Annotated in this window: 54 protein-coding genes (2 of these 54 cut by a window edge); 30 read left to right on the top strand and 24 right to left on the bottom strand. The window is 70.0% G+C overall.

Translation table 11 applies throughout. The features are described from left to right. The 7 genes from GZ64_RS0103685 to GZ64_RS0103655 all read right to left on the bottom strand — a co-directional run. Positions 1 to 180, bottom strand: the 5' portion of a protein-coding gene (locus GZ64_RS0103685) for a DoxX family protein (RefSeq protein ID WP_029265168.1). 210 nt of this gene lie to the left of the window's left edge; the window shows 180 of its 390 coding nt (coding positions 1–180); it begins with the start codon at positions 178 to 180; its stop codon lies off the left edge, out of view. A 29-nt stretch (positions 181 to 209) separates the two neighbouring features. After that, complete coding sequence (locus GZ64_RS0103680) at positions 210 to 971, bottom strand: ribonuclease H family protein (RefSeq protein WP_029265167.1); 762 nt, start codon at positions 969 to 971, stop codon at positions 210 to 212. A gap of 58 nt (positions 972 to 1,029) precedes the next feature. Then, a complete protein-coding gene (locus GZ64_RS0103675) occupies positions 1,030 to 1,290 on the bottom strand; it encodes a hypothetical protein (protein WP_029260129.1) in 261 nt (86 codons plus the stop codon). Positions 1,291 to 1,385: 95 nt separating this feature from the next. After that, entirely contained in the window at positions 1,386 to 1,721 is a 336-nt protein-coding gene (locus GZ64_RS0103670; RefSeq protein WP_029265166.1) for a hypothetical protein, read from the bottom strand. A gap of 64 nt (positions 1,722 to 1,785) precedes the next feature. Beyond that, positions 1,786 to 2,091 (bottom strand): protealysin inhibitor emfourin, encoded by a 306-nt coding sequence (locus tag GZ64_RS0103665; protein ID WP_029260128.1) that lies wholly within the window; start codon positions 2,089 to 2,091, stop codon positions 1,786 to 1,788. Continuing rightward, positions 2,066 to 3,136 carry a M4 family metallopeptidase gene (locus GZ64_RS0103660; RefSeq protein WP_029265165.1) on the bottom strand — a complete coding sequence of 357 codons (1,071 nt, stop codon included), beginning with the start codon at positions 3,134 to 3,136 and terminating at the stop codon, positions 2,066 to 2,068. The genes GZ64_RS0103665 and GZ64_RS0103660 overlap by 26 nt, the downstream gene beginning before the upstream one ends. Positions 3,137 to 3,316: 180 nt before the next feature. After that, positions 3,317 to 3,760 (bottom strand): hypothetical protein, encoded by a 444-nt coding sequence (locus GZ64_RS0103655; protein WP_029260126.1) that lies wholly within the window; start codon positions 3,758 to 3,760, stop codon positions 3,317 to 3,319. A 163-nt stretch (positions 3,761 to 3,923) separates the two neighbouring features. Between GZ64_RS0103655 and GZ64_RS0103650 the strand changes: the two genes are divergently transcribed. The 5 genes from GZ64_RS0103650 to GZ64_RS0103630 are packed head-to-tail and all read left to right on the top strand — an operon-like array spanning position 3,924 to position 9,338. Further along, entirely contained in the window at positions 3,924 to 5,240 is a 1,317-nt protein-coding gene (locus tag GZ64_RS0103650; RefSeq protein WP_051667833.1) for an ABC transporter substrate-binding protein, read from the top strand. Positions 5,241 to 5,242: 2 nt separating this feature from the next. Continuing rightward, a complete protein-coding gene (locus GZ64_RS0103645; RefSeq protein WP_051667832.1) occupies positions 5,243 to 6,205 on the top strand; it encodes a carbohydrate ABC transporter permease in 963 nt (320 codons plus the stop codon). Continuing rightward, entirely contained in the window at positions 6,202 to 7,146 is a 945-nt protein-coding gene (locus GZ64_RS0103640; RefSeq protein WP_081859656.1) for a carbohydrate ABC transporter permease, read from the top strand. Before GZ64_RS0103645 ends, GZ64_RS0103640 begins: the two co-directional genes overlap by 4 nt. Continuing rightward, positions 7,146 to 8,780 (top strand): amylo-alpha-1,6-glucosidase, encoded by a 1,635-nt coding sequence (locus tag GZ64_RS0103635; RefSeq protein ID WP_029265161.1) that lies wholly within the window; start codon positions 7,146 to 7,148, stop codon positions 8,778 to 8,780. Before GZ64_RS0103640 ends, GZ64_RS0103635 begins: the two co-directional genes overlap by 1 nt. A 48-nt stretch (positions 8,781 to 8,828) precedes the next feature. Then, positions 8,829 to 9,338, top strand: a complete 510-nt coding sequence (locus GZ64_RS0103630) for a GNAT family N-acetyltransferase (RefSeq protein ID WP_051667831.1) — start codon at positions 8,829 to 8,831, stop codon at positions 9,336 to 9,338. A gap of 36 nt (positions 9,339 to 9,374) precedes the next feature. Here the strand turns inward: GZ64_RS0103630 and GZ64_RS0103625 are convergent, their stop codons facing one another. The 5 genes from GZ64_RS0103625 to GZ64_RS0103600 all read right to left on the bottom strand — a co-directional run bounded on the left by GZ64_RS0103625 (position 9,375) and on the right by GZ64_RS0103600 (position 12,201). Beyond that, on the bottom strand, positions 9,375 to 9,647 hold the full coding sequence (locus tag GZ64_RS0103625) for a DUF6510 family protein (RefSeq protein ID WP_029265159.1): 273 nt from the start codon (positions 9,645 to 9,647) through the stop codon (positions 9,375 to 9,377). Then, positions 9,647 to 10,372 carry a ferredoxin reductase gene (locus GZ64_RS0103620; RefSeq protein ID WP_136025480.1) on the bottom strand — a complete coding sequence of 242 codons (726 nt, stop codon included), beginning with the start codon at positions 10,370 to 10,372 and terminating at the stop codon, positions 9,647 to 9,649. The genes GZ64_RS0103625 and GZ64_RS0103620 overlap by 1 nt, the downstream gene beginning before the upstream one ends. Then, positions 10,369 to 10,962 (bottom strand): sulfite oxidase-like oxidoreductase, encoded by a 594-nt coding sequence (locus GZ64_RS0103615; protein WP_029265157.1) that lies wholly within the window; start codon positions 10,960 to 10,962, stop codon positions 10,369 to 10,371. Before GZ64_RS0103615 ends, GZ64_RS0103620 begins: the two co-directional genes overlap by 4 nt. Positions 10,963 to 11,136: 174 nt before the next feature. Next, positions 11,137 to 11,331: a hypothetical protein gene (locus tag GZ64_RS0103610; RefSeq protein WP_136025479.1), complete on the bottom strand. Its 195-nt coding sequence runs from the start codon at positions 11,329 to 11,331 to the stop codon at positions 11,137 to 11,139. Between the two features lie 213 nt (positions 11,332 to 11,544). After that, positions 11,545 to 12,201: a GntR family transcriptional regulator gene (locus GZ64_RS0103600; protein ID WP_029265155.1), complete on the bottom strand. Its 657-nt coding sequence runs from the start codon at positions 12,199 to 12,201 to the stop codon at positions 11,545 to 11,547. Positions 12,202 to 12,350: 149 nt separating this feature from the next. Between GZ64_RS0103600 and GZ64_RS19375 the strand changes: the two genes are divergently transcribed. The 6 genes from GZ64_RS19375 (at position 12,351) to GZ64_RS0103570 (ending at position 21,207) form a co-directional block, all read left to right on the top strand. After that, complete coding sequence (locus GZ64_RS19375; protein ID WP_029265154.1) at positions 12,351 to 14,450, top strand: beta-galactosidase; 2,100 nt, start codon at positions 12,351 to 12,353, stop codon at positions 14,448 to 14,450. After that, positions 14,447 to 15,826: an aminomethyl-transferring glycine dehydrogenase subunit GcvPA gene (gene gcvPA / locus GZ64_RS0103590; protein WP_029265153.1), complete on the top strand. Its 1,380-nt coding sequence runs from the start codon at positions 14,447 to 14,449 to the stop codon at positions 15,824 to 15,826. Before GZ64_RS19375 ends, gcvPA begins: the two co-directional genes overlap by 4 nt. Further along, positions 15,823 to 17,406, top strand: a complete 1,584-nt coding sequence (gcvPB, locus tag GZ64_RS0103585; RefSeq protein WP_029265152.1) for an aminomethyl-transferring glycine dehydrogenase subunit GcvPB — start codon at positions 15,823 to 15,825, stop codon at positions 17,404 to 17,406. The genes gcvPA and gcvPB overlap by 4 nt, the downstream gene beginning before the upstream one ends. Next, positions 17,403 to 18,689: an ATP-NAD kinase family protein gene (locus GZ64_RS18935; RefSeq protein ID WP_051667830.1), complete on the top strand. Its 1,287-nt coding sequence runs from the start codon at positions 17,403 to 17,405 to the stop codon at positions 18,687 to 18,689. The genes gcvPB and GZ64_RS18935 overlap by 4 nt, the downstream gene beginning before the upstream one ends. Positions 18,690 to 18,737: 48 nt before the next feature. After that, positions 18,738 to 19,496 (top strand): SDR family NAD(P)-dependent oxidoreductase, encoded by a 759-nt coding sequence (locus GZ64_RS0103575; protein ID WP_029260110.1) that lies wholly within the window; start codon positions 18,738 to 18,740, stop codon positions 19,494 to 19,496. Positions 19,497 to 19,686: 190 nt separating this feature from the next. After that, a complete protein-coding gene (locus GZ64_RS0103570) occupies positions 19,687 to 21,207 on the top strand; it encodes an SDR family NAD(P)-dependent oxidoreductase (RefSeq protein ID WP_029265149.1) in 1,521 nt (506 codons plus the stop codon). 111 nt (positions 21,208 to 21,318) lie between these two features. On the opposite strand, the gene GZ64_RS0103565 is transcribed toward GZ64_RS0103570, so the two are convergent. Then, positions 21,319 to 21,657 carry a winged helix-turn-helix transcriptional regulator gene (locus GZ64_RS0103565; protein ID WP_021198374.1) on the bottom strand — a complete coding sequence of 113 codons (339 nt, stop codon included), beginning with the start codon at positions 21,655 to 21,657 and terminating at the stop codon, positions 21,319 to 21,321. A 76-nt stretch (positions 21,658 to 21,733) separates the two neighbouring features. Between GZ64_RS0103565 and GZ64_RS0103560 the strand changes: the two genes are divergently transcribed. Then, on the top strand, positions 21,734 to 22,390 hold the full coding sequence (locus GZ64_RS0103560; protein WP_029265148.1) for an FMN-dependent NADH-azoreductase: 657 nt from the start codon (positions 21,734 to 21,736) through the stop codon (positions 22,388 to 22,390). A 265-nt stretch (positions 22,391 to 22,655) separates the two neighbouring features. Here the strand turns inward: GZ64_RS0103560 and GZ64_RS0103555 are convergent, their stop codons facing one another. After that, a complete protein-coding gene (locus GZ64_RS0103555) occupies positions 22,656 to 23,738 on the bottom strand; it encodes a sensor histidine kinase (protein WP_029260107.1) in 1,083 nt (360 codons plus the stop codon). A gap of 10 nt (positions 23,739 to 23,748) precedes the next feature. After that, positions 23,749 to 24,420 (bottom strand): response regulator transcription factor, encoded by a 672-nt coding sequence (locus GZ64_RS0103550; RefSeq protein ID WP_021198371.1) that lies wholly within the window; start codon positions 24,418 to 24,420, stop codon positions 23,749 to 23,751. A gap of 87 nt (positions 24,421 to 24,507) precedes the next feature. Here GZ64_RS0103550 and GZ64_RS0103545 point away from each other — a divergent pair, with 87 nt between their 5' ends. The 5 genes from GZ64_RS0103545 (at position 24,508) to GZ64_RS0103525 (ending at position 28,764) form a co-directional block, all read left to right on the top strand. After that, complete coding sequence (locus GZ64_RS0103545) at positions 24,508 to 25,176, top strand: M15 family metallopeptidase (RefSeq protein WP_029265146.1); 669 nt, start codon at positions 24,508 to 24,510, stop codon at positions 25,174 to 25,176. Continuing rightward, positions 25,173 to 26,297 carry an alanine racemase gene (gene alr / locus GZ64_RS0103540; protein WP_029265144.1) on the top strand — a complete coding sequence of 375 codons (1,125 nt, stop codon included), beginning with the start codon at positions 25,173 to 25,175 and terminating at the stop codon, positions 26,295 to 26,297. Before GZ64_RS0103545 ends, alr begins: the two co-directional genes overlap by 4 nt. After that, a complete protein-coding gene (locus GZ64_RS0103535; RefSeq protein ID WP_029265143.1) occupies positions 26,294 to 27,244 on the top strand; it encodes a D-alanine--D-alanine ligase family protein in 951 nt (316 codons plus the stop codon). Before alr ends, GZ64_RS0103535 begins: the two co-directional genes overlap by 4 nt. Beyond that, the gene (locus tag GZ64_RS0103530; RefSeq protein WP_051667829.1) at positions 27,241 to 28,299 is read left to right on the top strand and encodes an acyltransferase family protein; all 1,059 of its coding nucleotides are present in this window, start codon (positions 27,241 to 27,243) and stop codon (positions 28,297 to 28,299) included. The genes GZ64_RS0103535 and GZ64_RS0103530 overlap by 4 nt, the downstream gene beginning before the upstream one ends. Positions 28,300 to 28,374: 75 nt before the next feature. Continuing rightward, positions 28,375 to 28,764 (top strand): VOC family protein, encoded by a 390-nt coding sequence (locus GZ64_RS0103525; protein WP_029260102.1) that lies wholly within the window; start codon positions 28,375 to 28,377, stop codon positions 28,762 to 28,764. A 67-nt stretch (positions 28,765 to 28,831) separates the two neighbouring features. Here GZ64_RS0103525 and GZ64_RS0103520 read toward each other — a convergent pair whose 3' ends face one another. Genes GZ64_RS0103520 through GZ64_RS0103500 form a run of 5 tightly spaced genes read right to left on the bottom strand, consistent with a single transcriptional unit; the run spans position 28,832 to position 34,822 of the window. Beyond that, positions 28,832 to 29,848 carry an ABC transporter substrate-binding protein gene (locus GZ64_RS0103520; protein WP_029265140.1) on the bottom strand — a complete coding sequence of 339 codons (1,017 nt, stop codon included), beginning with the start codon at positions 29,846 to 29,848 and terminating at the stop codon, positions 28,832 to 28,834. Positions 29,849 to 29,902: 54 nt separating this feature from the next. After that, positions 29,903 to 30,682: an ABC transporter ATP-binding protein gene (locus tag GZ64_RS0103515; protein ID WP_029265139.1), complete on the bottom strand. Its 780-nt coding sequence runs from the start codon at positions 30,680 to 30,682 to the stop codon at positions 29,903 to 29,905. Continuing rightward, positions 30,679 to 31,827 carry a FecCD family ABC transporter permease gene (locus GZ64_RS0103510; protein WP_029265138.1) on the bottom strand — a complete coding sequence of 383 codons (1,149 nt, stop codon included), beginning with the start codon at positions 31,825 to 31,827 and terminating at the stop codon, positions 30,679 to 30,681. Before GZ64_RS0103510 ends, GZ64_RS0103515 begins: the two co-directional genes overlap by 4 nt. After that, positions 31,824 to 33,620, bottom strand: a complete 1,797-nt coding sequence (locus GZ64_RS0103505) for a prolyl oligopeptidase family serine peptidase (protein WP_029265136.1) — start codon at positions 33,618 to 33,620, stop codon at positions 31,824 to 31,826. The genes GZ64_RS0103510 and GZ64_RS0103505 overlap by 4 nt, the downstream gene beginning before the upstream one ends. After that, a complete protein-coding gene (locus tag GZ64_RS0103500; protein ID WP_029265135.1) occupies positions 33,617 to 34,822 on the bottom strand; it encodes a hypothetical protein in 1,206 nt (401 codons plus the stop codon). Before GZ64_RS0103500 ends, GZ64_RS0103505 begins: the two co-directional genes overlap by 4 nt. Positions 34,823 to 34,937: 115 nt before the next feature. On the opposite strand from GZ64_RS0103500, the gene amiA reads away from it, so the two are divergent. The 7 genes from amiA to GZ64_RS0103465 all read left to right on the top strand — a co-directional run bounded on the left by amiA (position 34,938) and on the right by GZ64_RS0103465 (position 42,682). After that, positions 34,938 to 35,036 carry a streptamidine family RiPP gene (gene amiA, locus GZ64_RS20255; RefSeq protein ID WP_017831216.1) on the top strand — a complete coding sequence of 33 codons (99 nt, stop codon included), beginning with the start codon at positions 34,938 to 34,940 and terminating at the stop codon, positions 35,034 to 35,036. 85 nt (positions 35,037 to 35,121) lie between these two features. Continuing rightward, positions 35,122 to 35,922, top strand: coding sequence for a hypothetical protein (locus GZ64_RS0103490; protein ID WP_029265133.1), 801 nt, complete (start codon positions 35,122 to 35,124; stop codon positions 35,920 to 35,922). Beyond that, positions 35,919 to 36,896 (top strand): CocE/NonD family hydrolase, encoded by a 978-nt coding sequence (locus GZ64_RS0103485; protein ID WP_029265131.1) that lies wholly within the window; start codon positions 35,919 to 35,921, stop codon positions 36,894 to 36,896. Before GZ64_RS0103490 ends, GZ64_RS0103485 begins: the two co-directional genes overlap by 4 nt. After that, positions 36,893 to 38,296 carry a YcaO-like family protein gene (locus tag GZ64_RS0103480; protein ID WP_029265130.1) on the top strand — a complete coding sequence of 468 codons (1,404 nt, stop codon included), beginning with the start codon at positions 36,893 to 36,895 and terminating at the stop codon, positions 38,294 to 38,296. The genes GZ64_RS0103485 and GZ64_RS0103480 overlap by 4 nt, the downstream gene beginning before the upstream one ends. 8 nt (positions 38,297 to 38,304) lie before the next feature. Beyond that, positions 38,305 to 39,324 (top strand): hypothetical protein, encoded by a 1,020-nt coding sequence (locus GZ64_RS0103475; protein ID WP_029265128.1) that lies wholly within the window; start codon positions 38,305 to 38,307, stop codon positions 39,322 to 39,324. Continuing rightward, positions 39,321 to 40,976 (top strand): ATP-binding cassette domain-containing protein, encoded by a 1,656-nt coding sequence (locus GZ64_RS0103470; RefSeq protein WP_036331028.1) that lies wholly within the window; start codon positions 39,321 to 39,323, stop codon positions 40,974 to 40,976. Before GZ64_RS0103475 ends, GZ64_RS0103470 begins: the two co-directional genes overlap by 4 nt. Continuing rightward, positions 40,973 to 42,682, top strand: a complete 1,710-nt coding sequence (locus tag GZ64_RS0103465; protein WP_029265124.1) for an ATP-binding cassette domain-containing protein — start codon at positions 40,973 to 40,975, stop codon at positions 42,680 to 42,682. The genes GZ64_RS0103470 and GZ64_RS0103465 overlap by 4 nt, the downstream gene beginning before the upstream one ends. Here GZ64_RS0103465 and GZ64_RS0103460 read toward each other — a convergent pair. Then, positions 42,643 to 45,177, bottom strand: a complete 2,535-nt coding sequence (locus GZ64_RS0103460; RefSeq protein ID WP_029265123.1) for a DEAD/DEAH box helicase — start codon at positions 45,175 to 45,177, stop codon at positions 42,643 to 42,645. The two genes, GZ64_RS0103465 and GZ64_RS0103460, sit on opposite strands and share 40 nt — an antisense overlap. 149 nt (positions 45,178 to 45,326) lie before the next feature. On the opposite strand from GZ64_RS0103460, the gene putP reads away from it, so the two are divergent. Next, positions 45,327 to 46,838 carry a sodium/proline symporter PutP gene (gene putP / locus GZ64_RS0103455; RefSeq protein WP_021198353.1) on the top strand — a complete coding sequence of 504 codons (1,512 nt, stop codon included), beginning with the start codon at positions 45,327 to 45,329 and terminating at the stop codon, positions 46,836 to 46,838. A gap of 22 nt (positions 46,839 to 46,860) precedes the next feature. On the opposite strand, the gene deoD is transcribed toward putP, so the two are convergent. The 3 genes from deoD to GZ64_RS0103440 form a co-directional block, all read right to left on the bottom strand. Further along, the gene (gene deoD / locus GZ64_RS0103450) at positions 46,861 to 47,574 is read right to left on the bottom strand and encodes a purine-nucleoside phosphorylase (protein WP_029265122.1); all 714 of its coding nucleotides are present in this window, start codon (positions 47,572 to 47,574) and stop codon (positions 46,861 to 46,863) included. A gap of 70 nt (positions 47,575 to 47,644) precedes the next feature. After that, entirely contained in the window at positions 47,645 to 48,313 is a 669-nt protein-coding gene (locus GZ64_RS0103445) for a DNA alkylation repair protein (protein WP_029265121.1), read from the bottom strand. 19 nt (positions 48,314 to 48,332) lie between these two features. Then, complete coding sequence (locus tag GZ64_RS0103440; RefSeq protein WP_021198350.1) at positions 48,333 to 49,370, bottom strand: FUSC family protein; 1,038 nt, start codon at positions 49,368 to 49,370, stop codon at positions 48,333 to 48,335. 113 nt (positions 49,371 to 49,483) lie between these two features. Between GZ64_RS0103440 and GZ64_RS19370 the strand changes: the two genes are divergently transcribed. From GZ64_RS19370 to GZ64_RS0103415, 5 genes are all read left to right on the top strand, one after another. Next, complete coding sequence (locus tag GZ64_RS19370) at positions 49,484 to 50,062, top strand: TetR/AcrR family transcriptional regulator (RefSeq protein ID WP_051667828.1); 579 nt, start codon at positions 49,484 to 49,486, stop codon at positions 50,060 to 50,062. A gap of 222 nt (positions 50,063 to 50,284) precedes the next feature. After that, positions 50,285 to 51,601 (top strand): cytosine permease, encoded by a 1,317-nt coding sequence (locus GZ64_RS0103430; protein ID WP_231479821.1) that lies wholly within the window; start codon positions 50,285 to 50,287, stop codon positions 51,599 to 51,601. After that, the gene (locus GZ64_RS0103425; RefSeq protein WP_029265120.1) at positions 51,598 to 52,737 is read left to right on the top strand and encodes a DUF917 domain-containing protein; all 1,140 of its coding nucleotides are present in this window, start codon (positions 51,598 to 51,600) and stop codon (positions 52,735 to 52,737) included. The genes GZ64_RS0103430 and GZ64_RS0103425 overlap by 4 nt, the downstream gene beginning before the upstream one ends. After that, a complete protein-coding gene (locus GZ64_RS0103420; protein WP_029265119.1) occupies positions 52,737 to 54,287 on the top strand; it encodes a hydantoinase/oxoprolinase N-terminal domain-containing protein in 1,551 nt (516 codons plus the stop codon). The genes GZ64_RS0103425 and GZ64_RS0103420 overlap by 1 nt, the downstream gene beginning before the upstream one ends. A gap of 70 nt (positions 54,288 to 54,357) precedes the next feature. Continuing rightward, positions 54,358 to 55,116: the 5' portion of a hypothetical protein gene (locus GZ64_RS0103415; protein WP_029265118.1), read on the top strand. 300 nt of this gene lie beyond the right edge of the window; 759 of the gene's 1,059 nt are visible here — the first part of the coding sequence; it begins with the start codon at positions 54,358 to 54,360; its stop codon lies beyond the right edge, outside the window.

Here is a 55,116-nt window from a genome sequence, read left to right as displayed (position 1 = left end):
GGAGCCGAGCGCGATCTCGGCCACGCCCGAGGCGAGCACCGTGGTGTCGGGGTCCAGCGGCAGCGACTCCGGCACCTGGGCATGGAACTCCTCGCGGGCGATCGTGAGGTGCGAGACCCCCGCGAAGACGAGGGAGGCGCCGAGGAAGATGCGGCCGATGGTGCGGGCGGGAGTCGACATGGTGCGAGTGTACGCCTCGGTCGCTGGGCTCAGATCAGGCGGCGGAGCGCCTCTTCGAGCGAGACACCTTGAGCCTCGGCGCGGTCGCGCAGCCGCGCGTGCTCGTCGGACGAGAGCGGGATGCGCAGCTCGATCGGGTCGTCGTCGGGCGCATCCAGGCCGTCGAGGAGATCGGATGCCTCGGCCCACAACGGCTCGGCGACGGCGGACGCAGCGGTCGGGGAGGCGGCGGAGGCCATCGTCGGCGAGGCCGCCCGAGCGGGGGCCGACGAGGGGGCGGAGGCGGCGACCGGCGCCGACGCGGCGACCGCGGCTCCGGCATCCGTGCCGCGGGTGAAGCCCGGTCCTCGACGTGGTTCCTGCTTCGCCTGGTATGCCTTGGCCGCAGCGTTCGCACGTTCGTCGGCGGCCTCGTTCAGCGGGTGCCCCGCGTGCCCCTTGACCCAGGAGAACTCGACGTCACGGCCGCGGATGGCCTCGTCGATGCCCTCGAGCAGGTCGCGGTTGAGCACGGGGCCGCCGTCGGACTTGCGCCAGCCCTTGCGCTTCCAGCCCGGCATCCACTTCGTCACGGAGTCGATCACGTAGCGGCTGTCGCATTCGATCAGCAGTTTCTCGTCGGTGCCCGCCGTCGCGAGCAGCAGTTCGAGCACCGCTCGCAGTTCCCCCTGGTTGTTGGTGCCGTGCGGCGATCCGCCGGCCGCCCAGTTGTCGTCGTCGATGTACCAGGCCCAGCCGTTGGGGCCGGGGTTGCCCAGGGCGGAGCCGTCTGCGGCGGCGGTGATCGTCATCCCTCAACCGTAACGGTGAGCGCGACGTCGCCCTGTCGTGTGAAGGGCGAGCAGTCGGTCAGTCGCCTTCGGGGTCGTCGTCCAGCGGCTCGTCGTCCAGCGGCTCGGCGTCACCGGTCGAGGCGGCCTCGGGGACCGGGGGCGCGACCGGGAACAAGACCGAGCTCAGGTCGCCGCTGGTCTCCGCGCCGAGACCGATCGACAGCGGATCGACGACAGGCGCGGTGTCGAGCACCTCGGACTCGGAGCGCTCGAGCGGCTCCGAGGGCAGCACCCACTGGTTCTCTTGTTCTTCAGGCTTCTGCTGGAACAGTCCCATGAGTTCCATTGTGACCCCGAGCCGCCGTGAGGAGGCCGGATTCACACGGGATTGATCGGATGCGGCGCCGGTGGTCGTCGCCGACGTCGTGGCTGTCAGGCCGAGGCCGCGCGCCGGAAGGTGAAGTATCCCGAGACGGCGCCGTGATTCACGACGCCCGTTCCGGTGCTCATCACCCGATCGGATGTGGTGGCGCCCGATCCGACGAAGGCGTATCCCGTGTGCTCGAGGCGCCAACCGACCCTCTCGACCTCGCTGAGGAAATAGCCGACGCTCTCGTTCTGGAGGTAGTCGTTCGCCGCCGAACCCCAGGACGACGGGGCACCGATGAGGCGGCTGACCTCGACGTGCAGGTGCAGGAGAGGGTCGCCGCGGGTGTGTGCTTCGCGTGCCGCACCGAGCAGTCGTTCAGCTTCTTCTATCGTCAGCACGAGCCCCCTCTTCGTGTCGCCGTCGGCAGACGGCTCACCTGAGAGCGTACGTCGACTGACGGCGTCAGGCCGAGGCCGCGCGCACGGCCTCGACGAGTGCCCGCCAAGGGCCTTCGAGCGCGGAGTCGGGCAGTTCGCGCTCGCGCCGCTCGGACGGTGTGCGCGCCTGGATGCTCCACATGAACCGATCGGCGCCGGGTCCGCCGTCCCGCTCCTGATCCCACGGGCAGCGGTCGATCAGATCGATCCACTCCGCCGCGTCGTCAGTGCCGGCTTCCACATGCCACTGACGGCGGATGCCGGCGATGCCGCCGGTGCGCACCACCGCGATCACGACCTGCGCGTCAGTCGGTGGAGGGGACTCGCTCATCCTCATAGACTCCCACGGTCGTCCACGCCCGTCGAGCTGCTGCGGCTGTGGCGGCATCGATGGCCGTGGCCGCGGCGACGGTCGCGTCGGCGAACTGCGTGAAGGTCGCGGTGCTCGACAGTCCGCCGGTGAGAGCGCGGTACCAGACTGTTCCCGCCCGCTCCCAGGCATTGCCGCCGAGGTCGATCGCGAAGAGGGCGAATGCACGGTTGGGGATGCCCGAGTTGATGTGCACCCCGCCGTTGTCTTCGGTGGTGCGGACGAAGCCGCTCATGTGGTCGGGCTGCGGATCGCGGCCGAGCTCATCGTCGTCGTAGGCGGTGCCGGGTGCGATCATCGAGCGCAGCGCCGCGCCCTCGACGGCGTCGGTGAAGATCTCGGCACCGATGAGCCACGTCGCCTGGTCGGCCGTCTGGCTCAGTGCGTACTGCTCAGTCAGGGCGCCGAACACGTCGGCGATCGACTCGTTCAGGGCGCCCGGCTGCCCCTGGTATTCGAGGTTGGCGGTGTGCTGCACCACGCCGTGGGCGAGCTCGTGGCCGATGACGGTGAGCGAGCCGGTGAAGTGCTGGAACACCTCGCCGTCTCCATCGCCGAAGACCATGCGCTCGCCGTCCCAGAAGGCGTTGTCGTATTCGACGCCGTAGTGCACGGTCGCATCCAGCGGGGCGCCCGCGTCGTCGAGAGAGTTGCGCTCGAACGCGGCCAACAGCATCTCGAACGTGGCGCCGAGGCCGTCGAAGGCCTCATTCACCGCGGTGTCATCGACCGGGGCATCGTCTTCGCCTCGCACGACCGCGCCGGGCAGCTGCTGCGTGTTGCCGGCGTCGCTGATCGTGCGGTTGGGGGCATCGGACAGCTGCGCCACGAGGTCGCCGTTCTCGTCGATCGACAGGTCGATGCGCGCGCGGAAGGGCGGTCGACCGGCGGTCAGCGTCTGTCTCGCAGCTGCGGCGGCCTTGGGGAATCGGCCTGACTCGGCCAGACGCGCGAGCAGGTAAGAGGGGACCACTCCATGACGTTCTCCGGATGCTGTGCTGCTCATGGTGCGACCCTACGCTGGGACGCCGACGTTCGTGTGGCGCGGGCGCGTTGCGGTGAGAACCGCGTCGGGTGGACCCGGCGTGGGGCGGAGTTCTCTGTGTCGGGAGGAGCCGTGCCGCGTGGCTGTCCGCCCGACGCGGAGTTCTCCGCCGCACACGGTGCCTCCTCCCGGCGCGCGCCCTCAGTCGTTCTCGATGCTCAGCACGGTCGTGCGCAGGCCGTCGGACTCGTACTGCACGGGCATGCCCGGGTGGTCGATCGAGAACCAGAAGATGCCGTCGTCGGTGTCGTACCGGCGGCAGGTGAGCGCACCGAGCGGGGTCGTCAGACTCACGGTCGACACGCTCGTCGTGCCGGCGTCGAAGGCGGCATGGCCCTGCAGTTCTGCCCAGGTCACCCGATTCGAGACGACGGCCTTGGGGTCCTCCGCTGCCCAGCGGTCGAGCGTCGCTCCCTCGTCATCGGTGTCGTGGAAGCGGTTGACGTGCTCGCCCATCGGTCCGTCGGGGCCTTCGAGCAGCAGGTGGATCACCATCCCCGTGCCGGTGGCGTCGCGGATCTCGGCGGCGGTGAACGGCGTCGGGAGGAGTCCGGGGCCGAGCAGGTGCGGATCGGGATCGGTCATGAAGACAGTCTGCGCCATGGTCCGGGCCGCACGTCACGGGATGGTCTCGATGGGCAGGTCCGTCGCCCCATTCCTTGACAGGATTGCGTTCTGTATACAGAATACCAATACGCCCGAAGGGGCGATCCCGACCTGATCTTCCAATGATGAAAGAGGTAGCGAGATGGCACGTGCGAACGTGACGCGGTATCTGGCACTGGGTGCCGCCGGCGCTCTGGCACTCGGACTCGCCGCGTGCAGCGGTGGGGGTGGAGGAGGCGGTGGAGGCGTCGACGCCGACGGCAACGCCACCGTCGTCTGGTCGACCTGGGGCACGGCCGACGAGCTCACCCGCTACGAGGAGTTCAACAAGGACTTCATGGAGCGCCACCCCGACATCAAGGTCAAGCTGCAGCCCGTGGCGGACTATGGCGACTACCACTCCAAGCTGCTCGCTCAGCTCACCAGCAACACCGCGCCCGACGTGTTCTACGTGGGCGACGACAAGATCGGCCAGTTCGTCGACTCGAACCGGCTCATGCCGCTGAGCGACCTGATGGACTCGAAGGACAGCAAGACGAAGAAGGATGACTTCTTCCCCGGGCTCTTCGGCGCTGCCGAGAACGACGGCGAGGTGTACGCCGCCCCGAACGACTCGAACCCCGACGTGTTCTGGTACGACAAGCAGGCGCTGGCGGCCGCAGGGATCACGGAGGACCCGGCGACCCTCGCCGAGAACGGCGAGTGGACCACCGACAAGTTCCTGGAGATGAACGAGAAGCTCCACGACGCGGGCCTCACCGGCACCATGTACTGGAACTACTGGGCGACGCACTGGAGCTGGCTCTCGTCGCAGGGCCTCGATGCTCCCTATGACGATTCCGGTGCCTTCGTCGCGAACAACGACGCCGCCACCGTCGAGTCGGTGCAGCAGCTCGGCGACCTGTTCGAGGACGGCACCTTCGTCGTCGCCGACACCCTTCCTGACGGTGCCGGCGCCGACAGCGTGTTCGTCACGCACAAGGCCGGCTTCTTCGTGCAGGGCCGCTACACGATCGGCACGGTCGATGCGACGGGCGAGCAGGACAGCTACGACATCGTGCAGTGGCCGACTCCCGACGGCGAAGCCGCTCCGACCGGAGTCGCGACCAGCTTCCTCGCCATCAACGGCAAGACCAAGGTGAAGGACGCGGCGTTCACGTTCTGGACCGAGTTCCTCTCGGCGGAGGGGCAGACCTTCCGTCTGCAGGGCGGCGGCAATGCCGTCCCGTCGATCAAGGGCGCTGACGAGGTCGTGCTCGAGGACGACTATCCCGCACACGCCCAGACCTTCCTCGACATGCGTGACATCGGATTCGAGGACTACCCCGCCGAGGCGCGCGTGCCTGGCCTGCCGACCGCGATCGCGGACGAGTTCCTGAAGCTCTACCAGGGCAAGACCGACGCGCAGGCCACCCTCGACACGATCGCCGACGTGGTCAAGGACCGGTCGGAGAAGTAGGCGTGAGCACTGTCACCGAGAACGGGCGGATGCCGCAGGTCACCCCTGCGGCATCCGCCCCGCCCCTGCGCAAGGAGGCGCTCTGGCGCCGCCGTGATCGGCGGTGGGGGTACGTCTTCGTCGGCCCGCAGCTGATCGGCATGGGCCTGTTCGTCGTCCTGCCGTTCGCCGCCAGCCTGGTGCTGGCGTTCGCCGACTGGGACGGTCTGTCCGACCTCACGTGGGTGGGGTTCGCGAACTTCGCCGACCAGTTGACGGACCCGCTGCTGTGGCGAGCGATCATCAACACGCTCATCATCGCGATCGTCACGGTCCCCATCGGTCTCGGCCTCTCGGTGATCGTCGCCGTCGCGCTCGAGAAGCTCAAGACGCGCACGCTCTACCTGATCCTGTTCTTCGCCCCCGTGGTGACCTCGACGGTCGCGGTGGCGATGATCTGGCAGCAGATGTTCCGCTCCGACGGGCTGCTGTCCACGACGATCTCGAAGGTCTTCGGGGTCACCCCGCCCGACTGGCTGCAGGACCCGAAGCTGGCCCTCCTCGCCGTCTGCATCGTCACGATCTGGTCGTCGATGGGCCTCAACGTCGTGATCTTCCTCGCCGGATTGCAGAACATCTCACCCTCGGTGATCGAGGCGGCGCGCATCGACGGTGCCGGCCCGTGGCGGCTGTTCACCAGCATCCGCCTGCCGCTGCTCTCCCCGATCGTCTTCTTCTCGTCGGTGGTCGCGTTCATCTCGTCGCTGCAGACGTTCGACACGGTCTATGTGCTGGTGCAGGACGCCGGCCCCGACAACGCGACCCGCACGATCGTCTACCACATCTTCGATCTGGGCTTCGGGCGGTTCGAGTTCGGTCCGTCCAGCGCCGCGAGCATCATCCTGCTCCTGCTCACGCTCGTCATCACCGCGGTGCAGTTCGGCGCGCAGAAGAAGTTCGTCCACTACGAGGATGACCCCGCATGAGCATTCAGACGCCCCCGCTGACCGGCCCTGCTCCGGCCACGGACTCCACCATCGCGATCACTGCGCCCGGCTACCGGTCCCGTGGCCGTGGTGGCCCCGCCGTCGACCGCGCACGCCGCCGGTTCGGTTCGACCCTGCTGCACGTGGTGCTCGTGGTGGCAGGGATCGGCATGGTGTTCCCGTTCATCTGGATGCTGCTGACCTCGTTCAAGACCCTGCCGCAGCTGCTGAAGAACCCGCTGCAGTTCCTCCCGGATCCCTGGACGTTCGACAACTACACCCAGGCCTGGAACGCGGTGCCGTTCGGGCAGGCCTACCTGAACAGCGCCTACATCGCGATCCTCGTGGTGGTGGGCACCCTGCTCACGGCCTCGATGGCCGGCTACGCGTTCGCGCGGATCCGGTTCCGTGGCAGCAAGGTCCTCTTCATCGTCTTCCTCGCGACGCAGATGATCCCGAAGCAGGTGACGCTGATCCCGTTCTACCTGCTGATGTCGAACCTCGGCTGGGTCGACTCGCATCTCGCGCTGATCGTGCCGGGGATCATGGCGAACCCGTTCGCGGTGTTCCTGATGCGTCAGTTCGTGCTGGCGCTGCCGCGCGAGCTCGAAGAGGCGGCCATCGTCGACGGCGCCGGCCGCTGGCGCATCTTCTGGAGCGTCGTGCTCCCGAACCTCAAGCCCGGTCTCGCAGCCCTCAGCATCATCGTGGCGCTCGACGTGTGGAATGCCTTCCTGTTCCCGCTGGTGTTGCTGAACTCGCCCGACCTGTTCACGGTGCCGCTGCTGCTGAACGCGTTCGAGAGCCAGCAGGGGTCGGTCAACTACGGACTCGTGATGGCGGCCTCCGCGATCGCTACCGTGCCGATGCTGATCGTGTTCGTGATCGGCCAGCGGAAGATCCTCAACAGCATGGCTGCGTCGGGACTGGGAGGACGATGATGACGGATGCTGCAGCACTCGCCGGGCGTCGCCTCGACCTCGTCACCGCCCCGTTCACCCTGCCCCGCTCACGGGTGCTCGTGTTCCGTGCGGAGCACGGGGAGGGCGTGCGCGTGCACACCTCGGAGTACGAGAGGCGGCTGTCGGAATGCCGGGTGCTGGACGCGCTGGCCGTGGTGGATGCGGCGGGAGCGATGCTTCCGGTGACCGACGTGCACCCGGCGCGGGTGACGTTCGGCGATGCGGCGGCGACGCTGACGTTCGCCGACCCGTCGACGCTGAGCGTCGGGGGAGAACCCGGGCTGCGGGTGCGGTTGCGGCGACCGGACGGGCGTGTGGATGAGCATCCGCTCGGTGACGGACTTCGACTCCGCATCGATGCCGATCGTGCCGTCGTCGTCGAGCCCGGCGACCATGCTGCGGCGCTCGCAACGACGGAGGAGGTCTGGGGTGACTGGTTCGCGAAGTGTCCGACAGTGCGCGACGACCTGCAGGAGATGACTGCGTTCTGCTGGTGGGTGCTCGGAGCGAACATCGTCGAGCTGCCCTCGCTCGGGGACGCCAGAGCGATCGTCCCGTCGAAGATCGGCTATGTCGGCCTGTGGCAGTGGGATGCGTACTTCATCGCCGTCGGGCTGCGACACGGCGACCCGGAGCTCGCGCGCGAACAGCTCGACATCGCCTTCCGGTTCGCCCAGTCCGACGGGCAGCTGCCCGACGTGGTGCACGAGCTCGGGGTGCTGGCCACCAGCGATGATCTGCCCGAGAGCGACCGCGCGAACCTGCGTCGCGCCGGGTCGCAGATCGCCGACCCGAGCGCGCCCGTGCCCCTGACGAAACCACCGCTCGCCGCGTGGGCGCTGCGCAAGGTGCTCGAGGTCGAGGACGCGCCCGATTACGCGAGAACGCAGCTGGCGCGCATCGTCCGCTCGCAGGACTGGTGGTTCGCCGCGAGCGACCTCGACCGCGACGGGATGCCGGAGTATGGCCACCCGTACTCCTCAGGCCTCGACGACAGCCCGATCTTCGACGGTCCGCTGCCGACCGCGGCTCCCGACCTCGGGGCGTACCTCGTGCGCCAGGATCGGGAACTCGCGTCGCTGCTGGAGAAGTACGAGCCGGATACCGACCTGACGCGGTTCCGCGAGCGGGCGGCGGCCACGCAAGAGCTGCTGCTGCGCATGTGGGATCCCGAGCGTGCTCGCTTCCTCGCGTTCGGCGGAGGCGAGCTGCAGCTCAGCGACACCGTCGTCGGCCTGATGCCGCTGCTCACGGGCACGCTGCCGACGTCGATCGCCGAGGTGTTGCGCGCAGCCGTCGACGACCCCGAACGCTTCCGCCTGCCCTGGGGTCTGCCCACGGTCGCGGCCTCGGACCCGGACTTCTCGGACGAGCGCATGTGGCGTGGCCCGGTGTGGGTCAACACGAGCACGCTCATCGCGGAAGGGCTCGAGGCTTCGGGCTACGCCGAGCGGGCGCGGGAGCTGCGGGAGCAGACCGTTGCGCTGGTGATCCATGGCGGTGGTCCGCACGAGTACTTCAACCCGCTCACAGGTCAGAAGGCCCGCATGGCGACGACCGCGTTCGGCTGGTCGGCTGCGCTCTTCATCGACCTCGCCGTGCAGCTCAGCTGAGCGCCTTCGGCGTCGTTCCGCCACGCCGGGGCCTGGTTAGCTGATGTGATGCATGAGCCGCTCACGATCACGCTCGAAGACCCGCGCTCACCGGAAGGGCGAGGCGTCCTGGAGGCCTTCTTCGCGGAAGTCATCGGGCGCTACTGGGATCGGCCGGCCACCGCGGCGGAGGTCGAGCAGGAGATGGAGAGCGACCCGAGTGACGACCTCCGGGGCGATACCGGGTTCCTGCTCGTCGTTCGAGACGGCGCCCAGGCGGTCGGCTGCGGAGGCGTTCGATTCGTCGGACCGGGAGCGGGCGAGATCACGCGGGTGTACATCGCCCCCGCCGCGCGCGGGCGTGGGGTCGGACGCTCCCTGATCCACGAACTCGAATCGATGAGTGCCGAGCGCGGTCTGCACACTCTCCGGCTGACCGTGCGTCGCGACCTCGCCGAGGCGCACCGGCTCTACCAGCGACTCGGGTATGAACCGGTCGCGCCCTTCTCCGACTCGCCCTACGCCCACCACCAGTTGGCGAAGAAGCTGGATGCGCCGTCCCCATCGGGAGATCGTTGACGGACTCCACCAACGGGAGCGGGGTGCCCCAGGGTGCTAACCGGAGGAGTGGAGAGCGTGCAGCAGCCCGACGCGCATCGACGCGCCGTCGGGGGACTGCAGCATGGTGAAGAGCGTGCGGGTGCAGGTGCGGCACCGCACGATGGCGGCGTGGCGATCGAGCTCGACCACGGTCTCGGCGAGGGCCGCGAGCGCGCCGCAACCGCCGCAGGTGCCGGCCAGCGCGGTGACGTCCGCGCCGAAGAGGTCCCAGAGCATGCCGGCGATCGCGTTTCCGTCGACGGTCTGTGCGGGGGCGGCAGCATCCATCACTTTCCTCCGAATCGTTCGGTGCGCACACGTTCCGGCGCATGCCCGAGGCCGACCAGCAGGTCGGCCACATGCTCGACGAACCCGGTGGGCCCGCACACGAAGACCAGGGGAGCGCGCTCGGGTGGCCAGATGGCATCCCGGAGCACCTCTTCGGTGACACGTCCGACGGTCCCCGCCCATCCGTCAGGAGCGGAACGGGTGAACGCCCATCGCACATCCGCGGCCGCCCCTGCGGGTGCTGCCTCGAGCTCACTGCGGTAGAGGGCTTCGTGCGGAGCCCGCACCGAGTAGAGCAACCTCACCGCGTCGGTCGCCCCTGCGGACTGAGCCGCCCGCACCATCGACATCAGCGGCACGATGCCGGATCCCCCGGCGATGAGCTGCACGGGACCGGGTGTTTCGGGCCGCCAGACGAAGTATCTCCCCAGTGGGCCCTTCACCTCGAGCTCGTCGCCGACGCGGACGTCCCGCACCAGGTACGGGGAGACCTCCCCGTCGGGGATCTCGTCGACCGCGAGTTCGATCGTCTCGCTGTCGCCGAAGGAGGCGAGCGAGTAGGAGCGGACCGCCTGGTAGCCGTCTTCGGCGGTGAGCCGGATATCGACGTGCTGTCCCGGATCGCTCCCCGGCCAGCCCGGCGCGCTGAGGCGGATCGTGCGGGCCGAATCCGTCTCCGCGTGCGCGCCCGTCACCCGGGCCTCACGCCAGCCGCCGACCGTCACCAATAGCGTTCCTCGGTCCATGGATCGCCGTGCATGTTGTAGCCGTTCTGCTCCCAGAAGCCCGGAGCATCCTCCTGCATCAGGGTGAGCGCCCTGAGCCACTTCGCGCTCTTCCAGAAATAGAGGTGCGGCACGATCAGCCGCGCGGGGCCACCATGCTCCGGGGCGAGCGGCTCACCCTCGAACTCGAATGCGATCCACGATTGCCCGCCCAGCAGATCGTCGAGGGGGATGTTCGTGGTGTACCCGCCGTAGGAATGGGCCATCGCGAAGGAGGCGGCGGTGTCGATCTCCTCGAAGAGCGTGTCGAGAGAGACTCCGCGCCAGGAGGTGCCGAGCTTCGACCATCGCGTCACGCAGTGGATATCGGTGTGCACGTCTTCGATGGGCAGCTCGTGCAGTTGATCCCACGTCCAGGAGGCGACCTCGCCGACCTCGTTGCGGATGCCGAAGCTCCACTCCGACATAGGGATGTTCGGCGTCGGCCCTGCGGAGAGCACGGGGAAGTCCTCGGTGAGGTACTGCCCCGGCGGGAGCTCCGGAGTGCTCTCCCTGCGTCGAGCGCCGAAACCTCGGGAAATCACGGCCATGATCTTGCTCCTGTCGGTGGATGCGACCCTGCGCGTCAGGCGTACTGGTTCAGACGGTACTCCGCGGAGGGTGCCCAGAGCGAGGATGCGCTGTATGCCGTGCATCCACTCGAGCTTGAGCGCTTCGACGGCCACAGGGATGACGCCATCGGCGAGATGCCCTGAGCCGCGTGCCTAGTTCTGTTCCGACCGGTCCCGCGCGGCCAGGACCAGCAGGACCACACCGGTGACGGCTAGCGCGATGTTCACTATGAGGTACGTGGCTCCGTCGACACCACCTGCGCGCACGACGGAGTACGACGTCACTGAGCCGATTGCGGCCAGGGCGATCGCGACGAAGCCCCACCCTCGCATTGTCGATTTCTTCATCGCATCACCGTCCCTGTTGTGCCCCTAGGGTAGCCCGCGGCGATCCGCTGCGCGAAACGCAGAAGCCTATCGTGCAGGCTCTCATCCGCGTCCAGAACTTGATGCCCCGCACCGGGTACGATCGTGACCTCCACATCGGCACCCGCGCCGCGGCAAGCGTCGCCTGGAACGCCTGATACGCCCCGTAGGACACGTCACCCTTTGACGGCGGGGCTACGCCGTGAAGTACGAGCTCGTGGCGTTGTCGAGGATGCGCTGCATGCCGTGCATCCAGTTGAGCTTGAGGGCTTCGACGGCGCCGGGGACGTCGCCGTCGGCGAGGTGCCGAGCGATCTCGGCATGCTCGGCAGCGACGCGTTCGACCTTGACGTCTTCGGGCACGAGGAGCGACTCGTAGCGGTGGAACGAGCTGCGCACGTTGTCGATCACGGCGAGCAGGCGGGCGTTCGGGCAGGCCGACAGCATCACGCTGTGCCACTCGTCGTCCTTGGTGATGACGAGCTGGTGCTCCACGAGCTCGTCGGCGAACGCGTCGGCCATCTCTTTGAGCTGCGCGCCGATGCGACGCAGCTCGTCGGGCGGGCTGAGCTCGATCGCGAGGCTCTCGAGCGCCGCCAGGACGGGAGCGAGATCGCGGAACTCGGAGGCGCTGAGCGGGACGAACCGGAAGCCCTTGCCGTTCTCGCTCTCGATCTGCCCTTCGGACTCCAGGGCGATGAGCGCCTCGCGGAGCGGCGTGCGGCTGACGCCGAGCTCGGTGGCGAGCTGCACCTCATTGATGCCCTCGCCGGGCTGCACGAGTCCGGCGCGCATGCGGGTCAGCAGCTCCTGCCGAACCTGCGAGCGCAGGTTCTTGCGTTCGATCGCCATGCATCCCCTCTTCTGCCGCCTGCCCGTCAGCCTATGGGTTGACGGGCCTCTGACGACGTCTTAGTCTGTGTATACAGAATACAGCCGATCCCGGATTTGCACCAGTGCCCGGTCGGGATCAGCCGGTGATGACTCAGAGAGGAGACTTCGTGCCCGCACCCGGTGGCGACCAGCCCACCCGACGCGTCCGCCTCGACGCCCTCGCCTACGGCGGCGACTACAACCCCGACCAGTGGTCGGAAGCGACCTGGCACGAAGACATCCGTCTGATGCGTGAAGCCGGCGTGAACATGGTGAGCCTGCCGATCTTCAGCTGGCCCCAGCTGGAGCCGGAGCCCGGCATCTTCGACTGGGCCTGGCTCGACCGCATCATCGACCTGCTGTGGGAAGCGGGCATCGCGATCGACCTCGCCACCGCCACCGCGACCCCGCCGTCGTGGCTGCTGCGCGCGCACCCCGAGATGGCGCCGTGGGACGCGGACGGCCACCGGCTCGAGTTCGGATCCCGCCAGACCTACTGCCCCTCATCTCCGATCTGGCGCGAGAACGTCGCCCGCATGGCCAGGGCCATGGCCGAGCGCTACGGCGAGCACCCGGGACTCGCGATGTGGCACATCTCGAACGAATACGGCGACCACACCTCGCGCTGCTGGTGCCCCGAGTCGGCCCGTCACTTCCGCCGCTGGCTGCGGGACCGCTACGGCGATCTCGACGGGCTGAACGAGGCCTGGGGCGTGAACGTATGGGGTCAGCGCTACACCTCGTGGGAGCACATCGAGACGCCGAAGAAGGCTCCGGGCCCGGTCAACCCCACCAAGCTGCTCGACTTCGAGCGCTTCTCGTCGGATGCGCTGCTGGAGCTGTTCCAGGTGGAGATCGACGTGCTGCGCGAGGTCACGCCCGACATCGCGGTGACCACGAACTTCATGAGCATGTTCCGCGATCTGAACTACTGGGACTTCGCCGCCGTCGAAGACGTCGTGACCGATGACGCCTACCCCGAGCCGGCCGACCCGACCTCGCACGTCGGCGCCGCGCTCAACTACGGACTGATGCGTTCGCTCAAGGACGGACAGCCGTGGCTGCTGCTGGAGTCGTCCGCGAGCGCCACGAGCTGGCGCGACGTGAACGTGCCCAAGGCCCCTGGCAAGATCCGCGTCGAGAGCCTGCAGGCCGTCGCCCACGGTTCCGACGCCGTGATGTTCTTCCAGTGGCGCCAGGCGAAGTACGGCCAGGAGAAGTTCCACTCCTCGATGCTCGGCCACAGAGGCGAGCGTTCGCGCAGCTTCCGGGAGACCAAGGCGCTGGGCAACGAGCTCAAGAAGCTCGAGCCGGTGCGCGGGACCCGCGTACGCTCGCGCGTCGCCCTCGTCGTGGACTGGGACTCGTGGTGGGGCACCGGCGCTGCGGAATCGCTGCCCTCGCAGCGGTTGCAGTGGGCACAGCAGGCGCGTGCCTGGCACCGGGCGCTGTACACCCTCGGCCAGCCGGTGGATGCGGTGCGTGCGACGGGGCCGTTCGACCGCTACGACGTGGTCGTGGTGCCGAACCTCTACATCGTGGAGCAGCCGCAGGCCGACGCGCTGCGATCATTCGTCGAGCGCGGAGGGCACCTCGTGGTCGGGCCGTTCTCGGGAGTGGTGGATGCCACCGAGAAGGTGCACGACGGCGGAGCGCCAGGACTGCTACGCGACCTGCTCGGTATCGAGGTCGACGAGCAGTGGCCGATCGCCGACGGGTTGACCGAGAGCATCGACTTCGCGGGCGAGATCCTGACGGTGCCGTCGTGGAGCGAATGGCTCGAAGCGGATGACGACGTCGAGGTGCGTGCCACGTATGCGAGCGGCGAGCTCGACGGCCTGCCGGCGGTGACCCGTCGCGCGGCGGGGGAAGGGTCGGCCTGGTACGTCAGCGCGATGTTCGAACCGGACGGTCTGCTCACGGTGTTCCGCGACGTGCTGCGCGCCGCGGGCCTTCCTGCTCGCGAGCGGACGGATGTCGACGTCGAGGTCGTCACCCGAGCCGACGACACCACCGACTACACGTTCTACCTGAATCATGGGCGCGCGCCCGTCGCGTTCGAGATCCCGTCGCCGGGCGTGGACCTGCTCACCGGCGTGCGTCATGCGGGCCGTCTGGAGCTCGAACGCTTCGGCGTGGCGGTGCTCGCCGCTCCCCGTGCCGAGACCCTCTCTCTTGCCACCCTGATCCCGCCTTCGGGCGCTGATGATGTGAAGGAGGACGCATGACCACCCCGTTCGTGCATCCGTACATCCCCAACACCGCCCCCGAGTCGAGGGCGGCGATGCTCGCGGCCGTCGGCGCTTCTTCGGTCGACGAGTTCTACGCCGATGTGCCGGAGTCGCTGCGACTCGGCCGGGCGCTCGACCTGCCGGCACCGTTCGCGGCCGAGCAGGACCTCGCCCGACACGTGCGCGGGCTGCTCGCCAGGAATCGCTCGACCGAGGAACGACTGAGCTTCCTCGGCGCGGGCACCTACAACCACTACGTGCCCGCCGTGGTGGATGAGGTCATCGGCCGCAGCGAGTTCCTGACCGCCTACGCCGGCGAACCCTACGAGGACCACGGCCGCTTCCAGGCCCTGTTCCAGTACCAGTCGCTGATGGCGGAGCTGTTGGAGATGGACGTCGTGAACGTGCCGGTCTACGACGGTTACCAGGCGACGGCGACCGGTCTCACCATGTCGGAGCGTCTCACCGGCCGCGGGCGCGTGCTGGTCGTCAGCGACGTGCTGCCGGCGAAGCTCGCGAAGGTGCACGACTACGTGCGGGCCCACCTGACGCTCGAGCACGTGCCGCCTGTGAACGGCACGGCGGACGTGGAGGGGATCAGGGCCGCACTCGGCGACGATGTCGCCGCCGTGTGGGTCGAGACGCCCAGTGCCACCGGCGCAGTGGAGGCGGCGCTGCAGGAGATCGCGGACGCCGCGCACGCCGCCGGAGCCGTGCTCGTGGTCGGCACCGATCCCATCGGCTACGGGGTGCTCACCCCGCCCTCGGCCTCCGGTGCCGACATCGTGACCGGAGACATCCAGTCCCTCGGCCTGCATCAGTGGTTCGGTGGCGCCCACGGTGGCTTCATCGCCGTGCACGACGACCCTGCGTTCGTGATGGAGATGCCCTCGCGCCTGTTCGGGCTCGCCACCACCGACGTGCCCGGCGAGTACGGCTTCGGCGACGTGGCCTACGACCGCACCTCGTTCGCACACCGCGAGGAGGGGAAGGAATGGGTCGGCACGGCCGCGGCCCTCTGGGGCATCGCCGCCGGTGTCTACCTCGCACTGATGGGTCCCACCGGCATGGCCGAACTCGGCGAGGTGCTGCTCGCCCGCACCCGGTACGCGCAGCAGGCCCTCGCCGCCGTTCCCGGTGTCTCTCTCGATGACGACGCCGTGCATCTCCGCGAATTCACGGTGACCCTTCCGCTGCCCGCGGCGGAGGTCGTCACGGCGCTCCGCTCCAGGGGCATCGAACCCGGCGTGGTCGTGGGCGAGCACCGCCTGCTCGTCTGCGTCACCGAACTGGTCTCCCAATCCGACATCGACGTCCTGGCCGGCGCGCTTGCCGCAGTCGTCGCCCCCGAACTCGCAGAGGAGCAGAAGTGAGCCTCCCCGTCGCGCCCAAGCCGGCGCTCCGCCGATTCCAGCAGGCCCGCTGGGACGAGCCGATCATCTTCGAGCTGACCACACCCGGTGAACGCGGCGTGCTGGTGTCGCAGGTCGAGCCGGGAGTGCGCGAGGCGGTGGGCGATGTGGTCGCCGCGCTGCCGGCTTCCCTGCGTCGCCCGTCTCGTCCCGCGCTGCCCGAGATGGGGCAGATGCGGGTGCTCAAGCACTACCTGCGTCTGTCGCAGGAGAACCTCGGTGCCGACTTCAACGTCGATATCGGCCAGGGCACCTGCACCATGAAGTACGCCCCGAAGATCAACGACCAGCTCGCGAACACGCCGCAGCTCACCGCGATGCACCCGCACCAGGATCCGGCCGATGCGCAGGGCGTGCTCGAGATCGTCTGGCAGCTGGAGCGGGTACTGGCCGAGGTCTCCGGCATGGACGAGGTGTCGCTGCACACCCAGGGCGGCTCGGCGGCGATCTGGTCGAACATCGCCATGATCCGGGCCTTCCATGAGGCGAACGGCGAAGGCGAGCAGCGTCGCGAGGTCATCACCACGATCTTCAGCCACCCCTCGAACGCGGCCGCGGCGAAGGCTGCAGGCTATGAGGTCATCACGGTCTACCCCGACGCCGAGGGCTATCCGTCGCTCGACGCGTTGACGGCCGCGTTGTCGCCCCGCACCGCGGCGATCATGGTCACGAACCCGGAGGACACCGGAATCTACAACCCGGCGATCCGGGAGTGGGTCGACGCTGCGCACGCGGTCGGAGCCCTCGCCTCGTACGACCAGGCCAACGCGAACGGCATCCTCGGTGTCACGCGCGCCCGCGATGCCGGCTTCGACGTGTGCCACTTCAACCTGCACAAGACCTTCGGCACCCCGCACGGCAGCGGTGGACCGGGCTCGGGCGCGAACGCCGTGAGTGCGGCCCTCGCCCCGTTCCTGCCGGGACCGCGCGTGGTGCGGGCGGATGACGGGACCTTCGGGGTGGTCGAGGCGGGAGAGCTGTCGATCGGCGCGGTCGGCCCGTTCTTCGGCGTCATCCCCGCGCTCGTGAAGGCCTACTCCTGGATCATGGCACTGGGGGCTCCGGGGCTGCTGGCCGCCGCAGAGACCGCCGTGCTGAACAACAACTATCTGATGGCTCGTGTGCTCGCGATCCCCGGGGCATCCGCGCCGTACGCCACCGGTCGCCGCCGCATCGAGCAGGTGCGCTACTCGTGGGAGGACCTGTACCAGGAGACCGGCATCTCGTCGGAGGAGATCGGCGTGCGCATGTCCGACTTCGGGATGCACTACTGGACGAGCCACCACCCCTACGTGGTTCCGCAGCCGTTCACGCTCGAGCCCACCGAGTCGTACTCCATGGCGGAGCTCGACGAGTACGCGGCGACCCTCGCCGAGGTAGCACGTGAGGCGCGGGAGAACCCCGAGGTGGTGCGCACCGCCCCGCACAACCAGACCGTGCACCACACGCACCATGACGATCTGGACGACCCGGAGCGGTGGGCGATCACCTGGCGCGCGTACCAGCGGAAGTACTTCCCCGCGGAGTCTGTCGCGTCATGATCGGAGTCGTCGTCAATCCTGTCGCCGGTGTCGGCGGGCCCGCGGGCCTCGCCGGCTCCGACGGTGCGGACGTGCAGCGCAGCGCCCTTGCGCGTGGTGCCCGCTCGCGCGCCCAGGAGCGGGCGGTCCTCGCCCTGACGACGCTCGCCGAACGGCATCCGGGACTCGTGGTCGCGACCGTCGCCGGTGCGATGGGGGCCGACGCGGTGCGTGCAGCGGGACTCGTGTCGCGCGTCGTCGGGGTGGGCGCGCGTGATGCGGGCTCGGCGGGATCGCCTGAGGCGGCGGGGGTGACGGAGGCGGCGGATACGTCGCGTGCGGTCGCAGCGTTGGCCGCGGCAGGGGCAGATCTGATTCTCGTCGTGGGTGGCGACGGCACCCTGCGCGACGCGGTCTCGGGGCTCGGTGCCGTGGGGCATCCGTGGGGTGAAAGGGTGGATGGCGGGAGAGGCGACGACGGATCTGCGTTCGAGGCCGAAAACTCCCGACAGGTGCACGGTCAGGGCGGATCGGGCACGCGTACGCCGCGGCTCGGTCTGCCGGCGGTCCTCGGAGTTCCGGCAGGAGTGAAGATGTACTCGTCCGTGTTCGCGGTCAGTCCGCGGGCGGCGGGATCGATCGCCGCGGACTGGGTCGACCACGAGGGCCTCCCGACCGAGGAGCGCGAGGTGCTGGACATCGACGAGGCCGCGATGCGGCGTGCTCGCGTCGACCCCACGCTGTATGGAATGCTCCGGGTACCGCATCGTTCGGGCCGCACGCAGGCGCGCAAGGCGCCGACGCCGGTCACCGAAGCGGCCGCGGTCGAGGCCGCGGCTCGCGGGGCCGTCTCCCGCATGCGACCGGGCGTGCGTTATCTCCTCGGCCCCGGAGGCACGATCGCCGAGATCACCCGGCAGCTCGGCGTCGAAGGATCGCCACTCGGCGTCGACGTCGTTCTCGACGGTGCCATCCTCGTCCGCGGGGCGAGTGAGCAGGAGCTGCTCGACCAGATCGCCCAGGGCCCCGCGCAGGCTGTCGTCACCGTGATCGGCGGGCAGGGATTCCTGCTCGGGCGCGGCAATCAACAGCTCTCGGCGTCTGTGCTGCGCGCCCTCGGCGACGACCCGCTCCTCGTCGTCGCCCCCGAGCAGAAGCTCATCGACCTGCACGGACGCCCGCTCCTCGTCGACACCGGCGACCCGGAACTCGATGCGAGACTCGCCGGGCACGTCCGCATCATCACCGGCGTCGGCACCCGCAGCCTCTACGCCGTGAATGCGCCCGAACTGATCTCCGTCTGACCATCTCCTGTCTGACCCCCAGTCTGAACGAACCCGAAAGGACACCCCATGCGTCTCGAGAACAAGAAGGCCATCGTCACCGGCGGCGCCGGCGGCATCGGTCGCGCCACGTCGCTCGCGCTCGCCGCCGAGGGCGCGGCCGTCGCCGTCGTCGACCTGAACGCGGATGCGGCCGAAGCCGTAGCGGAGGAGATCCGCGCGACCGGCGGCACGGCCGTCGCGATCGCCGCCGACGTCGCGAGCGAGCCCGACATCGAGCGGGTGATCGCGACCTCCCTCGCCGAACTCGGCGGCGTGGACGTCGTCTTCAACAACGCCGGGATCATCCGTCGCACCACTGCGGTCGAGACGACCGTCGAGGAGTGGGACCGCGTCTTCGGCGTGAACGTGCGCTCGATCTTCCTGATGTGCAAGCACGTCGTTCCGGTCATGGAGGCGGCGGGTGGAGGCTCGATCATCAACACCGGATCGGGCTGGGGCCTCAAGGGCGGCGGCCAGGCCATCTCGTACTGTGCGTCGAAGGGCGCGGTCGTGAACATGACCCGCGCGCTCGCGATCGACCACGGCCCCGCCGGCATCCGCGTGAACTCGGTCAACCCCGGTGACGTGAACACCGGGATGCTGCGTGACGAGGCCCGGCAGCTGGCGCAGGACACCAAGGCGTTCCTCGCCGAAGCCGCCGATCGTCCGCTGCGCCGCATGGGTGAGCCGAACGAGGTCGCTCAGGCCGTGGTGTGGCTCGCGAGCGATGACTCCTCGTACGTCACGGGCTCGGCGCTCGTCGTCGACGGCGGGGGCATCGCCTAGCGAGGTGTCGCCACGGGGGACGTGTGTGCGTCGAGAGCACGGGATCTCGCCGAGCGCACGGCTCTTCGGCGTTGATACGCCGTGCGCTCGGCGACATGCCGTGCACTCGGCACCGGGGGCGAGGGCGAGGGCGAGGGCGAGGGCGAGGGCGAGGGGCGGATGCCCAGGACACTCGCGTAAAATCGGCACAATGACCGACGCCCCCTCCGACGCTGCACCCGACCTCGGACCGGGCGTCGACCCCGAAGATCTCGCCACCACGCTGCGCGTGCTGCGCGAGCTGCACCGGATCGACAACGAGCACCCCGACTTCATCGCGGTACGCCAGGCCACCGCGGCGATGTTCAAAGACGTGAAGCGGGTGCGCCGCAAGCAGATCCGTGACGCGATCGCCGAGGCCGACAAAGCCGTGGTGGCCCGCACCGCCACGGGTGCCCCCGACCGCATCGACGACGAGACCCGCGGCCATGACCTCGCCACGAGCGTGGTCGACGCCCCGATCGCGGGCGAACTGCTGAAGCCGCGCAACTGCTACATCTGCAAGCAGCCGTACACCGTGGTCGACGCGTTCTACCACCAGCTCTGCCCGGACTGCGCCCGCTTCAGCCACGGCAAGCGCAACGCCCGCACCGACCTCACCGGCAAGCGCGCCCTGCTCACGGGCGGCCGCGCCAAGATCGGCATGCACATCGCGCTGCGGCTGTTGCGTGACGGCGCGCACACCACGATCACGACCCGCTTCCCGCGCGATGCCGTGCGGCGCTTCTCGGCCCTGCCCGACTCGGCGGACTGGCTGCACCGCCTGCGGGTGGTCGGCATCGACCTGCGCGATCCCGCCCAGGTGATCGGCCTCGCCGACTCCGTCGCCGCGCAGGGGCCGCTCGACATCCTCATCAACAACGCCGCGCAGACAGTGCGCCGCTCGCCGGGGGCGTACTCGCTGCTGGCGGATGCCGAGCTGCAGCCCCTCCCCGACGGACCCCTGCCCGAGATGGAGACCTTCGGGCACACGGCCGACCCGCACCCGCAGGCGTTGCAGGCTTCGGTCGACGCGCATCCGCTCCTCTCGGTCGCGGCCCTGGGTGGCACGGTCGCCGAGCAGGGTGGCCAGGCGCTCACCGCCGAAGACCTCGCCCGACTCGCGATGGCCCCCGGATCCTCCTCGCTCGAGAAGCACGCCGACGGCACAGCGATCGACGCCGGCGGGCTCGTGCCCGACGTGAACCGCGTCAACAGCTGGGTGCAGTCGATCGAGCAGGTCGATCCGCTCGAGATGCTCGAGGTGCAGCTCGCCAACACGACCGCGCCGTTCCTGCTGATCAGCCGTCTGCGCACCTCGATGGCCGCGTCCGATGCGCACCGCAAGTACGTCGTGAACGTCTCGGCCATGGAGGGCCAGTTCTCACGCCGCTACAAGGGCCCCGGCCACCCCCACACGAACATGGCCAAGGCTGCTCTCAACATGCTCACACGCACGAGCGCGGGCGAGATGCTCGAGAAGGACGGCATCCTGATGACCGCCGTCGACACCGGCTGGATCACCGACGAGCGTCCGCACTACACGAAGGTGCGCCTCGCCGAGGAGGGCTTCCATGCCCCGCTCGATCTGGTCGACGGCGCCGCCCGCGTGTACGACCCGATCGTGCGCGGCGAGGCCGGCGAAGACATCCACGGCGTGTTCCTGAAGGACTACGAGCCCAGCCCCTGGTGACGGGTGTGGGGCTTCCACCTGCATGAGGAGACCCCGGATGCATGAGGGTTACTCGGTGTGTTCGCATGCATCCGTTGATCGGTCATGCGGGTGGCAGACGGATGAAACGTCTTAGTGGGCGCGCGCGGCGAGATTCGCCGAGGCCCACTGCCCGAGTTGGTTCAGGATCGGCAGGAGTCCTTCCCCTGCGGGCGTGAGTGCGTACGACACGGTCACAGGCGGGCCGGCGTCGACCGTGCGGGCCACGAGTCCGGCCTCGGCGAGTTCGGCGAGGCGGTCGGAGAGCACGGTGTCGCTGATTCCGGCGACGGCCCGACGCAGAGCGACGAAGGTCGATGGACCCCCGCCGAGCGACGACACGATCATGCCGTTCCACCGCTTTCCGAGCACGCTGAAGGCGAGTGTGACGGCAACGTCGCACACCTGACGCTCTTCGTCGACCTCGGCCATGCCCTCATCCTATCGTGCTACGTTAATCACTGCCGCTAAGAAAAACCTAGCGACTACGAAAACGAGAGGTAGGCCCATGTCCCTGTTCCGCCTGGATGCCAGCATCCTTCCCGCGTCGTCCGCCAGCCGAGCGCTCGCCGACCTCGTCGAGGCCGAGTGGACCGCGTCCCACCCCGACTCCACGGTCACCCGCCGCGACCTGGCGAGCGACCCGGTGCCCGCGACCGCCTGGGCGGATGCCGTGACCGGCGGCTTCGTCGACGCGGCCCAGCGCACTCCCGCGCAGAACGATGCCCGCGCTCTCGCCTCGCAGTTCGCCGATGAGCTGATCGGCGCCGACGCGCTCCTGTTCGCGGTGCCGCTGTACAACTACGGCGTCTCGCAGCACTTCAAGACCTGGTTCGACCTGGCCTACACCGACGCGCGCATCGACCCGACCGGCACTGCGCTGAACGGCAAGCCCGCCACGCTGGTCACGGTCCTCGGCGGCAACTACGCGGCCGGCTCGCCCAAGGAGGGCTGGGACCACTCGACCGGGTGGCTGCGCCGCGTGCTCGAAGACGTCTGGGGCCTCGACCTGCGCGTCGTGCAGCGTCCGTTCACCCTGGTCGGCGTGAACCCGGCCCTCGACGCCTTCGCCGACACGGCGCGCGAGCTCAAGGAGAACGCCGAGGCCGACGCTCGCACCTACGGCCGAGAGCTCGCCGCGACGCGCGACCCCCGCGTGGCCTGAGTCGAGCGGCATCCGGTTCGTCTTCGGCGTCGCGTCGGGTATCTGGTTCGGGTATTTGGTCGGGCGTTCGGTTCACCCGTCGGAAGGATGCACGGATGTAGGGCGGGAGACCGCCTACCGGCCCGACATCCGTGAAATCCTCCGACATCTGAACCGGGCGGACGTGAGGGCCTCGGCCGAGGGGACGTGAACCGGGGTGGACCCGAGGGGCACCGGACCCGGGACGTGAACGGGAGGGCGTGAACCACGACCGACCGGCGTGCGGTCAGGCGGGAGGCTCCACCGGGTAGGGATGCGGGAGCCACACCGTCACGATCAGGCCGCCGTCCGTGCGCGGGGTGAGCACCAGAGTGCCGCCGTGCGCCTGGGTGATGCGGTCGACGATCGCGAGGCCGAGCCCCGCTCCGGCATGATCGTCGCTGCGGGTGCGCTCGGCTCCGCGCTGGAATGGCTCGACGAGCGTCGCCACGCGGTGGGCGGGGAGCACCTCGCCGGTGTTCTCGACGACCAGCGCGACCGCATGGGGCATCGAGTGGGTGCGCACGGCGACGGCTCCGCCGGACGGCAGGTTGTGCACGATCGCGTTGAGCACGAGGTTCGTCACCAGCTGCGGCAGGAGGGCGGCGGAGCCGAGCACCGGTGCCGGTACGCCGCCCACCTCCACGGCGACACCGCGACGATCCGCGAGGGGCACCAGCGCCTCGACTGCTCCCTCCGCGAGGAGCGACAGATCGACGATCTCGCGGGTGAACGTTCGTCGGTCCGCCCGGCTGAGCAGCAGCAGTGCCTCGGTGAGGTCGATCGCGCGGGTGTTGACCTGTTGCAGGCGTGAGATCAGCTCGTCGACGTCGCGCTCCGGGTCGTCGTGCGCGACCTCGAGCAGCGTCTGCGAGATCGCGAGAGGTGTGCGCAGTTCGTGCGAGGCGTTGGCGGCGAATCGCTGCTGTTCCGCGACGTGCGCCTCGAGCTGTTCGAGCATCGAGTCGAAGACGTCGGCGAGGTCGCGGAACTCGTCGCGGGGGCCGGGGAGAGCGATCCGATGGGAGAGCGATCCCTGCGCGGCGAGCCGCGCCGCGTCGCCGATGCGCTCCAGCGGCGCCAGCATCCGTCCGGCGAGCAGCCATCCGCCCCCCAGGCCCAGGGCGAGCAGCACGACCATGACGGTGGAGGCGACCGGCACGAACGCCCGGATCAGGTCGGAGCGGTTCGGCACGCGGACCTCGAAGTAGGGGATCTGCACGTCCGGCACGTACCGCAGCAGATACAGAGCCACGGCGGCGAGAAGCAGGAGTCCCGACACCAGCACGATCCCCGCATAGCTGAGGGTGAGCTTGAGGCGGGCGCTCATCCCGCGGCGTCTACGCATCGGCGTCCGTCCCGATCCGGTACCCGACGCCGGGCACCGTCAAGATCAGCCACGGCTCGCCCAGGCGCTTGCGCAGCGACGACACCGTGATGCGCACCGCGTTGGTGAACGGGTCGGCATTCTCGTCCCAGGCGCGCTCCAGCAGCTCCTCGGCGCTGACCACTCCGCCATCGGCGTCGACCAGCACTTCCAGCACCGCGAACTGCTTGCGCGTCAGAGCGACGTAGCGGTCGTCGCGGTACACCTCGCGACGGAAGGGGTCGAGGCGCAGCCCCGCGACCTCGAGCACGGGCGGCCGGCTGCGCTGACGGCGACGGTCGAGGGCGCGCAGGCGCAGGACGAGTTCGCGCAGCTCGAACGGCTTCGTGAGATAGTCGTCCGCGCCGATCTCGAAGCCGGTCGCCTTGTCATCGAGGCGGTCGGCGGCGGTCAGCATCAGGATCGGGATGCCGCTGCCGGAGGCCACGATCCACCGGGCGATGTCGTCGCCGGAAGGGCCGGGAACGTCGCGGTCGAGCACGGCGAGGTCGTAGGAGTTGATGCTCAGCAGTTCGAGCGCGGTGTCGCCGTCGCCGGCGATGTCGGCGGCGATCGCCTCCAGCCGCAGTCCGTCACGTACCGCCTCGGCGAGGTAGGGCTCGTCCTCGACGATCAGTACACGCATGGCTGCGATCCTACGCAGTGCGGCATATCGCGAGCATATGCAAAAGCGCATACGCCCCGGCAACCGGCCCCCTTCTTCACTGGGAGCATGAACACCCGCACCATCCCCCATCCACCGCGAGTGCGTCGCCGTCGCCGTGTCGTCGTCACGCTGATCGCGATCGCCGCGGCCGTGATCCTCGCGTTCGCGGTGCAGCAGTCGCTATCCGCGGCATTCGCCGATGCGGCGCACACGATCCCCTCGCCCGCCCCGACGCCCGTTCCGACCGGGGGATCCGCCGGCTCGGTGGTCGCCCCGACCGAGGCCGACGGTGTGATCCTCGACGATGACAAGCCCACGGTCTTCGAGGTCGACAGGGTCGCCGTCGGCAACCTCGACCCCGCTCTGCTCGCGGCGCTGCAGCACGCCGCTTCCGACGCCGAGGCCGACGGGGTGACCATCCGTGTGAACAGCGGATGGCGTTCTCCCGCGTTGCAGGAGTGGATGCTGCAGGATGCCATCGTCCAGTACGGATCAGAAGAAGAGGCGCGCCGCTGGGTGGCCACCCCCGAGACCTCGGAGCACGTGACGGGCGATGCGGTCGACCTCGGACCGTGGGCGGCGCTCGACTGGCTCGCCCAGCGCGGCTCGCGCTACGGCCTCTGCCAGATCTACGCGAACGAGTCGTGGCACTACGAGCTGCGCCCCGACGCCGTCGACGACGGATGCCCCGAGATGCTCGCCGACCCGACCGCCGACCCGAGGACGAAGCGATGACCACCCTTCTCGCCACCGAGCGCACCACCTACTCGCGTCTGCACGCGCCGACGCTCCACACCCTTCCCGGTGCCGTCGCCGAGAACCTGCGCCGTGTGCAGGCCGTGACCGCCGCGCCGATCATGGCCGTGGTGAAGGCCCACGGCTATGGGCACGGGGCCGTGGTCGTGGCCAGGGCCGCGGTCGCCGCCGGAGCCGGATGGCTGGGGGTGACCGATGTCGCCGAGGCGGTCGCGCTCCGCGATGCCGGGCTCGATGTGCCGATCCTCTCCTGGTTGAACCCGTCAGGTGTCGACGCGGACGTCGCCGCGGAGCACCGCATCGACATCGCCGTCGGTTCGGTCGAAGAGCTGCGTCAACTGATCGCCGATGCCGGGGATCCGGTACGCGTGCACCTGCATCTCGACACCGGCATGGCGCGGGGAGGGTGCCCTCTCGACGACTGGTCCGAGCTGTTCCGGCTGGCGCGTACCGGGCGGGGCAGGGTCGAGATCACGGGGGTCATGGGGCACCTGCCGCGCGCCGATGAGGCCGACCCGGCGGCGAACGCGGCAGCGGTGCTCCGGATGCGACAGGGGCGCGACGCCGTGCTGCGCGCAGGACTCGGCCCCGTACTCGTGCATCTCGCCGCGACGTCCGGAGCGCTGACCGACCCGGCGACCCATTTCGGCATGGTGCGGATCGGGGCGGGACTCGTCGGCATCGACCCGTCGGAGACGACCGCGCTGGTGGGGGCCGCGCGCTGGACGGCACCGGTCGTGCACAGCGTGCGCGTGCCGGAAGGAACCGCGGTCGGTTACGGAGGCGGGGCGGTGACCGATCGGGAGACGCACCTGGCCGTCGTCGGCGTCGGGTACGCCGACGGCATCCCGCGGGAACGGGAAGCGGGCGCCGGCGTGGAGATCGACGGGGTGAGGTATCCGCTCGTCGGGAGGGTGTCCATGGATCAGATCGTGATCGACACCGGCGCCGTGCGGTTCCCCCGGGGCACGATCGCAACCGTGTTCGGACCCGAAGGGGGAGCCGTGCCGTCGGTGCAGGAGTGGGCGCGGTGGGCGGGAACCATCCCGCACACGATCGTCACCGGAATCGGGCCGCGAGTGCAGAGGAGTGTCGCATGACGACGAAGGTGCTGGTCATCGGCGGGGGGCAGAACGCCGAGCACGAGGTGTCGCTGGCATCGGCAGCCGCGGTCGCCGCCGCCCTGCGGATGGGCGATCACGAGGTCACGTGCGTGACGATCGACCGTGACGGGATCTGGCGCGTCGAGGGCCGCCCGCACGGGGGCTCGGCCGCCGAGTCGCTCGCCCTCGCCCTTCCGCTGCTCACGCGGACCGACGTGGTCTTCCCCGCGGTGCACGGTGCCCCGGGCGAGGATGGTGCCCTCGCGGCGCTGTGCGCGCTCGCTGGCGTACGTGTGGTCGGCTCGGGCCTGCGCGCCGGAGCCATCGGCATGGACAAGTGGACGACGAAGCTGGTGGCTGATGCCGTCGGGCTGGGCACCGCACGCGGTCGCCTGGTCTCGGCCGACGACATCGGAGACGTGGAGTTCGAGGGCGAGGTCGTGGTGAAGCCGGTGTCGTCCGGATCCAGCCACGGTGTGGGTCTCGTGACGCGGGAGGAGGATCTGCTCGCCGCGCTGCACGAGGCCGCGCGCTTCGACCGCCGGATCCTGGTCGAAGAGGTCGTGCGGGGGCGTGAGATCGACGTGGCGGTGCTGCGTGAGAAGGGCGGCATCCGCTGGGCCGCTCCGCCCCTCGAGATCCACGCGACGGGATTGTTCGACACGGCCACCAAGTACGACGGCAGCGCGCGGTTCACGGTTCCGGCGCAGCTCGACGCCGGTGAGGTGTCGGCACTCAAGCGGGCGGCGATCGCCGTGTTCGATGCCCTCGGATGCGAGGGCGTGGCGAGGATGGACTTCTTCCTGACCGACCGCGGTCCGGTGCTGAACGAGGTCAACACGATGCCGGGGCTGACCGCGGCATCGCAGGTGCCGCGGATGTTCGCCGCGGCGGGGGTGACCTACGTCGACCTGGTGGCACGGCTCGTGCGCGCGGCGTCGTGACGGCGGCTCCCGCGCCACGCGTCGGATGGCCCGATATCGCGAAGGGCATCTGCATCATCCTGGTGGTGCTCTGGCACGTCGTGACCAAGCACGCGATCGAGGCCCCGGGTGCGGGGCCGGTCACCGACGCCTGGGCGACGCTGAACGCCCAGCTGCTGCCGTTGCGGATACCGCTGTTCTTCCTGGTCTCCGGGATGTTCGCCGCACGCGCGGTGCTCGTCGACGACGGCAGTTCCTGGCGGCGGCGCGCGGCACGGCTGACGATGCTCTACATCGTCTGGGTCGTCATCCAGACGTTCGTGCTCGCTCTGGCTCCCGACTTCGACACGGCTCGGGCGACCAGCGGGTGGGAGCTGCTCGCGCAGCTGACCATCAGCCCGACGAACCTCTGGTATCTGCTCGCGCTCGCGGTGTACCTGGCGATCGGTCGACTGAGTCGCCGCATCCCGGCGGTCGTGGTGCTGCCGGTCGCCTTCGTGATCGCGGCGGTCGCCGGGGCCGGGGTCATCCCCGACCTCGGCAACCTGTGGCAGCTGGTGCAGAATCTGTTCTTCTTCCTCATGGGGCTGCGGCTGCGCGCGGTCGTCGAACGGTTCGCGAAGAGCGTCAGGGTGTGGAGCACCGTCGCGCTCGCCGCCGTGTACGTCGCGGCGCTGGCCGTCGTGGCGGGCCTGGCCATCCGCCTGCTGCCGGGCGTGTGGCCCGCGCTCGCCCTGATCGCGGTGGCGTTCGGGGTGTCGCTCAGCGTGCTCCTGGACCGCCACGTCGACGTGGTCGCGCGGCCCCTGCGCTGGATCGGACAGCGCACCCTGCCGATCTACGTGCTGCACATGATGCCCCTCGCCCTCATCGATGCGGTCCTGCGCTCGACGCGCGGGCGGACGACGGACGTGGTCGAGGCCGTCGCCCCCATCCTTCTCACCGCGATCGTGATCGGGATCTGCCTGGGTGTGCATGCGCTGCTCGTGCGCTTCGGGCTCGGGGCGCTGTTCGATCCGCTGCGGGTGACCGACCGCTTCACGGCACGGCTGGTGCCTCGCGGGGGAGAGGGATGACGCCGATGAAGGGGCTCGATGAAGGCGTTCGAGGAAGGCCTCGACAATCGGCGGAGGACGGCGGATGCTGGAAGCATGGCGGCCTTCACAGCGGACAACGCATTCAGCGGATTCAGCGTCGACGACATCGACGCGGCGGAGGAGTTCTACGGCACGGCGCTCGGGCTCGACGTCGAGCGCAATGCGATGGGTTTCCTCGACCTGCGGCTGCCGAGCGGCGGATCGATCCTCGTCTACTCGAAGCCGAACCACACCCCGGCGAGCTTCACGATCCTGAACTTCCCGGTGGCCGATGTCGACGCCGCTGTGGATGAGCTCATCGCCCGGGGCGTGCAGACCAAGATCTACAGCGATGAGGAATTCCCGTCCGACGAACGCGGCATCGTGCGCGGCAACGGTCGGGGTCCGGACATCGCGTGGTTCCGCGATCCCGCGGGCAACGTGCTCGCGGTGATGCAGGCCTGACAGCGAGCCCGGAGGGTCTGCGCCCCGGAGACCGAGGTCCCCGGGGCGCAGTGCCTACCGACGCGGCTCAGCCGAAGACGGCGTCGGGGTAGAGACCCTCGGCGATCAGCCGGACCGCCGAGACGTTGCCGAGCGTGCCGGGGAACAGATCGGTCGAGGGCACCGCGATCAGGCGGCCGTCGCGCACGGCGGGCATGTCGGGGAAGGTCGCGGCGAGGTAGGAGCGGACCGCCGCCTCGTGAGCGGGGTCGGACACCGCGAAGACGAGCGCGTCGGGTGCTTCGGCGGCGAGGGATTCCGGGGTGATCTCGGCGGCGAAGAAGTCGGCGAACGCGGGGTCTTCCGGCGTGAAGACGTTGTCGGCACCGGCGCGCTGCAGGATGTCGTACTCGATGCCGGCGCCGATGGCGGTGAGGGTGGTCCCCTCGATGAAGACCTGCGCGACGCGGGGGCGATCCTGTCCCTCGATCGCGGTGTCCACGGTGGCGAGCTCGGCCTGCGACGACGCGATCAGGTCGTCCGCCTCGTCTTCCACGTGGAAGATCGCGCCGAGGTTCTCGAGGTCGGTGAAGAGGTCGTCGACCGTGCCCTCCATACGGCGGTCGAAGCAGCCGCCCGTCGCGGTGTACGCGGCGACCCCGGCTTCCGCCAGCTGCTCGATGCTGGCGAATCCCTGCTCGGCAGTGAACTCGTACGTCGTGGGCGAGTAGACGAAGTCGGGTTCGACGGCGAGGAGCTCTTCTCGGCTCGGAGGGGCGTCACCGCCGATGACCGGCACCTCGGCGGCGAGGTCCGCGACGTCGGAGGCCAGCTTCTGGGTCGTGGCCTGGGCCTGGCCGACGAGCGCATCGGCGAGGCCGAGACGCAGCAGCAGCTCGGTCTGCGACGGGTGCAGCCCGACGACGGCGGTGGGCGTGGACGGGATCTCGACCGTGCGGCCGCAGTTCTCGATCGTCACCGCCTCACCGGAGGCGGCGGGTGCCGTTCCGTTCGAGACCCCACCGCCGCATGCGGTGAGGGCGATCGCGCCCAGGCCGACGGTGACGGCGGCCAGCAGACGGGTGGTTCGGGTACGGGGTGTCATTCGTGTTCTCCTTCGTTGGTGCGGGGTGGGGGTATGAGTTCGGATGCCGGGGGATCAGCGGCCGACGGGCTCTCGGGGATGGAAGGTCATCGCGCGTGCCCCGGTGTCGACCTCGACGGCGATGCGGGCGGTGACGTGGAAGACCTCATCGACGAGCGCCGGGGTGAGCACCGTGTCGGGCGGACCGAAGGCCACGAGTCGGCCCTCGTCGAGCACGGCGACCTCGTCGCAGAACGCCGCGGCGATGTTGAGGTCGTGCAGGGCCGCGATCACGGTCGTGCCGAGTCCGCTCACGACGCGCATCAGGTCGAGCTGGTGCGCGATGTCGAGGTGGTTGGTCGGTTCGTCCAGCACGAGGATCTCGCCGCTCTGCGCGAGAGCGCGGGCGAGCATCACCCGCTGGCGCTGACCGCCCGAGAGCGAACGGACCAGGCGGTCGCCGAGGTCGTGCACGTCGGCGGTGCGCAGAGCCTCGTCCACGATGCGCTGATCCTCCGCGGTGTCCCGGCTGAAGGGCGGACGATGCGGCGAACGGCCCACGAGCACGGTCTCCCGCACGGTCAGGTCGAACTCGGAAGGGGAGTCCTGCAGCATGACCGACACCGTGCGGGCGAGGGCGCGCGGGGCCGGCTGCGACACGTCGGCGCCGTCGATCAGGACGCGCCCGGTGTGCGGACGCTGACCCGTGAAGAGCGCGCGCAGGAGCGTGGACTTGCCGCTGCCATTGGGGCCGAGCAGTCCCACGATGCGCCCGGTGCCGACCTCGAGGTCGATGCCGTGCAGCACGGTGCGACCGCCGCGTGCGACGCTCACGCCGTCGAACAGCACGCTCATCGGTCGAACCCCGCGCGCTCGCCGCCACTGCGCATCAACCACAGGAAGAAGGGGGCACCGACGAACGCGGTGAGGATTCCGAGGGGGATCTCGGTCGGCATCGCGACCGTACGGGCCAGCAGGTCGGCGACCATGAGGAACAGCGCGCCGCCGAGGACCGTGATCGGCAGCATCCGACGATGATCCGACCCGACCAGGAGTCTCGCCATGTGCGGCACGACGAGGCCGACGAAGCCGATGCCGCCGCTCACGGCCACGATCGCACCGGTCAGGAGCGAGGCGAGCACGAGCAGCAGCCCACGCAGCCGGGTCGTTCGTACGCCGACCGCCATCGCGGACTCGTCACCGGCGAGCAGCGCGTTCATCGACCGCGAGAGCCCGAAGACCGCGATGCAGGCGACGGCGAGTGCGACCGCGGGGATCAGCAGCGACGACATGTCGGCGGCCGACACGCTGCCGAGCAGGAAAAACATCACGCTGACGACGTTCTGGGCATCGGTGGTGAGCGTGAGGTAGCTGGTCACCGCGCTCAACAGAGCGCCCAGTGCGACGCCGGCGAGGATCATGCGGGTCGGAGACAGCTCTCCGCGGATGCGCGCGAGCATGGCCACGAGGATGCAGGCGACCATCGCGCCCACGAACGCCGCCCCGCTCATCGAGAGCCCGAGGAACGTCGCGCCGCCCGACACGATCACCAGCACGGCGCCGACACTCGCGCCGGAGGAGACGCCGAGGATGTAGGGCTCGGCGAGCGGGTTGCGCACGACCGCCTGCATCATCGCCCCGGCGAGAGCGAGACCTGCGCCCGAGAGCGCGGCGAGGAGCGACCGCGGCACCCGGAACTGCCACACGGCCTGATCCTGCAACGGCGTGAGGGTGCCGTCGGACATCCAGGGCATGCCGGGGGCCAGATGGCCGATCACGATCTTCGCGGCATCGAGGGGCGAGACCGTGACGGGTCCGGTGGCGGCCGAGAGCATGAGGACGAGCACAGCGAGCACCGTGATCGTCGTCACGGTCGGGCCGACGGGCAGCATCCGCCGGAAGCCGACGCGGCCGCCGGTGCGCCGACGAAGGCGCGGGATGCGCCGAACGGGGGTGCGCCGTGTGTCCGTCCCGGTGAGGGCTCCGGTGGATTCGCTCATCGGGCACGTCCCATCGTGGATTCGGTCGTGTATTCGGTCGTGTATTCGGCCGCGAAGTCCAGCACGGTGAGTCCCAGCTCGTGCAGAGCGGCGGACTCGTTCGCACCGTGTCCTGCCCCCGAAGCCGTCCAGAGCCGGGCGGACCCGCCAGCTCGTCGTAGCGCCTCGACCATCCGGTGCGTGTCGCGAGCGCGCACTCGGGTGTCCTCACCGAGTACGACGCCGAGATAGGAGGGGATCCGGGCACCGGCCGGAAGGGCTTCGGCCTGCGCCAGCGGAGACAGGGCCCGGAGGTGAGCGCGCGATTCGCGGGTGCCGTCATCGCCGAACTCCGCTCGCCAGCGTGCACCGAGCGGATGATCGTCCAGGTGGAGCAGATCGAGGGGAGCGGCGGTGGTGACGAATCCCGCGCACAGCTCCGGGTGCGCGATCGCACACCCGGCTGCGACGACCCCGCCCAGAGAGGCCCCGGCGAGGACGAGGAGGTCGGGTCGCGTGATCCCGGCCTCGATGAGTCCGCGCGCGATGTCGGCGAGGTCGGCGATCGTGCGGTGCTTGCTCCTGCCGCGGCCCCCCTCGCGCCACGCAGCTCCGCGCTCGCCACCACCGCGGAGCTGCGCGACGGCGTACGCTCCGCCGCATTCGACCCAGGCGGGCACAGTCGGCTCGAAGAGTGGAAGGTGCGGCACGCCGAACCCGCCGTAGCAGGTCAGGATCAGCGGCAGCGGACCCTCCGTTCCCGGGGGAGAGGTCACGTGGACGGTCAGGATCACGCCGTCGTCGGCGCGGATGTCGTGGCGGACGGTCGTGCCGAGGGGCCGCACGGCAGCGGCCGGCACCACCACGGTCCCCCGGCGCTCGCGCTGCAGGAGGCGAGGGGGAGTGAGCGGGCCCTCGACGCCGAGACGCAGCACGCCGTCGTCGACGCCGATCATCGTGGTGGTGAGCGCATCGGAGGAGCTCGACGCGGCCTCGATGCGCGCGACCTCGACACCGTCGACCAGGTCGATGAGCACGCTGCGCCCGTCGGCGACGGCGAGGACGACGACGCGGTCATCATGCACCGCGACATCGACGATCAGCGCGTCGGGATCGTGCCAGCGCCAGAGTGCATCGTCTTTTCCGGCGGCGTCTTTTCCGGCATCGTCTTTTCCGGCGGCGTCTTTTCCGGCACCGACGTTCGGCACGGCATCGAGCCCGCGGTCGTGCCACACCAGCACGCCGGTGCCGAGAGGGGAGGCCCGCAGGAGCGCCGGCCAGCGACCCAGCGATGCTCCGGTGCCCCGGTCGGTCAGCGTCGTGCCTCGCGAACCCGAGCTGAGGGCGCGCAAGCCGCTCTCCCCGCCGGGGAACAGTCGCAGTCGTGCATCGGCCTCGAGAGCGGCCGCCCGCTGCTCGCCGGTCTGCAGGTCCAGGGTCACGAGCATCCGGTCGCGGCTCGCGACGACGTCGAGGCTGCGCGAGTCGGGTGCCCAGAGCACGGTGTCGTAGCGCAGACGGATGTCGGGGTGCAGCTGCAGGGTGCCTCCGTGGGCATCGACGATGCCGAGGACGGCGTTCTCGTCGGCGGTGGGCGCCCACTCGACGGCGATGCGCCGACGGTCGGGCGACGGGAAGATCCGATGGAGGTGCCCGTCGGGCTCGATCACGGTCGTGCCGTCGAGGCGGTGGATACCGCGACGAGAGCGACCGTCGGCCCGACCCAGGATGAATCCCCCGACGGGAAGACCCGGTCGACCGTGACGTTCCGCACGTGCGAGGGCGTCATCGAGCACGGATCGGCGAGCGCTCATCGGCCGACCAGATCGTCGATGCGGTGGTCGGCACCGGCCCACAGCAGGTGCCCGCCCTCGTCGAGTGGGGTGGGGAGCTCGATGGTCGAGATGCCGCTGTCGTCGACGAGGTGGATCGTGCCGTCTCCGCCGCTGGTGACGGCGATCGTTCCGGTGCCGGGGTCGATCGCGATGGACCGGCGCTGTGCGGGGCGGCCGTCGACGCCGTCCCACGGCAATCGTCCTGCGCGGGGCGGGTGCGTCATCGCCGGGATCGGGGTGATCCGCGCGATGCGCGCGTCCTCCCGATCGATCACGATCACGACATCCCCGTCGGGATGGATGACGGAGACGGCTGCGACGCCCGTGGCGAGGGCGAAACGGAAGGCGAGCCCCGGCGGCAGCGGCACGGTGCGGGAGGCTCCCGACGCGAGGTCGATATCGACGAAGGTGTTGGTCCACTCCGCCCACGATCCGGGAGAGGCCGGTCCTCCGCGGACGATGCCGGTGGCGCGCCCGGTGTCGCCCGCGAGGCGCAGGTAGTACGCGCGTCCTGCGACGGGCCACGGGACGATGCCGATGGCGCGGGGAACTCCACCGTCGACGATGAAGCGCTCCAGACCGCGGCTCGTCGCGATGCCGATGATGCCGGAAGCGGGGTCCACCACGTCGCCGTGTCCGTCTGCAGCGAGGTCGTCGATGACGTGCCCGCGCAGGACCGGTGCGTGCGCTCCGACCTCGAGCGCCGTCGCGAGGGGCAGCGCCTCGACGGCTCCGGGTTCGCGATGGCGGAGCACGATCATCGGCTCTCCCGTGGCCTGATCCGGGGCGACCACGACGCCGGGCTCGCCGGTGCGCACGCGGAAGCGCACGGAGGAGTCGGTCGCGAGATCGACGACGGACACCAGGTCGGTCCAGGCTTCCTCGTTCATGCCCAGACCGGAGGTGACGACCACGTGGCGTCCGCTCGGATCGCAGGCCAGATGCTCCGCCGGGATGGCGATCGGGACGCGTCGTACGGAGTCCGCGTCTGCGATGACCAGCGCACCGCCGCGGTCGTCCGCGAACGCCCAGCGGCCGGATGATCCGGCGGGAAGCCGCAGGAAGCCCGCATGCTCGGCGAGCCAGCTGTCGGCGACGGCGACACGCCGGGAACCGTCATGGATCTCGTAGACGACTCCGGCCCGGTGATCAGCGGCGAGGAGGGGGATGGAGGAGGACATGTCAGCGATCCTAGTAGATATTGAGAATCATTATCATTTAGGGTCGTCAGTGTTCACTCACCGTGGACACCGCCCCGCACCCCGCGAGGCGGACCCCTCACAGAAGGAGAACGAAATGGAAAAGCAGATCCTCGCCGAGATCGAAGAGTCCGAGCAGCTGGCGCACCTGTCGGCATCGCACTCGAACGCCCTGGTCGAGAACCCGTTCGACTGATCGCGGATCCTTCCGTCGCGCTTTCGAGCGCACTCCCGTCCGGCCGGGCGTTCGCGCCCGGCCGGACCCCTCACCGAGAGACACCATGACTTCCGAACCCCGCATCCTGCCGCTCCCCGACACCGGGGCGCATCTCGTCGTCGGTGCCGACGGCCGCCCCCGGATCCGTCTGCGCACCGGACGACTCGTCCTGGTCGACGCACCGGCCGCCGCTCTGGTCGAGGCCCTCGAGAGCGGGGCCCACGGAGAGCGCTCGACCGCACTCGACCGGCTGACGCTCGAGGTGCAGGAACGCGAGTCCGCCGATGCCCTTCACCGCTGGCCGCAGGAGCGCCGCGACGTCTGCCTCCTCGGAACGGGTCCGCTCGTGCTCGACCTCGAGCGCGTGCTCGCCGCCTGGGGCGCCCGGGTCGCCGTCCTGGATCCGGAGGCGGCACCGTCCGAGCACGCCGCCCTCGTGGTCGCCTATGCCGAGGACGCCTCCGGCCGCCGCCGCTGGGCAGAGCTCGATCGGCTTCCGGAGCGGGGCACCGCGTGGCTCCGCGTGCACCGGGAGGGCGAGGTCGTGCTGATCGATCCGCTCGCCGTCGACCCCGGCGACCCCACCTCCGTGCAGGTGGCCGCGCGACGGGTGGCCGCGAGCAGCGCGCCCGCGTCGACCGAGGCCTGGCAGCGGGCGCGTCCGCTCACCCCTGGCGCGCTCGACGACGCGACCAGAGCGCTCGTGCTCGCCCGACTGCTGCACACCGTCCTCGCGTGGGCGCAGGAGGGCGCAGAACTCGACCGGCTGCGGACGACGCTCTGGAAGGTCGTTCCCTCAACCGGTTCCGTGAGCGCGCACACGGTGCTGCCCTTCCCCGCGGCCCCGCGCCGGGTGATCCGATGACGCCGCCGCGCGATGCCCGCCCTCATGCCGTGCTCGCGGAAGACGGCGCCCTGCTGCGCGGCTGGGTCTGGGAACCCGCGGAACCTCGCGGCGTCGTGCTCATCCGTACGCCATACGGCGCCTGGCGACACGGCGACACCGCACGCGCCTGGGTCGGGCGGGGCTACCGCTGCGTGATCCATGACGTGCGCGGACGCCACTCCTCCGACGGTGAATGGCGCCCCTACCTCGCGGAACGCAGCGACGGGCGCGCGGTGGTCGAGCAGGTCAGGGCCGAGAGCCCCGGGCTCCCGCTCGTGCTGTCCGGCGGCTCGTATGCCGCGCACACCGCACTCGAAGCGGCCAGGGCCGTCGTCGTCGAGGCCCTGGTGCTCCAGGTGCCGGCGCTCGGGCTCGCCGAGACCGCGTGGGACGAGAACGGGCGTCCCCAGCTGCGCGACCGGATCGGGTGGTGGCACCAGCACGGCCGCGGCCCGCGTTCTCTGGCGCCGCTGTCGGACGAGCAGCTCTCGGCCCGTGTCCGGCGGGCATCCGACGTGGGCGTGCATCGGGCCGCCGACGAGTGGGGGTGGTCTTCCGAGGTCCTGTCCGGATGGCGACGCCTCTGGTCTGCTCCGGCCGTCGACCTGGACCGTGCCTACGGGGCGCTCCGGGCACCGCTGCTGCTCATCCGCGGCGATCACGACTTCTTCTTCACGCATGCCGGTCGGCTCGCGGCCGCCTGGCAGGGCCCCGTCCACCTGGTCGACGGTCCGTGGGGACACCGACTGGCCGCGGACATCGACGACGACGATGTCCGCTCCCGGCTGCGCAGTGCGGGCGGCATCGGCGGCGTACTCGACTCCTGGCTCGCCGAGACCGGACTGCCGACCACGGCATCCGCGCTCCCTGCACCGGCGTCGTCGCGAAGCCGCCGGACCAGATCCGCCTTCGAACCCGAGACCGGCCGCTGGCGGTACGAGAGGACAGCATGAGCGTGCACGACAACCTTCACCGCCGCACAGCGCGCGCGACGCTGTCGGCCGAGGCGCTGGTCGACGCCGAAGCCGGCATCATCCGCTCGGTGCGGGAGGTGCCGCATCCGATCGGCGCCCCAGACCGGTACCTGGCCTTGACGGCATCCGTGGCCGACGCCCGGATCCTCGGCGAGTGGCCCGCCGATCGAGTCTCGCTCGGCACATCGTTCGGCGACCCCGCTCAGGCGCGCATCGCCGCGATCGGCGAGGGCGTGGAGCGGTATTGCGGCAACTGGCTGCCCGATGAGCTGCCTCGCGGCGAGCTCCGTGTCAGCACCGCCGACGAGCTGCGCGCCGACGGGGAGAGCGTCATCGACGAGTCCGATCTGCCGCGCTTCGCCGACTGGCAGCTCGCACGCCCCGGCTTCGCGTACCAGCGTCTGCTCCCCTCCACACCGACGCTCTGGGCACGCTGCGACGAGATCGACGGTGGCTCGGTGTGGGTGCCGGACTCTCTCGTGCACCTGAACTGGCGGCAGTCCCGGTTCCGCGCGCTGCCGCGGACACACCATCTGAACTACGCCGGCATCGCGACCGGCGCAGGGTTCGACGACGCCCGCGACCGCGGGGTGATCGAGGTCATCGAGCGGGATGCGCTCGAGGTGTGGTGGCACCTGGACGGACCGACGTTCGGCATCGATCCGGCCACGGTCCCCGGCCTGCTCGACGATCTTCAGGGGAGCAGCCTGCGGGTGTGGCTGGTGGCGATGCCCTCGGAGTTCGCTCCCGCGATCGGCGCGCTCGTGCACGACGAGGAGCGCGGGCTCTACGCCGCAGGCTTCTCGGCCTCGCTCGACCCGGCGCGGGCCGCGCGGAAGGCCGTGCTCGAAGCGGTGCACACCTGGATCTACACGCAGGGATGCACGACGGACGACGGATGGGTGTTCCGCGCGGTCGCTGCGGGACTGATGGCGAAGGGCCTCACCCTCGACTTCCGTCCGCACGCCGACTACCTCGCCGCGGCCGGGCCGCAGTTCGAGAATGTGATCGACCTCGGCGCGCACGTGCAGGTGTGGCTCGACCCGAGCGTGCACGACGAGGCCCGGCGGTTCCAGTCGCCCGCGCAGGGCGTGCGTCCGCTGAGTGCGGTGGACCCGGTCACGATCGACGAGGTGTACGGGCGTCTGCGCGATCGCGGTCACCGCGTCCTGACCCGCGACCTCACGACCTCCGACGTGCGACGCACCGACCTGCGCGTGGTGCGTTCGATCGTGACCGGACTCGTGCCCAACGCCCCGGCGGCGTTCTCGTACCTCGGAATGCCACGGTTCCGCGAGGCGGCCGAGGAGCGCGGCTGGCGCACCACCTGGACCGGCGGCCCAGAGGACTTCACGCTCCTCCCGGCTCCGCACATGTGAGGTCCGTCATGGATCGCACACGCCGCGAGAGCCGCGGCCTTCCTGCCCCGCTCGACGAGGCGCTGACCTCGCGCATGCCCGCAGGTCCCCTGCCGCCGGGGCCGCGCGCGAACGCCTGGGATCGGGTCGGCGCCGTCGCGGACGAACCTCACCGCGGGGTGTCAGAGCTCGTCGACGCCCTGTGGCACCCGGGGGAGTACCACCGGGATGCCGACGGCTCGGCCACCCGCATCCGTCGGCGCCCCGTCCCCTCGGCCGGAGCGTGCTATCCGGTGCAGACCCACCTGATCGACCCCACCGGTGTGCGCTGGACGGTCGACCAGGAAGGGGTCTTCCATCGTCGCGTCCTCGCATCCGACCGTGCGGACGGATGGCCGTCGCCGGCATCGGACGACGGCACCGCACGCCTGGTGTTCACCGTGCTGCCGGGGCGGTCGTTCGGCCGCTACCGGCACCGGGCGTGGCCCCTGTGGATCGCGGATGCGGCCTACGCGGTCGCCGCCGTGCGATTCCTGCTGGGGGAGCGCGCCGGGCCCGTGCAGGTCGGTCCCTCGAAGCGGCTGCGGGAGATGCTCGGCGTCCCCCGGGCTGCGGATGCCGACGCCTGGATGCGCCGAGGACTCGCGCCGGAGATCCCGCTCGCCGCCGTCGGGATCCCGCACGTGCCGACCCCGCACGCCGCTGCTGTGCAGGCTCTCGGCACGCGACGCTCGCCCGCCATCTCGGAGTTCGCCGATCGGATCGGGGGCTCACCGACCACCGAGGTCGAGCGCGTCGCCCGCGCCTCCGGACAGGGCTGGGTGCGCGGTGCGACCGAAGTGCGCTCCTGGTCCGTGCCGAGCAGGGCACCCTCGACGATCGTCGGCGCCACCCTCTGGAGCGCCCATCTCGCCGCTGCACGCCTCTGCTACGAGGCCGCTCTCACCGGAGACAGGCGCACGCGCCCGGTCTCCGGCTTCTCCTCGACGGGGGACCGGTGGATCCTCCACGCGATCGCCGTCCTCGACTCCCGCGGAGGTGCACAATGATGATCGTCCCCGAGCTGTGGCGCGAAGCGCGACGGCACCCCTGGCTCCTGTCCATGAGCATCCTGCTCCTCCTCCTCGTGTTCGCGACGCACCTCGCGCAGGCGCTCGCCCTCGCGTGGTCTCTCGCCGCCTTCGTGCGCGGTGACACGGCCGGCGCGGTGGCGGGCATCGGCGGGATCCTCGCGATCGGGGTGGCGCGGATGCTGCTGACGCTCGCGCAGGGCGATGCCGCCGCCCGCCTCGGAGGGCGGGTCAGGGGAGATCTCCGAGGTGCGGCCGTCGCCGCGGCGCTGGTGCCGGAACGACTGCACGATACCCGCCTCCGCGACGGCTCGACCCAGCTCGCGCTCGGCGACGGCATCGACGGCACCGACGCCTATGTGTCAAAGTACATCCCTGCGGTGGCGCAGCTCGTGGTCGGCAGCCTGATCGCGGTGTGCCTCGTCGCGGTGCTGTCGCCCGTGATCGCGCTGTGCGTCGCCGCGGGGATCCTGCTCGCGGTGCTGGGCCCTTTGGCCTGGAAGCGGATGCTCGCCCGGCGCGGGTTCGACCACTGGGACAGCTACGAGGCTCTCAGCGGCGACATGCTCGAGGCACTCCGGGGGATGTCGACGCTGCGGGCGCTGGGCGATGTCCCCGCGACCCGTGAGCGCTTGCAGGCGAGGTCGGAGTCGTTGCGCGTGGCCACGGAACGCGTCATGCGATCGTCGCTCGCCGAGACGGCGATTACCGACTTCGCGGTGCAGGCCGGAGTGGTGGTCGCCGCCGGGCTGGCCGTCGTGTCCGTGATGACCGGACAGCCACCGGCCATCGAGGTGTACACCCTGCTCCTGCTCTCCTCGGAGGCGTTCCGACCGGTACGTGAGCTCTCGCGCCACTGGCATGCCGGATTCCTCGGGCTCACGGCGGTTCCCGGGCTGGCGGCCCTCGGTGCGTTCCGTCGGTCCGCACGGGTCGCGACGGAGATCGAGCGCATCGAGGAACCCGAGACCGGGGCGGTGACCGGCGGGGGAGACGTGCTCCGCATCTCCGGCCTGTCGTACCGATACCCCGGCACCGATCACGATGTCCTGCGCGGGGTCGACCTCCGTGCCGGGCGTGGCGAGGTGCACGCGATCGCCGGCCCCTCCGGTGCGGGCAAGTCCACGCTCTTCGACCTCGTCCTCGGCTTCCTCCCGCCCACGGCGGGAACGGTCGAGCTCGACGGGCGCCCGCTCCGCCCGAGCGATGTCGCCGTGGTCTCCCAGCACCCCGTCCTGTTCACCGGGACCATCAGGGACAACGTCGATCTGTTCGACGCCGGACAGGAGGCGCTGGAGGATGCGTGCGCCGCAGCCGGTGTGCTCGACGAGATCCGGGCGATCCCCGGAGGCTTCGACGCGAGGGTGGCGGAAGCGGGGACGAGCCTGTCGGGCGGGCAGCGGCAGCGTCTCGCCCTCGCCAGAGCATTGCTCGCCCGGCGCCCCGTGCTTCTCGTCGACGAGCCGACCAGCGCCCTCGACGACCGCAGCGCCCTGACCGTCGCCGAGACGCTCGAACGTGTCGCCGCAGAGAGGATCGTGCTCATGATCAGCCACCGTCCGGAGGCCCTGTCCAGGGTCGCCGATGTGCGGGTGCTCCGTGACGGAATGCTCGTGGAGGAGGCCTCATGACCTCGTCCGCGGGCATCCTCGCTCGGCTGCTTCCGCCGCTGCGACCCGAATGGCGGCGCATCGTCGGCAGCTACCTGATCGCCACCACGAGCCTGTGCGCGCTCGCCGCCATCGCGGTGCTCACCGCGCTCGGCGTCGGCGGGGCCGTCGTGCACGGCACCTGGCCGCCGACGGTCTGGTGGTTCGCCCTCGGAGGCCTCGTGCTGCTGCGCACCTTCCTCACCTGGCGCGAGATGGACGTGTCGCACGCCCTCGCGTACCGCGTGCTCGCCCGGCTGCGGATGGCGCTCTTCGACGCGTACTCGCGCAGCGTTCCCGGTCGCCGTCGCGAGCACTCCGGGCGCGCGGCGTCGGTCGCGATGACAGACATCGAGAAGCTGGAGTTCTTCTACGCCCACACGGTCGCACAGATCGGTGCCGCGTTCACGCTCTTCGTCGGAGCCCTGGTCTGCGCGTTCCTGGTGATGCCGGTGGCGGCGGTCGTGATGCTCGCCGGAGCGGTCGCGGTCGCGCTCACCGTCTGGGCCGGGGCGGGTCCGTCGCGGCGTATCGGTGCGCGCGAGCAGCAGGAGCGCGAGGAGCAGTCCGAACGACTGGTCGACGCCCTCGGTGCGCTGCGCGAGATCCTCGCCTTCGGGCTGCAGAGCCGGGTCGTTCGCGAGGCCGTCGACGGTACCCGGCGGTCGGCGCGCGTCACCCGCCGCCGGGAGGTGATCGCCCAGCTCGTCGACGGCACGCGCGAGCTGATCCTCACCGCGGTCGTGATCGGGGTGATCGCCGTCTCCCTTCTCGACGGATCGGTCGACGGGGCGGTCGACGCCGGGCGAGCGGCACTGCTGCCCGCGGTGATCGCCCTCGCCGTCGCCGGCGTCGCCGCGGTGGCGGACGCCGCGCACACGGTGTCGGAGCTGCATCCGCTGATCGCCAGTGCCGATCGCGTGGGTGCAGGGCTGCACCGCCCCCCGGTCGTGGCGCCGGTCGATCGTCCGCTCCCGCTGCCGCCGGGGCCGCTCGGTGTGCGCTTCGAGAGGGTCGCGTTCTTCTACGACGACCGCACGGAGGTTCTGCGCGGCTGGTCGATCGACGTCGACCCCGGTGAGCACATCGCCCTCGCGGGGCCGTCCGGCGCCGGCAAGAGCACCGTGATCGCGCTCGCCGCGCGGCTGTGGGACCCTGCAGAGGGCACCATCGCTCTCGTCGATGCGGCGGGGGTCGCGTACCCGCTGGGTCGCATCCGCGATGAAGATCTTCGCCGGACCGTGGCCGTGGTGGAGCAGGATGCGCGCCTCTTCCACGGCACCGTGCGCGACAACCTCGTGCGGGGTGTCGGCGCCCGCACCGACGAGCAGTTGCGCGAGGCGCTCACACGGGTCGGCGCCGACGACTGGATCACCCTCGACGACGAGCTCGGCGAGCACGGGGTGAGGCTCTCCGGTGGTCAACGGGCACGGTTGGCCCTGGCGCGGGCGCTGTGCCGCGAGCCCCGGGTGCTCATCGTCGACGAGATCACAGCGAGCCTGGATGCCGAGTCGGAGCGCATCATCTCCGACGTGCTCGAAGGGTTCGACGGCACGGTCATCGCCGCCTCGCACCGGCGCGAGACGCTGGGGCGGTTCGGGCGGGTGGTCGGCGTGGAGCGCGGAGGCCACGCGAACGACGACGGCGGCTACAGCCGGTCGACCCCGGTGACCGTGACGACGGCCTGACCGGCTTCGTCGGAGTCGGCGAGATCGATCGTCGCGGAGATGCCCCAGTCGTGGTCGCCGGCGGGATCGTCGAGGATCTGCCGTGCGGTCCAGGCGGTGGGCCCCTCTGTGAGGATCAGCAGCTTCGAGCTGCGGGCATCAGCGCCGGTGAGGATCTCGTCGTGGTCGGAGAAGTACCCGTCCAGCGCGTCCGACCAGGCGTCGGCGCCGAAACCGGGATCGAGCTCGGCCAGCGCGTTCACGTCTTCCCTGGCCGCCAGCTGCACCCGGCGGAAGAGTTCGTTGCGCACCAGGATGCGGAAGGCGCGGATGTTGCTCGTGAGGCGCTTGGGTGCGGGCGGGACGATCGGCTCATCGGGCGCGTGTGGATCGAAGCGTCCGTTGTCGACGCCGGCGATCAGCTCCTCCCACTCGTCGAGCAGGCTGGAGTCGACCTGGCGGACGAGCTCGCCGAGCCACTCGATGAGATCGCGCAGATCCTCGTCCTTGAGCTCTTCCGGGATGGTCTGCGAAGCCGCGCGGTACGCGTCGGAGAGGTAGCGCAGCACCACACCTTCGGAGCGCGCGATCTTGTAGTACGCGACATATTCCCCGAACGACATGGCCCGTTCGTACATGTCACGCACCACCGACTTGGGGTGCAGCTCGAAGTCGCGGATCCACGGCTGGGCCGCGCTGAAGGTCTCGAAGGCCGCGGTCAGCAGCTCGTCCAGCGGCTTCGGGTAGGTGATCTGCTCGAGCAGCTCCATCCGCTCGTCGTACTCGATGCCCTCGGACTTCATCGCGGCGACCGCCTCGCCCCGGGCCAGGAACTCCTGCTGACTGAGCACGGCGCGGGGATCGTCGAGGGTCGACTCCACGATCGAGATCATGTCGAGTGCGTAGGAGCAGGTCCCCGTGCCGGCGGCGGGATCGGGGTCGAGCAGCTCGAAGGCGGCGAGGGCGAACGGCGACAGCGGCTGGTTGAGCGCGAAGTTCGGCTGCAGGTCGACCGTGAGGCGGATCTCTCCTTCGGGGGTCTTCTCGACGATGCCCGATTCGCGGAGCGTGCGGTAGATGCCGATGGCCCGCAGCGCGAGCTCCCGCTGGCGCCTCCGCGGCTCGTGGTTGTCGTATACCAGTGCGCGCATATTGCCGAACACGTCGCCGCCGCGGGCGATCACGTTGAGCATCATCGCGCTCGTGATCTGCATGTGCGAGGTCAGCGTCTCCGGCACGGCGTCGATGAGCTTGCGGAACGACGGCTCTCCCCACGACACGAAACCGTCCGGTGCCTTCTTCCGGACGATCTTGCGCTTCTTCTTCGGGTCGTCGCCGGCCTTCTTCACCGCAGCGACGTTCTCGCTCTCGTGCTCGGGCGCCTGCGCGACGACCGTGCCGGCGGTGTCGTAGCCCGCGCGGCCCGCGCGGCCCGCGATCTGGTGGAACTCGCGGGCGTTCAGCTGCCGCATCCGGGTGCCGTCGAACTTCGTGAGCGCCGTGAGCAGCACCGTGCGGATCGGCACGTTGATGCCCACACCGAGGGTGTCGGTGCCGCAGATCACGCGCAGCAGTCCGCGCTGGGCGAGTTGCTCGACCAGGCGCCGGTACTTCGGGAGCATGCCTGCGTGGTGCACGCCGATCCCTGCGCGCAGGAACCGTGAGAGGGTCTTGCCGAACGCGGTCGTGAAGCGGAACTCGGCGATCAGGGCGGCGATCTCGTCGCGCTGCTCGCGAGTGGCGACCTTGGTGCTGGAGAGCGCCTGCGCGCGCTCCATCGCTGCGGCCTGCGAGAAGTGCACGACGTAGATCGGCGCCTGTCCCGTGTTCAGCAGATCGTCGATGGTCTCGTGGATCGGCGTCGTCTCGTAGAAGAAGTGCAAGGGGACCGGACGCTCGACACCGGTGACCGTGGCCGTCTCGCGGCCGGTGCGACGGGTGAGGTCGGCGGCGAGCTCGGTCACATCGCCGAGTGTCGCCGACATGAGGATGAACTGCGCCTGAGGCAGCTCGAGCAGCGGCACCTGCCACGCCCACCCGCGGTCGGGGTCGGCGTAGAAGTGGAACTCGTCCATCACGACCTGGCCGACGTCGGCATCGGTTCCCTGGCGCAGCGAGAGGTTCGCGAGGATCTCGGCCGTGCAGCAGATGATCGGAGCATCGGCGTTCACGGAGGAATCGCCCGTGACCATGCCGACGTTCTCGGCGCCGAACACATCGACCAGGGCGAAGAACTTCTCGCTCACGAGCGCCTTGATCGGTGCCGTGTAGTAACTGCGCCGTCCGGCGACCAGGGCACTGAAGTGGGCACCGATCGCAACGAGCGACTTCCCGGTGCCGGTGGGGGTGGAGAGGATCAGGTTGTTGCCGGAGACGATCTCGATGACCGCCTCGTCCTGCGCGGGGTACAGGCTGATGCCCGTCGATTCCGCCCATTCGACGAACGCGAGGTAGACGGCATCCGGATCCGCGGCGTCCGGGAGGAGGGCGGGGTCGAGCCGCGGAGAGGAAGTCATGGTGATTCGATCATCCCTCATGCGCGGGGGCACCTGCTCTGCGGGACCGACATGCCGCCGCGCCGGGCGACGTCTGGGCGGCACCGCCGGCGGTTGACATCATCGAACGACGACCGGATGCGGTGACTCCACCGCGAGGGGGGACGACGATGCCCGACCAGATCTTCACTTTCGCCGCGCTGGGTGTGTACTTCGCGGCGATGCTGCTCATCGGATGGATAGCCTTCCGGCGCACCGGCGATCACGAGGACTACATGCTCGGCGGACGGAATCTGCCGCCGTGGGTGGCCGCCCTCAGCGCCGGGGCCTCCGACATGTCCGGCTGGCTCGTGATGGGGCTGCCCGGTGCGATCTACGTCTCCGGTCTCATCGAGGCGTGGATCGCGATCGGCCTCACCATCGGCGCCTACCTGAACTGGCTGCTCGTGGCTCCTCGGCTGCGCGCCTACACGCAGGTGTCGCGCAACTCCATCACGGTGCCGAGCTTCTTCGAGAATCGACTCCGCGATACGACGCGACTGCTGCGGGTCGTCTCCGGTGTCGTCATCCTCGTCTTCTTCACCCTCTACATCTCCTCCGGCATGGTCGCCGGTGGGGTCTTCTTCGAGAGCTCGTTCGACGGCGACTACCTCACCGGCATGCTGCTTGTCACGGGCGTCACCCTCGCGTACACGCTCTTCGGTGGGTTCCTCGGTGCGTCACTGACCGATGTGGTGCAGGGACTGATGATGGTGATCGCGCTGGTCGTGATCCCGGTGGCGGCGATCGTCGCGATCGGGGGACTCGCCGAGACGGGCGAGCTGATCAACGAGGTGGCGCCGGACCACCTCTCCATGCTCTCCGGAACGGCGCTCACGGGCGGCACCATCCTCGCCATCGTCTCGTCGCTCGCCTGGGGCCTCGGATACTTCGGACAGCCGCACATCATCGTGAGGTTCATGGCTCTGCGCTCGCCCCAAGAGGCGAAGAGCGCTCGACGCATCGGCATCTCCTGGATGATCGTCTCGCTCGGCGGCGCCGTGCTGTCGGGCCTGGTCGGCATCGCCTACATCGCCAAGACGGGCGTCGACCTCGCCAACCCCGAGACCGTGGTGCTGCTCATGTCGCAGACGCTGCTGCATCCGTTCGTCGCCGGCCTCGTCCTGGCGGCCGTGCTCGCCGCGATCATGAGCACGATCTCCAGCCAGCTGATCGTGTGCTCCTCGGCCCTCGTGGAAGACCTGTACGGCGTGTTCCGGCGCACGCCGCCCTCGCAGAAGACGCTCATGCTGATGGGGCGGCTGGGTGTGCTCGGCGTCGCGATCGTCGCCGCGGTGCTGGCGATCACCCCGAACGACACGATCCTCGGACTCGTCTCCTTCGCCTGGGCCGGATTCGGCGCCGCATTCGGCCCGGTCATCCTGCTCAGTCTCTACTGGCGCAAGCTCACCAACTGGGGTGCCCTGGCGGGGATGTTCGTCGGCGCCGCGACCGTGTTCATCTGGAAGGCTCTCGACACCGGGCTCTACGAACTGCTTCCCGCCTTCGTTCTCGCTCTGATCGCCGCCGTCGTGGTGAGTCTCGTCACGTACCGGCACGACGACGAGATCCAGCAGGAGTTCACCGACACCGGCGCCATGCTGGCTCTGCCCCGTCCGCACGCGGTCGGCGACACGCCGTAGCGGCCGAGCGCGCCGGGGACGCTCAGACCGCGGTGGCGGCGCGCAGAGCGATGCGGATCATGTCGCCGAAGGTCTGCTCGCGCTCCTGCGCCGAGGTCTCCTCGCCCGTGACGATGTGGTCGCTGACCGTGCAGATCGCGAGGGCGCGCCGACCGTAGTACGCCGCGAGAGTGTAGAGACCGGCGGCCTCCATCTCGACGCCGAGGATGCCGTGCTGCACGAACGGCTCCATGAGCTCGGGGCGCGTGCTGTAGAACTGGTCGCTCGAGAACAGCTGTCCCACGTGCACGGTCGAATCCAGAGGTTCGGCCTCGCTCGCCTCAACTGCGGCGCGCAGCAGGGAGAAGTCGGCCACGGGTGCGTAGTCGAGTCCGTGGAAACGGCTCCGGTTGATGCCGGAGTCGGTGCTGGCGGCGTTGGCGATGATGATGTCGCGGATCTTGACGCGCTCGGTCAGGGCTCCGCACGAGCCGACCCGCACGATCGTCTGCACGTCGTACGCGTCGAACAGTTCGTTCGCGTAGATCGCCATCGACGGCTGCCCCATGCCCGAGCCCTGCACCGACACGCGATGCCCCTCCCAGGTGCCGGTGAAGCCGAGCATGCCGCGCGTCTCGGAGTACAGCTCGGCATCGTCGAGGAAGGTCTCGGCGATCCACTTCGCCCGCAGCGGGTCGCCGGGGAACAGGACGATGGGGGCGATCCGACCGGGCTCTGCGGCGATGTGGGTGCTCATGGCCTCAGCGTAGCCAGCCTCATCCCGCCGCGCCCGCGCACCCGTGTCCCCGGGGGCGATACCGCGCCGATCACCCCTCGCGTCGCCGCACGATCTCGCCGATCCAGAGCGGGGCGAAGGGCGAGGTGCAGCCGGGTGCGGTCGGGTAGTCGGCGAGCACCTGCAGGCGTTCGCCGATCGCCAGCGCCCTGGCGCGGTACTCGGGGTGGAAGATGCCGATGTTCGCGAGGGTCTCGTTCATGGACCACTGCAGGCGCGACGGCGCATCCTTCATGTCCCGCTCGATCAGGTCGAGCAGGTGCGCAAGGTCCAGGCCGTCGGCGGCCTTCATCACGCGCACGGTGGTGAGCGACCAGGCTGCAGCAGCCACCGTGGGGTCGGCGTCGTCGAACCACCGCAGCCGCAGCTCTTCGGCGAGCGAGGTCTTCTTGGCGACGTAGTTGACGAACCAGTCGTTGACCTTGGGTGGGCGGGTCTCGCGCAGCATGGCGTCGAGCTCGTCGGCGGTGAAGTCGCGCGGGCGGCAGATCAGCAGGGCCAGCAGCCGTGCGGGCGTCTCGCCGGTCGCCCACAGCTCCTGCGCGAGGGGCTGGTCGGTCTTGATCTTCTTGGCCAGTGCCCGCATCCGGCTGAGGTTGATGCCGTGGTCGTCGCCCCGCTTCTCGTTGGCGGCGCGCATCTTCGGGTCTTCCAGTGCGGCGAGTTCGCCGAGGGCTTCGGCGACGGTCATGTCGGACATGCCTCCAGAGTAGGCGGGCTCAGTCCTCGTCGAGCAGCTCGCCCCTGATGCGGCGCAGGTCTTCCATGAGGGAACCGATCAGGATCCAGTGCTGTGACGACGGCGGCCGGATCACGAGGGGAGCGGTGAGCGCGGGGATCGCCGAGGTCATGGTGTCCGGCTCCGGCGAGGCATCGGCGACCTGCACGGCGAGCCGTACGTCGTGCCCTGCCCGTCGCAGCTGCTCGGCGATCGCGGCGACGGCGGGCTCCTCCCCGATCCGGTCGTCGTAGTGGTCGAAGTAGGCCCGGGTCATGCCGATCGTCTGCGTGACGATCGGGGAGAGCCGGTCGAGCAGCGCCCGCATCTCACGCAGATCGGCACGATGGGTCGAGCGCCGCGGGTTCAGAGTGAGCGATTCCTCTCCGGCGGCGATCGAGGCCTCGGCGGCCTCCTTCATCGGCCGCAGCAGCCGTACCTCCAACATCAGCTCCTGCAGCCGTGCGGGCGTCTGGGGTTCGGGCAGTGCGTCGGCCAGGCGATCCAGGCTCGCGGCGAGCTCGAGGCCGAGGAGCCCCACGTCCCGACGGGCCGGCGCGACGAGCACCGGAGGCACGATCAGGGCGTTCACGACGATGCCGATCACGACGCCGATCAGCGTCTCCACGATGCGGGCGAACGCATACTCGGGACTCGACGAGCCCAGAGCCAGCACCAGCATCGCCGAGATCGCGACCTGATTGCCGGTGCCGGGCGAGGCGCGGAAGATCCACGCCACCAGCATCGCGACGACGATCGCGAGCAGCACGATCCAGCTCGGCGAACCGAGCAGCAGCCCAAGTGCGACGGCGATCACGACACCGGCGATCACGCCGATGCTGCGCTCGAGCGCCTTCGACAGCGACTGGTTCACGCTGGGCTGCACCACCAGCAGCGCGGCGATGGCGGCGAAGACGGGCAGCTGTGCGGGGAACACCCATCCGGCGATCAGCCACGCCGCGATGGTCGCCGCGGCCGACTTCACGACCTGCAGCAGCGGGGAGCGCTGGGAGGCGCGGATCGCGGCGGGGATGCGCATGACCTCAACGCTAGTCGTGCGGATGCCCCGAGCGCGGCTCTTGCGTCGCGGGGAGATGCGGGGTTACGCTCTGCCTAACTAACAGTCGTTAGGTAACAAGTCTGAGGCGGAAGATGACCAGAGCAACGATCCTCGCGGAGGCCCGCACGATCTTCGCGCGCCAGGGCTACGCCGAGACGAGCCTGCGCGAGATCGCCGAAGCCGTCGGGATCAAGACGCCCTCTCTCTACGCGCACTTCTCGAGCAAGGAGGCGCTCTACGCCGAGGTGTATGCCGCGGTGTCGATCGATCACACCGCGTTCTTCGACGAGCTCGTGCGGAGCAGCTCCGATATGGAGCCGCTCGCGCGTCTGCAGCACCTCCTCGGCGGCATCGAGGCCTACTACCGCGACCGGCCCGACCTCGCGGAGTTCAGCCTGCGGGCCGCGGTCACCGAATACGGTCCCGGTGGCGAGCAGCTGCGCCAGATCTTCCTCGACTCGGAGTCGACCCTCGCCGCCGCGGTGCGCCAGACATATGACGACGGGGTCGCGACGGGGACGTTCGTCGCCGGTGACGCAGACGGTTTCACGGCACTGGTCTTCGTCGTCATGGACGGCCTCTTCCTCCAGCTCACCCACTACACGCCCGAGGTCTACCGCGAACGGTTCGACCAGGCCTGGCGGCACCTCTCCACGATCCTCTCCCGATGAACACCACGCTCTCCCGATGAACACCGCTCTCCAGATGAACCACCGCCGCAGCGACGCGGCACACGTCTGATCCGCCGGTACCGAGCCACGAGCTCCGACCCGGCATCGCACGACACGGCCGCAACGACAGGCCGCCCCCGACCCGCCCTGCGAGTCGTCCGCACCACGGGAACCCGAATCCCCGCCGACGGACTCGCAGGGCCACTTCTCAAGGACAAGATGATGACCACCACCGACTACGAGCACGGCGTCGTGCCCCAGGACCAGCGCAAGAGCTGGCTGTCGATCGCCACCGTGTGGATCGCGATCGGCATCGACCTCTCCGGGGCGTTCCTCGGTGTCTCGCTCGCCTCCGGCATGGCCTTCTGGCCGGCGATCGGCGCGACGATGCTCGGTTCGCTGCTGCTCGGACTGCTCGCGATGGCCTGCGCCTACGTCGGCGCCGCCACCGGGCTCTCCACCGCGATGATCTCCCGCGCGGTGTTCGGGCGCATCGGCGGGGCGATCCTCGCCCTCGCGATCGCGATCAGCCTGGTCGGCTGGTACGCCGTGCAGGCGGGCTTCTTCGGAGCGAACGCGCAGATCGCGTTCGCCGAGTTCACCGGCATCGATGTACCCGTGCAGGTGTTCACCGCGATCGGCGGCGTGCTCATGGCGATCACCGCGTTCTGGGGCTACCGCTCGATCAACCGCCTCAGCACCCTCGCCGTGCCGCTGCTCCTCCTCCTGCTGATCGTCGGCGTGGTCGTGGCGTTCACGGTGAACGGGGCGGCAGGGCTCGAGGCCCCGGTCGAGGCGACGTTCACGTTCGGCGGTGCGGTGTCGCTCGTGATGGGCATCTTCATCCTCGGTGTCGTGCTGGCCCCCGACATGGCGCGGTGGGCGAAGACGCCGAAGCAGGCCATGATCGCCGGGTTCGTCGGCTTCTTCTTCGGCAACTCGATCATCCTGGTCGTCGCGATCCTTCTCGCCCGCATCATGGACGGCACCGAGTTGATGGCGATCTTCTTCGCCCTCGGTCTCGGCGGCGTCGCCGTGGTCGTGCTGATCCTGGCGCAGTGGACCACGAACACGACCAACCTCTACTCGGCCGGCCTCTCGTTCGCGTCGATCAGCGAGCGCCTGAGCCGCCGCACCGTGACCATCGTGCTCGGCGCCATCGGCATCGTCGTCGGAGTGATCGGCGCGGCCGACTACTTCGTGCAGTTCATCCTCGTGATCGGCACGATCATCGCCCCCTACGGCGGCGTGTACCTGGCGTCGTTCTTCACCGGCCGAAAGACCGCGCGCTGGGCGCACGGCGCCACCGTGCCGCTGGTCGACGGGTGGTCGATCACGGCCTGGGTGGTCGGCATCGTCGTGGCCGTCGCGACGACGAACCCGGCGGACGGTCCCGGCTTCGGCTGGTTCACGATCACCTCGATCTCCGCTCTCGACGGTCTCCTCGTCGGCTTCGTCGCCTACCTCCTGCTGCTTCCGCTCCGCCGCCGCGTGGCACCGGACCCGGCCGCCCCCGTCACGGACGAGGTGAGCGCATGACCACCGCTCCTTTCCTCACAGAAGCCGACATCGACGAGATCGCCCTGGGCGCCGCGGTGCTCGGTACCGGCGGCGGAGGAGACCCGCACGTCGGCTCGCTCATCGCCAAGCGCCTCATCCGCCTGCACGGACCTGTGCCGCTGGTGGCTGTGGACGACCTGACCGACGACGACTTCGTGATCCCGATCGGCGGGATCGGGGCGCCTTCCGTGAGCGTGGAGCGCATCCAGGCCGAATCCGAGCTGCTCGCGGCCCTGCAGGCGATCGAACGCGCGGTGGGTCGCAAGGCCACGGCCGTGATGCCGATCGAGGTCGGTGGAGGCAATTCCATGATCCCGATCGCGGCCGCCGCGCTCGCCGGACTCCCGGTGGTCGACGGTGACGCGATGGGACGCGCCTTCCCGGAGGCGCAGATGGTCACGTTCCATCTCGCCGGCTACGGACCCGGCACGACGGTGCTCGTCGATCACCACGGCAACGAGGTGGTCAGCCGCCCGGTCGACGGCGGCTGGTCGGAGCGCATCGCGCGGGCCGTCACCGTCGAGATGGGCGGAGGGGCGACCATGATCGACTACGCCTACGGTGGCGACGTCGTGCGCGAGTGCGCGATCCCGGGCACTCTGGGGCTCGCCCAGCGCATCGGACGCATCCTCCGGGGGCGCGATGGCGGCGGACGCGAACTGCGCGACGACGAGCGCATCGACGCTCTGTGCGCCGACCTCGCCGCGGTGCGGCTGTTCGACGGCAAGGTGGCCGACCTGCAGCGCTCCGTCGACGGCGGTTTCACGCGGGGAGCAGCCGAACTCGTCGGCGTCGGAGAAGACCGGGGGAGTGCGTTTCGTCTCGACTTCCAGAACGAGATGCTGCTCGGGCGTCGTGACGGCGTGCTGGCGGCGGTGACCCCCGACCTGATCGCGGTGCTCGATCTGGCCACCGGGATGCCGATCACGACCGAATCCCTGCGCTACGGCGCGCGGGTCGCGGTCATCGCGATCCCCTGCCATGACAAGTGGCGCACGCCGATCGGGCTGGAGACCGCAGGGCCCGCCCACTTCGGATACGACGTGGAGTGGGTTCCCGTCGAAGACATCGCGCAGCGCTCTGGTGCGCGCACGACGGACGAGGAGGCCGCGTGATGGCCGGCACCTATCGCATCGGCATCGATGTCGGCGGCACCAACACCGATGCCGTGATCCTCGACGAGCGGCTCGACGTGGTCGCCTCGGTGAAGCGTCCGACCACGGCCGACACGGGCGACGGCGTGGCCGCGGCGATCGACGCCGTGCTCGCGGCCTCCGGCGTCGACGCCGCCCTGATCGGGCACGCGATGCTCGGCACCACTCACTGCACCAACGCGATCGTCGAGCGTCGCGGTCTCGGTCGCGTCGGCATCCTCCGCCTCGGCGCACCGGCCACCACGGCCGTCCCGCCGCTGGAGGGTTGGCCGGACGATCTGCGTGCGGCGATCGGCGAGCAGGCACACCTGCTGGACGGCGGCTTCGAGGTCGACGGCCGGGTGCTCTCCCCGATCGATGAGGATGCCGTGCGCGAGGCCTGTGCACGGATGCGCGGCGAGGTCGACGCGGTCGCCGTCGTGGGGGTGTTCGCCCCGATCGACGAGAGCCAGGAGGGGCGGGTCGCCGCCATCGTCACGGAAGAGCTGGGTGTTCCCGTGTCGCGGTCGGCCCGGATCGGGTCGCTCGGACTGCTCGAGCGCGAGAACGCGACGGTGCTGAATGCGGCGCTGATGCAGACGCTGCGGCAGATGGCCGCGGGCTTCGTCGCCGCTCTGCGGGAGCGGGGCATCCCGGCCACCCCGTACTTCGGCCAGAACGACGGAACCCTCATGCAGCTCGAGTACGCGCTCGAGTTCCCGGTGCTGACGATCGGCTGCGGTCCGACGAACTCGATCCGCGGCGCCGCGCACCTCTCGGGCGCGACCGACGCCCTGGTGGTCGACATCGGCGGCACCACGACCGACATCGGCGTGCTCGTCGACGGGTTCCCGCGGCAGTCGGCGCACGCGGTCGAGATCGGCGGCATCCGCACGAACTTCCGCATGCCCGACGTGCTGTCGGTCGGCCTCGGCGGCGGCACGATCATCCGGGAGACGCCTGCGGGCGCGACCGTCGGCCCGGACAGCGTGGGCTATCGCCTTCCGCAGGAGGGTCTCGCGTTCGGCGGCAGCACCCTCACGGCCACCGACGTCGCGCTCGCGGTCGGCGGCGCCGAGATCGACGGTCTCGACGCCCCCGCCGTTCCCGAGGGGGTCGGCTCCGCGGCGTGGACCGCGATGCGGGAGATCCTCGAGGACTCGATCGATCGGATGAAGCCGAACGCCGCGCCGGTACCGGTGATCCTGGTCGGCGGGGGCGGCATCATCGCCCCGACCGTGCTCGACGGCGTCGCCGAGGTGATCCGCCCCGATCACTTCGGCGCCGCCAACGCGGTGGGGGCGGCCCTCGGCGAGGTCGCCGGCCAGATCGAGAAGATCTACCGCGTCGATCCCACCGACCAGCGGGCATCCCGGGCGGACGCCGCCGCCGAGGCGACCGAGCGTGCCCGGCTCGCCGGCGCCGATCCCACGACGATCGAGGTCGTCGCGGTGGAAGAGCTGCCGGTGGCCTACTCCGACGGCACGGCCGTGCTCATCCGCGCCAGAGCGGTGGGTCGCCTGGCGGCCTGACTCTCCGCGGACGGCATCGCCTCGGGCGGGCGGGCTTCCGTCCGTCCGAGGTGCGTGCTTGCATGGGCGCATGGAGCGGGACGCGAAGCTGCGCGGCGAGACGAGAGCGGTCTGGGCGACCGTGATCTGCTTCGTGGCGGGCACAGCTGTCGGCTTCCTCTCCCTGGGCGGTGCCGCCCGCCCGCTCACAGGTGAGGGCTCTCTCGCGATGCCCGCCGCGCTCATCGCCGGAGCGATCGCGGCGAGCGCCTTCCTCACGAGCACACTGATGCACCGAGGGGGCGAGACGAGGCCGATGCCGCGCTGGCAGGCGGTGGTCTCCGATCTCTCGGCTGGTGCCCTCACCGTCGCGTTCGGAGCCGTCACGACGATGGGAGTGCTGCTCGCCGCCGAGGTACTCACGGCCGGGCTCCAGGGACTGCAGCTCGCGGCGATCGGCGGCGGACTGCTCACCGGTCTGGCGGCGGCGGTCGGCGGGCGCTTCGCCTTCGGCGCCGGCGTCGACCTGCGCACGGCAGACCTCGCCGCGCTCCTGTTCGGTTTCCTCGTGATCGGCACCCTGTTCGCCATGATCACGGCCGCTGATCCGCGCTGGTGGGAGCAGAACTTCTCCCAGTTGGGCTCCGGTTCGTGGGCCTTCAACGGCACCCTCCTGGTCGCGGGGCTTCTCATCGCGACCGTCGGCTCGTACATCGGTCGTGACCTGCACCGGCTGCTCGGGGATTCCGCACTCTCCCGCATCGCCGTCGTCGTGGCGTCGTGGGCGGCCACCGGAATCGCACTGGCTGCGGTCGGGCTGCTGCCGCTGCATCGTGTGCCCATCCCGCAC

The organism is Microbacterium sp. Cr-K32, assembly GCF_000708345.1.
Lineage (GTDB): Bacteria > Actinomycetota > Actinomycetes > Actinomycetales > Microbacteriaceae > Microbacterium > Microbacterium maritypicum_A.
The sequence above is the reverse complement of the archived record's forward strand: the minus strand, read 5'-3'. Positions and strand labels throughout refer to the sequence as shown.

Excerpts from the sequence above, each read along its gene's own strand:
- GZ64_RS0103680 (WP_029265167.1), bottom strand. The coding sequence starts at position 971 with ATGACGATCACCGCCGCCGCAGACGGCTCCGCCCTGGGCAACCCCGGC.
- GZ64_RS0103675 (WP_029260129.1), bottom strand. The coding sequence starts at position 1,290 with ATGGGACTGTTCCAGCAGAAGCCTGAAGAACAAGAGAACCAGTGGGTG.
- GZ64_RS0103665 (WP_029260128.1), bottom strand. The coding sequence starts at position 2,091 with ATGAGCGAGTCCCCTCCACCGACTGACGCGCAGGTCGTGATCGCGGTG.
- GZ64_RS0103660 (WP_029265165.1), bottom strand. The coding sequence starts at position 3,136 with ATGAGCAGCACAGCATCCGGAGAACGTCATGGAGTGGTCCCCTCTTAC.
- GZ64_RS0103655 (WP_029260126.1), bottom strand. The coding sequence starts at position 3,760 with ATGACCGATCCCGATCCGCACCTGCTCGGCCCCGGACTCCTCCCGACG.
- GZ64_RS0103650 (WP_051667833.1), top strand. The coding sequence starts at position 3,924 with ATGGCACGTGCGAACGTGACGCGGTATCTGGCACTGGGTGCCGCCGGC.
- GZ64_RS0103640 (WP_081859656.1), top strand. The coding sequence starts at position 6,202 with ATGAGCATTCAGACGCCCCCGCTGACCGGCCCTGCTCCGGCCACGGAC.
- GZ64_RS0103635 (WP_029265161.1), top strand. The coding sequence starts at position 7,146 with ATGACGGATGCTGCAGCACTCGCCGGGCGTCGCCTCGACCTCGTCACC.
- GZ64_RS0103630 (WP_051667831.1), top strand. The coding sequence starts at position 8,829 with ATGCATGAGCCGCTCACGATCACGCTCGAAGACCCGCGCTCACCGGAA.
- GZ64_RS0103625 (WP_029265159.1), bottom strand. The coding sequence starts at position 9,647 with ATGGATGCTGCCGCCCCCGCACAGACCGTCGACGGAAACGCGATCGCC.
- GZ64_RS0103615 (WP_029265157.1), bottom strand. The coding sequence starts at position 10,962 with ATGGCCGTGATTTCCCGAGGTTTCGGCGCTCGACGCAGGGAGAGCACT.
- GZ64_RS0103610 (WP_136025479.1), bottom strand. The coding sequence starts at position 11,331 with ATGAAGAAATCGACAATGCGAGGGTGGGGCTTCGTCGCGATCGCCCTG.
- GZ64_RS0103600 (WP_029265155.1), bottom strand. The coding sequence starts at position 12,201 with ATGGCGATCGAACGCAAGAACCTGCGCTCGCAGGTTCGGCAGGAGCTG.
- gcvPA (WP_029265153.1), top strand. The coding sequence starts at position 14,447 with ATGACCACCCCGTTCGTGCATCCGTACATCCCCAACACCGCCCCCGAG.
- GZ64_RS18935 (WP_051667830.1), top strand. The coding sequence starts at position 17,403 with ATGATCGGAGTCGTCGTCAATCCTGTCGCCGGTGTCGGCGGGCCCGCG.
- GZ64_RS0103575 (WP_029260110.1), top strand. The coding sequence starts at position 18,738 with ATGCGTCTCGAGAACAAGAAGGCCATCGTCACCGGCGGCGCCGGCGGC.
- GZ64_RS0103570 (WP_029265149.1), top strand. The coding sequence starts at position 19,687 with ATGACCGACGCCCCCTCCGACGCTGCACCCGACCTCGGACCGGGCGTC.
- GZ64_RS0103565 (WP_021198374.1), bottom strand. The coding sequence starts at position 21,657 with ATGGCCGAGGTCGACGAAGAGCGTCAGGTGTGCGACGTTGCCGTCACA.
- GZ64_RS0103560 (WP_029265148.1), top strand. The coding sequence starts at position 21,734 with ATGTCCCTGTTCCGCCTGGATGCCAGCATCCTTCCCGCGTCGTCCGCC.
- GZ64_RS0103555 (WP_029260107.1), bottom strand. The coding sequence starts at position 23,738 with ATGAGCGCCCGCCTCAAGCTCACCCTCAGCTATGCGGGGATCGTGCTG.
- GZ64_RS0103550 (WP_021198371.1), bottom strand. The coding sequence starts at position 24,420 with ATGCGTGTACTGATCGTCGAGGACGAGCCCTACCTCGCCGAGGCGGTA.
- GZ64_RS0103545 (WP_029265146.1), top strand. The coding sequence starts at position 24,508 with ATGAACACCCGCACCATCCCCCATCCACCGCGAGTGCGTCGCCGTCGC.
- alr (WP_029265144.1), top strand. The coding sequence starts at position 25,173 with ATGACCACCCTTCTCGCCACCGAGCGCACCACCTACTCGCGTCTGCAC.
- GZ64_RS0103535 (WP_029265143.1), top strand. The coding sequence starts at position 26,294 with ATGACGACGAAGGTGCTGGTCATCGGCGGGGGGCAGAACGCCGAGCAC.
- GZ64_RS0103525 (WP_029260102.1), top strand. The coding sequence starts at position 28,375 with ATGGCGGCCTTCACAGCGGACAACGCATTCAGCGGATTCAGCGTCGAC.
- GZ64_RS0103520 (WP_029265140.1), bottom strand. The coding sequence starts at position 29,848 with ATGACACCCCGTACCCGAACCACCCGTCTGCTGGCCGCCGTCACCGTC.
- GZ64_RS0103515 (WP_029265139.1), bottom strand. The coding sequence starts at position 30,682 with ATGAGCGTGCTGTTCGACGGCGTGAGCGTCGCACGCGGCGGTCGCACC.
- GZ64_RS0103510 (WP_029265138.1), bottom strand. The coding sequence starts at position 31,827 with ATGAGCGAATCCACCGGAGCCCTCACCGGGACGGACACACGGCGCACC.
- GZ64_RS0103505 (WP_029265136.1), bottom strand. The coding sequence starts at position 33,620 with ATGAGCGCTCGCCGATCCGTGCTCGATGACGCCCTCGCACGTGCGGAA.
- GZ64_RS0103500 (WP_029265135.1), bottom strand. The coding sequence starts at position 34,822 with ATGTCCTCCTCCATCCCCCTCCTCGCCGCTGATCACCGGGCCGGAGTC.
- amiA (WP_017831216.1), top strand. The coding sequence starts at position 34,938 with ATGGAAAAGCAGATCCTCGCCGAGATCGAAGAGTCCGAGCAGCTGGCG.
- GZ64_RS0103490 (WP_029265133.1), top strand. The coding sequence starts at position 35,122 with ATGACTTCCGAACCCCGCATCCTGCCGCTCCCCGACACCGGGGCGCAT.
- GZ64_RS0103485 (WP_029265131.1), top strand. The coding sequence starts at position 35,919 with ATGACGCCGCCGCGCGATGCCCGCCCTCATGCCGTGCTCGCGGAAGAC.
- GZ64_RS0103480 (WP_029265130.1), top strand. The coding sequence starts at position 36,893 with ATGAGCGTGCACGACAACCTTCACCGCCGCACAGCGCGCGCGACGCTG.
- GZ64_RS0103475 (WP_029265128.1), top strand. The coding sequence starts at position 38,305 with ATGGATCGCACACGCCGCGAGAGCCGCGGCCTTCCTGCCCCGCTCGAC.
- GZ64_RS0103470 (WP_036331028.1), top strand. The coding sequence starts at position 39,321 with ATGATGATCGTCCCCGAGCTGTGGCGCGAAGCGCGACGGCACCCCTGG.
- GZ64_RS0103465 (WP_029265124.1), top strand. The coding sequence starts at position 40,973 with ATGACCTCGTCCGCGGGCATCCTCGCTCGGCTGCTTCCGCCGCTGCGA.
- GZ64_RS0103460 (WP_029265123.1), bottom strand. The coding sequence starts at position 45,177 with ATGACTTCCTCTCCGCGGCTCGACCCCGCCCTCCTCCCGGACGCCGCG.
- putP (WP_021198353.1), top strand. The coding sequence starts at position 45,327 with ATGCCCGACCAGATCTTCACTTTCGCCGCGCTGGGTGTGTACTTCGCG.
- deoD (WP_029265122.1), bottom strand. The coding sequence starts at position 47,574 with ATGAGCACCCACATCGCCGCAGAGCCCGGTCGGATCGCCCCCATCGTC.
- GZ64_RS0103445 (WP_029265121.1), bottom strand. The coding sequence starts at position 48,313 with ATGTCCGACATGACCGTCGCCGAAGCCCTCGGCGAACTCGCCGCACTG.
- GZ64_RS0103440 (WP_021198350.1), bottom strand. The coding sequence starts at position 49,370 with ATGCGCATCCCCGCCGCGATCCGCGCCTCCCAGCGCTCCCCGCTGCTG.
- GZ64_RS19370 (WP_051667828.1), top strand. The coding sequence starts at position 49,484 with ATGACCAGAGCAACGATCCTCGCGGAGGCCCGCACGATCTTCGCGCGC.
- GZ64_RS0103430 (WP_231479821.1), top strand. The coding sequence starts at position 50,285 with ATGACCACCACCGACTACGAGCACGGCGTCGTGCCCCAGGACCAGCGC.
- GZ64_RS0103425 (WP_029265120.1), top strand. The coding sequence starts at position 51,598 with ATGACCACCGCTCCTTTCCTCACAGAAGCCGACATCGACGAGATCGCC.
- GZ64_RS0103420 (WP_029265119.1), top strand. The coding sequence starts at position 52,737 with ATGGCCGGCACCTATCGCATCGGCATCGATGTCGGCGGCACCAACACC.